General features: G+C 63.0%; 54 protein-coding genes and 1 tRNA gene (1 of these 55 running past the window's edge). 38 read left to right on the top strand and 17 right to left on the bottom strand.

The genetic code is table 11. From position 1 onward, the window contains the following. From IAE40_RS20130 to nuoN, 13 genes are all read left to right on the top strand, one after another. On the top strand, positions 1-112 hold the 3' portion of the coding sequence (locus tag IAE40_RS20130) for an NADH-quinone oxidoreductase subunit A (protein ID WP_003251427.1). It extends 302 nt beyond the left edge of the window; the window shows 112 of its 414 coding nt (coding positions 303-414); the start codon falls outside the window, past its left edge; the stop codon is at positions 110-112. A 10-nt stretch (positions 113-122) separates the two neighbouring features. Beyond that, the gene (locus IAE40_RS20125) at positions 123-800 is read left to right on the top strand and encodes a NuoB/complex I 20 kDa subunit family protein (protein ID WP_029614113.1); all 678 of its coding nucleotides are present in this window, start codon (positions 123-125) and stop codon (positions 798-800) included. Positions 801-879: 79 nt separating this feature from the next. After that, entirely contained in the window at positions 880-2,661 is a 1,782-nt protein-coding gene (gene nuoC, locus IAE40_RS20120; RefSeq protein ID WP_200603746.1) for an NADH-quinone oxidoreductase subunit C/D, read from the top strand. Positions 2,662-2,663: 2 nt separating this feature from the next. After that, positions 2,664-3,161: an NADH-quinone oxidoreductase subunit NuoE gene (gene nuoE, locus IAE40_RS20115; protein WP_012313767.1), complete on the top strand. Its 498-nt coding sequence runs from the start codon at positions 2,664-2,666 to the stop codon at positions 3,159-3,161. Further along, positions 3,158-4,522, top strand: a complete 1,365-nt coding sequence (nuoF, locus tag IAE40_RS20110; RefSeq protein WP_054892702.1) for an NADH-quinone oxidoreductase subunit NuoF — start codon at positions 3,158-3,160, stop codon at positions 4,520-4,522. Before nuoE ends, nuoF begins: the two co-directional genes overlap by 4 nt. 132 nt (positions 4,523-4,654) lie before the next feature. After that, positions 4,655-7,369, top strand: coding sequence for an NADH-quinone oxidoreductase subunit NuoG (gene nuoG / locus IAE40_RS20105; RefSeq protein ID WP_200603745.1), 2,715 nt, complete (start codon positions 4,655-4,657; stop codon positions 7,367-7,369). Continuing rightward, positions 7,366-8,373: an NADH-quinone oxidoreductase subunit NuoH gene (gene nuoH / locus IAE40_RS20100; protein WP_016488222.1), complete on the top strand. Its 1,008-nt coding sequence runs from the start codon at positions 7,366-7,368 to the stop codon at positions 8,371-8,373. Before nuoG ends, nuoH begins: the two co-directional genes overlap by 4 nt. 11 nt (positions 8,374-8,384) lie before the next feature. Further along, on the top strand, positions 8,385-8,933 hold the full coding sequence (gene nuoI, locus IAE40_RS20095; protein ID WP_011534620.1) for an NADH-quinone oxidoreductase subunit NuoI: 549 nt from the start codon (positions 8,385-8,387) through the stop codon (positions 8,931-8,933). 10 nt (positions 8,934-8,943) lie between these two features. Then, on the top strand, positions 8,944-9,444 hold the full coding sequence (nuoJ, locus tag IAE40_RS20090) for an NADH-quinone oxidoreductase subunit J (RefSeq protein WP_054892700.1): 501 nt from the start codon (positions 8,944-8,946) through the stop codon (positions 9,442-9,444). Between the two features lie 3 nt (positions 9,445-9,447). Then, positions 9,448-9,756: an NADH-quinone oxidoreductase subunit NuoK gene (gene nuoK / locus IAE40_RS20085; protein WP_023631349.1), complete on the top strand. Its 309-nt coding sequence runs from the start codon at positions 9,448-9,450 to the stop codon at positions 9,754-9,756. Continuing rightward, positions 9,753-11,606, top strand: a complete 1,854-nt coding sequence (gene nuoL / locus IAE40_RS20080; RefSeq protein ID WP_054892699.1) for an NADH-quinone oxidoreductase subunit L — start codon at positions 9,753-9,755, stop codon at positions 11,604-11,606. The genes nuoK and nuoL overlap by 4 nt, the downstream gene beginning before the upstream one ends. Before the next feature lie 58 nt (positions 11,607-11,664). Continuing rightward, a complete protein-coding gene (gene nuoM / locus IAE40_RS20075; RefSeq protein WP_054892698.1) occupies positions 11,665-13,197 on the top strand; it encodes an NADH-quinone oxidoreductase subunit M in 1,533 nt (510 codons plus the stop codon). A 7-nt stretch (positions 13,198-13,204) separates the two neighbouring features. Beyond that, entirely contained in the window at positions 13,205-14,674 is a 1,470-nt protein-coding gene (gene nuoN, locus IAE40_RS20070) for an NADH-quinone oxidoreductase subunit NuoN (protein WP_054892697.1), read from the top strand. A 78-nt stretch (positions 14,675-14,752) separates the two neighbouring features. On the opposite strand, the gene IAE40_RS20065 is transcribed toward nuoN, so the two are convergent. Next, complete coding sequence (locus IAE40_RS20065; protein ID WP_200603744.1) at positions 14,753-16,549, bottom strand: glycoside hydrolase family 15 protein; 1,797 nt, start codon at positions 16,547-16,549, stop codon at positions 14,753-14,755. A gap of 162 nt (positions 16,550-16,711) precedes the next feature. On the opposite strand from IAE40_RS20065, the gene IAE40_RS20060 reads away from it, so the two are divergent. Next, positions 16,712-18,544: an SLC13 family permease gene (locus tag IAE40_RS20060; protein ID WP_054892695.1), complete on the top strand. Its 1,833-nt coding sequence runs from the start codon at positions 16,712-16,714 to the stop codon at positions 18,542-18,544. Positions 18,545-18,690: 146 nt separating this feature from the next. After that, positions 18,691-20,109 carry a GGDEF domain-containing protein gene (locus tag IAE40_RS20055; protein ID WP_153773025.1) on the top strand — a complete coding sequence of 473 codons (1,419 nt, stop codon included), beginning with the start codon at positions 18,691-18,693 and terminating at the stop codon, positions 20,107-20,109. A 1-nt stretch (position 20,110) separates the two neighbouring features. Here the strand turns inward: IAE40_RS20055 and IAE40_RS20050 are convergent, their stop codons facing one another. After that, positions 20,111-20,869, bottom strand: a complete 759-nt coding sequence (locus IAE40_RS20050; RefSeq protein ID WP_054892693.1) for a sulfite exporter TauE/SafE family protein — start codon at positions 20,867-20,869, stop codon at positions 20,111-20,113. A gap of 100 nt (positions 20,870-20,969) precedes the next feature. Here IAE40_RS20050 and IAE40_RS20045 point away from each other — a divergent pair, with 100 nt between their 5' ends. Continuing rightward, positions 20,970-21,869, top strand: coding sequence for a LysR family transcriptional regulator (locus tag IAE40_RS20045; protein WP_054892692.1), 900 nt, complete (start codon positions 20,970-20,972; stop codon positions 21,867-21,869). Between the two features lie 126 nt (positions 21,870-21,995). Here IAE40_RS20045 and IAE40_RS20040 read toward each other — a convergent pair whose 3' ends face one another. The 3 genes from IAE40_RS20040 to IAE40_RS20030 all read right to left on the bottom strand — a co-directional run bounded on the left by IAE40_RS20040 (position 21,996) and on the right by IAE40_RS20030 (position 23,556). After that, positions 21,996-22,190: a hypothetical protein gene (locus IAE40_RS20040; RefSeq protein WP_063544312.1), complete on the bottom strand. Its 195-nt coding sequence runs from the start codon at positions 22,188-22,190 to the stop codon at positions 21,996-21,998. A gap of 466 nt (positions 22,191-22,656) precedes the next feature. Continuing rightward, the gene (locus tag IAE40_RS20035; protein ID WP_200603743.1) at positions 22,657-23,022 is read right to left on the bottom strand and encodes an SH3 domain-containing protein; all 366 of its coding nucleotides are present in this window, start codon (positions 23,020-23,022) and stop codon (positions 22,657-22,659) included. A 42-nt stretch (positions 23,023-23,064) separates the two neighbouring features. Next, positions 23,065-23,556 (bottom strand): GNAT family N-acetyltransferase, encoded by a 492-nt coding sequence (locus tag IAE40_RS20030; RefSeq protein WP_200603742.1) that lies wholly within the window; start codon positions 23,554-23,556, stop codon positions 23,065-23,067. A gap of 251 nt (positions 23,557-23,807) precedes the next feature. Here IAE40_RS20030 and IAE40_RS20025 point away from each other — a divergent pair, with 251 nt between their 5' ends. After that, positions 23,808-24,839, top strand: a complete 1,032-nt coding sequence (locus IAE40_RS20025; RefSeq protein ID WP_234465195.1) for an alpha/beta fold hydrolase — start codon at positions 23,808-23,810, stop codon at positions 24,837-24,839. A gap of 216 nt (positions 24,840-25,055) precedes the next feature. On the opposite strand, the gene IAE40_RS20020 is transcribed toward IAE40_RS20025, so the two are convergent. Both IAE40_RS20020 and IAE40_RS20015 read right to left on the bottom strand, forming a co-directional pair. Then, a complete protein-coding gene (locus tag IAE40_RS20020) occupies positions 25,056-25,517 on the bottom strand; it encodes a carboxymuconolactone decarboxylase family protein (RefSeq protein ID WP_063544303.1) in 462 nt (153 codons plus the stop codon). A 1-nt stretch (position 25,518) separates the two neighbouring features. Continuing rightward, complete coding sequence (locus tag IAE40_RS20015; RefSeq protein WP_197891406.1) at positions 25,519-25,950, bottom strand: cupin domain-containing protein; 432 nt, start codon at positions 25,948-25,950, stop codon at positions 25,519-25,521. A gap of 125 nt (positions 25,951-26,075) precedes the next feature. Between IAE40_RS20015 and pdxR the strand changes: the two genes are divergently transcribed. Then, positions 26,076-27,503, top strand: a complete 1,428-nt coding sequence (gene pdxR, locus IAE40_RS20010) for a MocR-like pyridoxine biosynthesis transcription factor PdxR (protein ID WP_197891404.1) — start codon at positions 26,076-26,078, stop codon at positions 27,501-27,503. Between the two features lie 98 nt (positions 27,504-27,601). Then, entirely contained in the window at positions 27,602-27,838 is a 237-nt protein-coding gene (locus IAE40_RS25780) for a hypothetical protein (protein WP_232233450.1), read from the top strand. 285 nt (positions 27,839-28,123) lie between these two features. On the opposite strand, the gene IAE40_RS20005 is transcribed toward IAE40_RS25780, so the two are convergent. After that, positions 28,124-28,211, bottom strand: a tRNA-Ser gene (locus IAE40_RS20005). Between the two features lie 124 nt (positions 28,212-28,335). Between IAE40_RS20005 and IAE40_RS20000 the strand changes: the two genes are divergently transcribed. From IAE40_RS20000 to IAE40_RS19965, 8 genes are all read left to right on the top strand, one after another. After that, the gene (locus IAE40_RS20000) at positions 28,336-29,007 is read left to right on the top strand and encodes a Bax inhibitor-1/YccA family protein (RefSeq protein ID WP_054892316.1); all 672 of its coding nucleotides are present in this window, start codon (positions 28,336-28,338) and stop codon (positions 29,005-29,007) included. A 184-nt stretch (positions 29,008-29,191) separates the two neighbouring features. Continuing rightward, entirely contained in the window at positions 29,192-30,571 is a 1,380-nt protein-coding gene (locus IAE40_RS19995) for a nucleobase:cation symporter-2 family protein (RefSeq protein WP_200603740.1), read from the top strand. Between the two features lie 86 nt (positions 30,572-30,657). Continuing rightward, positions 30,658-31,050, top strand: coding sequence for a sulfurtransferase complex subunit TusD (gene tusD, locus IAE40_RS19990; protein WP_200603739.1), 393 nt, complete (start codon positions 30,658-30,660; stop codon positions 31,048-31,050). 1 nt (position 31,051) lies between these two features. Then, the gene (gene tusC / locus IAE40_RS19985) at positions 31,052-31,411 is read left to right on the top strand and encodes a sulfurtransferase complex subunit TusC (protein ID WP_065864358.1); all 360 of its coding nucleotides are present in this window, start codon (positions 31,052-31,054) and stop codon (positions 31,409-31,411) included. Continuing rightward, a complete protein-coding gene (tusB, locus tag IAE40_RS19980; RefSeq protein ID WP_153773019.1) occupies positions 31,411-31,707 on the top strand; it encodes a sulfurtransferase complex subunit TusB in 297 nt (98 codons plus the stop codon). Before tusC ends, tusB begins: the two co-directional genes overlap by 1 nt. After that, positions 31,704-32,039 (top strand): TusE/DsrC/DsvC family sulfur relay protein, encoded by a 336-nt coding sequence (locus IAE40_RS19975; protein ID WP_054892321.1) that lies wholly within the window; start codon positions 31,704-31,706, stop codon positions 32,037-32,039. The genes tusB and IAE40_RS19975 overlap by 4 nt, the downstream gene beginning before the upstream one ends. Before the next feature lie 8 nt (positions 32,040-32,047). Further along, positions 32,048-33,046 carry a glycosyl transferase family protein gene (locus IAE40_RS19970; protein WP_153773018.1) on the top strand — a complete coding sequence of 333 codons (999 nt, stop codon included), beginning with the start codon at positions 32,048-32,050 and terminating at the stop codon, positions 33,044-33,046. A 97-nt stretch (positions 33,047-33,143) separates the two neighbouring features. Then, on the top strand, positions 33,144-34,103 hold the full coding sequence (locus IAE40_RS19965) for a glutathione S-transferase family protein (RefSeq protein WP_153773017.1): 960 nt from the start codon (positions 33,144-33,146) through the stop codon (positions 34,101-34,103). Between the two features lie 119 nt (positions 34,104-34,222). Here the strand turns inward: IAE40_RS19965 and cysG are convergent, their stop codons facing one another. The 6 genes from cysG to ftsK all read right to left on the bottom strand — a co-directional run bounded on the left by cysG (position 34,223) and on the right by ftsK (position 41,737). Further along, positions 34,223-35,614, bottom strand: coding sequence for a siroheme synthase CysG (gene cysG, locus IAE40_RS19960; protein WP_200603738.1), 1,392 nt, complete (start codon positions 35,612-35,614; stop codon positions 34,223-34,225). Then, complete coding sequence (gene serS / locus IAE40_RS19955) at positions 35,615-36,895, bottom strand: serine--tRNA ligase (protein ID WP_153773015.1); 1,281 nt, start codon at positions 36,893-36,895, stop codon at positions 35,615-35,617. A 30-nt stretch (positions 36,896-36,925) separates the two neighbouring features. Then, the gene (gene crcB / locus IAE40_RS19950; protein ID WP_054892326.1) at positions 36,926-37,300 is read right to left on the bottom strand and encodes a fluoride efflux transporter CrcB; all 375 of its coding nucleotides are present in this window, start codon (positions 37,298-37,300) and stop codon (positions 36,926-36,928) included. Further along, positions 37,297-38,622 carry a replication-associated recombination protein A gene (locus IAE40_RS19945; RefSeq protein ID WP_054892327.1) on the bottom strand — a complete coding sequence of 442 codons (1,326 nt, stop codon included), beginning with the start codon at positions 38,620-38,622 and terminating at the stop codon, positions 37,297-37,299. The genes crcB and IAE40_RS19945 overlap by 4 nt, the downstream gene beginning before the upstream one ends. Before the next feature lie 11 nt (positions 38,623-38,633). Next, a complete protein-coding gene (lolA, locus tag IAE40_RS19940) occupies positions 38,634-39,257 on the bottom strand; it encodes an outer membrane lipoprotein chaperone LolA (RefSeq protein WP_065864365.1) in 624 nt (207 codons plus the stop codon). Positions 39,258-39,319: 62 nt separating this feature from the next. Then, the gene (gene ftsK, locus IAE40_RS19935; protein WP_200603737.1) at positions 39,320-41,737 is read right to left on the bottom strand and encodes a DNA translocase FtsK; all 2,418 of its coding nucleotides are present in this window, start codon (positions 41,735-41,737) and stop codon (positions 39,320-39,322) included. Positions 41,738-42,144: 407 nt separating this feature from the next. On the opposite strand from ftsK, the gene aat reads away from it, so the two are divergent. From aat to infA, 3 genes are all read left to right on the top strand, one after another. Further along, positions 42,145-42,825: a leucyl/phenylalanyl-tRNA--protein transferase gene (aat, locus tag IAE40_RS19930; protein WP_153773013.1), complete on the top strand. Its 681-nt coding sequence runs from the start codon at positions 42,145-42,147 to the stop codon at positions 42,823-42,825. Positions 42,826-42,880: 55 nt separating this feature from the next. Then, entirely contained in the window at positions 42,881-43,588 is a 708-nt protein-coding gene (locus IAE40_RS19925; protein WP_054892331.1) for an arginyltransferase, read from the top strand. Positions 43,589-43,690: 102 nt separating this feature from the next. Continuing rightward, complete coding sequence (gene infA, locus IAE40_RS19920) at positions 43,691-43,909, top strand: translation initiation factor IF-1 (protein ID WP_002553999.1); 219 nt, start codon at positions 43,691-43,693, stop codon at positions 43,907-43,909. 121 nt (positions 43,910-44,030) lie between these two features. Here the strand turns inward: infA and clpA are convergent, their stop codons facing one another. After that, entirely contained in the window at positions 44,031-46,301 is a 2,271-nt protein-coding gene (gene clpA, locus IAE40_RS19915; protein ID WP_054892332.1) for an ATP-dependent Clp protease ATP-binding subunit ClpA, read from the bottom strand. Positions 46,302-46,331: 30 nt separating this feature from the next. After that, positions 46,332-46,694, bottom strand: coding sequence for an ATP-dependent Clp protease adapter ClpS (clpS, locus tag IAE40_RS19910; protein WP_054892333.1), 363 nt, complete (start codon positions 46,692-46,694; stop codon positions 46,332-46,334). A 228-nt stretch (positions 46,695-46,922) separates the two neighbouring features. On the opposite strand from clpS, the gene cspD reads away from it, so the two are divergent. After that, positions 46,923-47,171: a cold shock domain-containing protein CspD gene (gene cspD / locus IAE40_RS19905; RefSeq protein WP_063544259.1), complete on the top strand. Its 249-nt coding sequence runs from the start codon at positions 46,923-46,925 to the stop codon at positions 47,169-47,171. A gap of 73 nt (positions 47,172-47,244) precedes the next feature. Here the strand turns inward: cspD and icd are convergent, their stop codons facing one another. Beyond that, complete coding sequence (gene icd / locus IAE40_RS19900; RefSeq protein WP_054892335.1) at positions 47,245-48,501, bottom strand: NADP-dependent isocitrate dehydrogenase; 1,257 nt, start codon at positions 48,499-48,501, stop codon at positions 47,245-47,247. Between the two features lie 430 nt (positions 48,502-48,931). On the opposite strand from icd, the gene IAE40_RS19895 reads away from it, so the two are divergent. The 7 genes from IAE40_RS19895 (at position 48,932) to IAE40_RS19865 (ending at position 56,739) form a co-directional block, all read left to right on the top strand. Beyond that, entirely contained in the window at positions 48,932-51,157 is a 2,226-nt protein-coding gene (locus IAE40_RS19895; RefSeq protein ID WP_153773012.1) for an NADP-dependent isocitrate dehydrogenase, read from the top strand. 103 nt (positions 51,158-51,260) lie between these two features. Further along, the gene (locus IAE40_RS19890) at positions 51,261-51,701 is read left to right on the top strand and encodes an NUDIX hydrolase (protein WP_153773011.1); all 441 of its coding nucleotides are present in this window, start codon (positions 51,261-51,263) and stop codon (positions 51,699-51,701) included. Positions 51,702-51,759: 58 nt separating this feature from the next. Next, the gene (gene mnmA / locus IAE40_RS19885) at positions 51,760-52,884 is read left to right on the top strand and encodes a tRNA 2-thiouridine(34) synthase MnmA (RefSeq protein ID WP_153773010.1); all 1,125 of its coding nucleotides are present in this window, start codon (positions 51,760-51,762) and stop codon (positions 52,882-52,884) included. After that, entirely contained in the window at positions 52,881-53,507 is a 627-nt protein-coding gene (hflD, locus tag IAE40_RS19880; RefSeq protein WP_054892339.1) for a high frequency lysogenization protein HflD, read from the top strand. Before mnmA ends, hflD begins: the two co-directional genes overlap by 4 nt. 186 nt (positions 53,508-53,693) lie before the next feature. After that, on the top strand, positions 53,694-55,064 hold the full coding sequence (gene purB / locus IAE40_RS19875; RefSeq protein WP_200603736.1) for an adenylosuccinate lyase: 1,371 nt from the start codon (positions 53,694-53,696) through the stop codon (positions 55,062-55,064). An 81-nt stretch (positions 55,065-55,145) separates the two neighbouring features. After that, the gene (locus IAE40_RS19870; RefSeq protein WP_125930289.1) at positions 55,146-56,312 is read left to right on the top strand and encodes a ribosomal protein uL16 3-hydroxylase; all 1,167 of its coding nucleotides are present in this window, start codon (positions 55,146-55,148) and stop codon (positions 56,310-56,312) included. Then, positions 56,305-56,739 (top strand): GNAT family N-acetyltransferase, encoded by a 435-nt coding sequence (locus IAE40_RS19865; protein WP_054892342.1) that lies wholly within the window; start codon positions 56,305-56,307, stop codon positions 56,737-56,739. Before IAE40_RS19870 ends, IAE40_RS19865 begins: the two co-directional genes overlap by 8 nt. The last annotated feature ends 32 nt before the right edge of the window (positions 56,740-56,771 follow it).

The raw sequence follows: 56,771 nt of genomic DNA, 5'->3' as shown, positions 1-56,771 counted from the left end.
TCTCGTTTTCATAGCAATTCTGTTGGCAGGTCTTGTCTACCTATGGCGCGTCGGTGCTCTTGATTGGGCTCCCGAAGGTCGCCGCAAGCGGCAAGCGAAGCTGAAACAATGAGGCTTTGGCAATGCAATACAATCTCACCAGAATCGATCCGGATGCGCCCAACGAGCAGTACCCGGTAGGTGATCGGGAAACCGTCACCGACCAACTGCTCGAAGACCAGGTCCACAAGAACATCTACATGGGGAAACTCGAAGATGTGCTGCGTGGCGCGGTCAACTGGGGTCGCAAGAACTCCCTCTGGCCGTACAACTTCGGCCTCTCCTGCTGCTACGTGGAAATGACCACGGCCTTCACGGCACCCCACGACATCGCCCGCTTCGGCGCCGAAGTCATCCGGGCCTCGCCGCGCCAGGCCGACTTCATGGTCATCGCCGGTACCTGCTTCGTCAAAATGGCGCCGATCATCCAGCGCCTCTACGAGCAGATGCTCGAGCCCAAGTGGGTCATCTCCATGGGTTCGTGCGCCAACTCCGGTGGCATGTACGACATCTACTCGGTCGTTCAGGGGGTCGACAAGTTCCTCCCCGTGGACGTCTATGTGCCTGGCTGCCCGCCGCGCCCCGAGGCTTTCCTGCAAGGTTTGATGCTGTTGCAGGAATCGATCGGCCAAGAACGACGCCCGCTCTCCTGGGTGGTTGGTGATCAAGGTATTTATCGTGCCGAGATGCCTGCCCAGAAAGACCTGCGTCGTGAACAGCGCATTGCGGTAACCAATCTGCGCAGCCCCGACGAAGTCTGATCCAGCGACCTGCCGCCCGCTCCCCAAGGAGCCGGCGGCCTGGCTTCATTCTCAACGTTGACCCAAAGCGACCGAGACCATGACAGCGGACACCGCTATTTTCATTCCGCCCTACAAGGCTGACGACCAAGATGTGGTCGTCGAACTGAACAACCGCTTTGGCGCCGAAGCATTCGTCGCCCAGGAAACCCGCACCGGCATGCCCGTACTCTGGGTCAAGCGCGCCCAGCTCAAGGAAGTGCTCAGCTTCCTGCGTGGCGTGGCCAAGCCCTACAGCATGCTGTACGACCTGCATGGCGTCGACGAGCGCCTGCGCACCCAACGCCGCGGCCTGCCTGCCGCCGACTTCAGCGTGTTCTACCACCTGTTGTCGGTCGAGCGTAACAGCGACGTGATGATCAAGGTGTCGCTCAGCGAGGGCGACCTGAACCTGCCGACCGTGACCGGTATCTGGCCGAACGCCAACTGGTACGAACGCGAAGTCTGGGACATGTTCGGCATCGACTTTGCCGGCCACCCGCACCTCAGCCGGATCATGATGCCGCCGACCTGGGAAGGTCACCCGCTGCGCAAGGACTACCCTGCCCGCGCCACCGAATTCGATCCCTACAGCCTCACGCTCGCCAAGCAGCAGCTTGAAGAGGAATCGGCGCGCTTCAACCCCGAGGCCTGGGGCATGAAACGCCAGGGCGCCAACGAGGACTACATGTTCCTCAACCTCGGCCCCAACCACCCTTCTGCCCACGGTGCCTTCCGTATCGTCCTGCAGTTGGACGGCGAAGAGATCGTCGACTGCGTCCCGGACATCGGCTACCACCACCGTGGTGCCGAAAAGATGGCCGAGCGTCAGTCCTGGCACAGCTTCATCCCCTATACCGACCGTATCGACTACCTCGGTGGGGTAATGAACAACCTGCCGTACGTCCTCGCGGTCGAGAAGCTGGCCGGTATCCAGGTGCCGCAGAAAGTCGACGTGATTCGCATCATGCTCGCCGAGTTCTTCCGGATCACCAGCCACCTGCTGTTCCTGGGTACCTACATCCAGGACGTCGGCGCCATGACCCCGGTGTTCTTCACCTTCACCGACCGCCAGCGCGCCTACACCGTGATCGAGGCGATCACCGGTTTCCGTCTGCACCCGGCCTGGTACCGCATCGGCGGCGTTGCCCACGACCTGCCACGCGGCTGGGACAAGCTGGTCAAGGATTTCGTCGAATGGCTGCCCAAGCGCCTGGACGAATACACCAAGGCCGCCTTGCAGAACAGCATCCTCAAGGGCCGTACCATCGGCGTTGCCGCATACAACACCAAGGAAGCCCTGGAGTGGGGTACCACCGGTGCCGGCCTGCGCGCCACCGGTTGCGACTTCGACCTGCGCAAAGCCCGTCCCTACTCCGGCTACGAGAACTTCGAGTTCGAAGTACCGCTGGCCCACAACGGCGATGCCTATGATCGCTGCATGGTCCGTGTCGAGGAGATGCGCCAGAGTATCCGCATCATCGACCAGTGCCTGCGCAACATGCCGGAAGGCCCGTACAAGGCGGATCACCCGCTGACCACGCCGCCACCGAAAGAGCGCACCCTGCAGCACATCGAGACCCTGATCACCCACTTCCTGCAAGTCTCGTGGGGCCCGGTCATGCCGGCCAACGAGTCGCTCCAGATGATCGAGGCGACCAAGGGCATCAACAGTTACTACCTGACGAGCGATGGCGGCACCATGAGCTACCGCACCCGGATCCGTACCCCGAGCTACCCGCACCTGCAGCAGATCCCTTCGGTGATCAAGGGCAGCATGGTCGCGGACCTGATCGCGTACCTGGGCAGTATCGACTTCGTTATGGCTGACGTGGACCGCTAAGCATGAACAGCACGCTTATCCAAACCGACCGTTTCGCCCTGAGCGAAACCGAGCGCTCGGCCATCGAGCACGAGATGCACCACTACGAGGACCCGCGCGCGGCGTCCATCGAAGCCTTGAAAATCGTGCAGAAGGAACGCGGCTGGGTGCCGGACGGCGCCATCTACGCGATCGGCGAAGTGCTGGGCATCCCTGCCAGCGACGTCGAGGGCGTGGCCACCTTCTACAGCCAGATCTTCCGCCAGCCGGTCGGTCGCCACATCATTCGCGTGTGCGACAGCATGGTCTGCTACATCGGCGGCCATGAATCGGTCGTCAGCCAGATCCAGAGCGAACTGGGCATCGGCCTGGGCCAGACCACCGCCGATGGCCGCTTCACCCTGCTGCCGGTGTGCTGCCTGGGCAACTGCGACAAGGCCCCCGCGCTGATGATCGACGATGACACCTTTGGCGACGTGCAGCCTGCAGGCGTCTCCAAACTGCTGGAGGGTTACGTATGACCATCACTTCCTTCGGCCCGGCCAACCGCATCGCGCGCTCGGCTGAAACCCACCCGCTGACCTGGCGCCTGCGTGATGACGGCGAGCCGGTCTGGCTGGCCGAGTACGAGTCCAAGAACGGCTACGCTGCGGCCCGCAAGGCCCTGGCCGACATGTCCGCCGACGACATCGTGCAAAGCGTCAAGGACTCCGGCCTCAAGGGTCGCGGCGGCGCAGGCTTCCCCACTGGCGTGAAGTGGGGCCTGATGCCCAAAGACGAATCCATGAACATCCGCTACCTGCTGTGCAACGCGGATGAAATGGAGCCCAACACCTGGAAAGACCGCATGCTGATGGAGCAACAGCCCCATCTGCTGGTCGAGGGCATGCTGATCAGCGCCCGCGCGCTGAAGGCGTACCGTGGCTACATTTTCCTGCGCGGCGAGTACACCACGGCAGCGAAGAACCTCAACCGCGCCATCGATGAAGCCAAGGCCGCAGGCCTGCTGGGCAAGAACATCCTGGGCTCCGGTTTTGACTTCGAGCTGTTCGTGCACACCGGTGCCGGCCGCTACATCTGCGGTGAAGAAACCGCACTGATCAACTCGCTCGAAGGCCGCCGCGCCAACCCACGCTCCAAGCCGCCCTTCCCTGCCGCTGTCGGCGTGTGGGGCAAGCCGACCTGCGTGAACAACGTCGAAACCCTGTGCAACGTCCCGGCCATCGTCGCCAACGGCAACGACTGGTACAAGTCGCTGGCCCGTGAAGGCAGCGAAGACCATGGCACAAAACTGATGGGCTTCTCCGGCAAGGTGAAGAACCCGGGTCTGTGGGAACTGCCATTCGGCGTGACCGCCCGCGAGCTGTTCGAAGACTACGCCGGTGGCATGCGCGACGGCTTCAAGCTCAAGTGCTGGCAGCCAGGCGGTGCCGGTACCGGCTTCCTGCTGCCAGAACACCTGGATGCACAGATGTACGCCGGTGGCATCGCCAAGGTCGGCACCCGCATGGGTACGGGCCTGGCCATGGCGGTCGACGACAGCATCAACATGGTCTCGCTGCTGCGCAACATGGAAGAGTTCTTCGCCCGCGAGTCGTGCGGCTGGTGCACACCATGCCGTGACGGCCTGCCATGGAGCGTGAAGATGTTGCGCGCCCTGGAGAAAGGCCAAGGCCGCGCCGAAGACATCGAGACCCTGCTGGGTCTGGTCAACTTCCTCGGCCCAGGCCGCACCTTCTGTGCTCACGCACCGGGTGCCGTGGAGCCGCTGGGCAGTGCCATCAAATACTTCCGGTCCGAGTTCGAGGCCGGTGTCGCGCCCGCTAGCGCTGCCGACACCCTGCGCCCGAACCTGGCCAAGCCGATTGTGGTCGGCGCATAACAAGATGAATCGCGGGTGGTCCGTGCCACCCGCCAGCTTGCAGGCCGGCCCGAACGATTCGCGGCCGGCCGCAAGCTCACCGATTTCCATTAGCCACGCCTGCTCACGCGGGCCAACGAAGAACTTTGAACCATGGCCACTATCCACGTAGACGGCAAAGCGCTCGAAGTCAACGGTGCAGACAACCTGTTACAGGCCTGTCTGTCGCTCGGCCTCGACATCCCTTATTTCTGCTGGCACCCGGCGCTCGGTAGCGTCGGCGCCTGCCGGCAATGTGCGGTCAAGCAGTACACCGACGAGAACGACACCCGTGGTCGTATCGTCATGTCCTGCATGACCCCTGCCTCCGACGGCACCTGGATCTCCATCGACGATGACGAGTCGAAGGCGTTCCGTGCCAGCGTCGTCGAGTGGCTGATGACCAACCACCCGCACGACTGCCCGGTGTGCGAGGAAGGCGGTCACTGCCACCTGCAGGACATGACGGTAATGACCGGGCACAATGAGCGCCGCTACCGTTTCACCAAGCGTACCCACCAGAACCAGGACCTCGGCCCGTTCATCGCCCACGAGATGAACCGCTGCATCGCCTGCTACCGCTGCGTGCGCTACTACAAGGACTACGCAGGCGGTACCGACCTGGGTGTCTATGGCGCCCACGACAACGTGTACTTCGGTCGCGTTGAAGACGGCGTGCTGGAGAGCGAGTTCTCTGGCAACCTGACCGAGGTCTGCCCGACCGGCGTGTTCACCGACAAGACCCACTCCGAGCGCTATAACCGCAAGTGGGACATGCAGTTCGCCCCGAGCATCTGCCACGGCTGCTCCAGCGGCTGCAACATCAGCCCTGGTGAGCGCTACGGCGAACTGCGCCGTATCGAGAACCGCTTCAACGGCTCGGTGAACCAGTACTTCCTGTGCGACCGTGGCCGCTTCGGCTACGGCTACGTCAACCGCAGCGACCGTCCACGCCAGCCGCTGCTGGCCGATGGCAGCAAGCTGGGCCTCGACGCCGCGCTGGACAAGGCCGCTGACCTGCTGCGCGGTCGTACCATCGTCGGCATCGGCTCGCCGCGCGCCAGCCTCGAGAGCAACTACGGCCTGCGCGAGCTGGTCGGCGCCGACTACTTCTACTCGGGTATGGAAGCCGGTGAGCTGAGCCGCGTGCGCCTGGTGCTGGAGGTGCTGAACAACAGCCCGCTGCCGGTGCCGACCCTGCGCGACATCGAAGATCACGATGCCGTGTTCGTACTCGGCGAAGACCTCACGCAAACCGCCGCCCGCGTCGCCCTGGCTGTTCGCCAGGCCACCAAGGGCAAGGCCGAGGCCATGGCCGAAGGCATGAAGGTCCAGCCATGGCTCGACGCCGCGGTGAAGAACATCGGCCAGCACGCGCTGTACCCGCTGTTCATTGCTTCGCTGGCCGAGACCAAGCTCGATGACGTCGCCGAGGAATGCGTACACGCAGCCCCTGCCGACCTCGCCCGCCTGGGCTTCGCCGTGGCCCACGCCATCGACCCGAGCGCACCCGCCGTCGAAGGCCTGGACGCCGAAGCGAAGGCGCTGGCCCAGCGCATCGCCGACGCCCTGGTCGCCGCCAAGCGCCCACTGGTAGTTGCCGGTACTTCGCTGGCTGATGCCGCACTGATCGAAGCCGCAGCCAACATCGCCAAAGCGCTCAAGCTGCGCGAGAAGAACGGTTCGCTGAGCCTGGTCGTGCCTGAGGCAAACAGCCTCGGCATGGCCATGATGGGTGGCGATTCGGTCGATGCTGCACTGGACGCCGTCATCACCGGCAAGGCCGACGCCATCGTCGTGCTGGAGAACGACCTGTACACCCGCGTGCCGGCCGCCAAGGTCGATGCTGCGCTCGCCGCTGCAAAAGTGGTGATCGTCGCCGACCACTCCAAGACCGCCACCAGCGACCGCGCCGACCTGGTCCTGCCCGCAGCGTCCTTCGCCGAAGGCGACGGCACCCTGGTCAGCCAGGAAGGCCGCGCCCAGCGCTTCTTCCAGGTGTTCGACCCGCAGTACCTGGACAGCAGCATCCAGATCCACGAAGGCTGGCGCTGGATGCACGCCCTGCGTGCCACCCTGCTGAACAAGCCGGTCGACTGGACCCAACTGGACCACGTCACCAGCGCCTGCGCCAACGCCGCACCGCAACTGGCCGGCATCGTCAACGCAGCGCCAAGCGCCGCGTTCCGCATCAAGGGCATGAAGCTTGCCCGTGAGCCGCTGCGCTACTCGGGCCGTACCGCCATGCGCGCCAACATCAGCGTTCACGAGCCGCGCACACCGCAGGACAAGGACACCGCGTTCGCCTTCTCGATGGAAGGCTACTCGGGCTCGGCCGAACCGCGCCAGCAAGTGCCATTCGCCTGGTCGCCGGGCTGGAACTCGCCGCAAGCCTGGAACAAGTTCCAGGATGAAGTCGGTGGCCACCTGCGTGCCGGTGACCCTGGCGTGCGCTTGATCGAATCGCAAGGCGATCGTCTGAACTGGTTCAACACCATCCCGGCTGCCTTCAACCCGGCGCGCGGGACCTGGACTGCCGTGCCGTTCTTCCACCTGTTCGGCAGCGAGGAGAACTCTTCGCGTGCTGCACCGGTACAGGAACGCATCCCGGCGGCCTACGTGGGCCTTGCCAAGTCCGAAGCCGACCGCCTGGGCGTCAACGACGGCGCACTGCTGAGCCTGAACGTCGCGGGCGTTTCGCTGCGCCTTCCGCTGCGCATCAATGAAGAACTGGGCGCTGGCCTGGTGGCGTTGCCCAAAGGCCTGGCCGGCATTCCGCCCGCCATCTTCGGTGCATCCGTCGAAGGCCTGCAGGAGGCAGCACAATGAGCTGGTTCACCCCCGAAGTGATCGATGTGATCATCCAGGTCGTCAAGGCTATCGTGGTGCTGCTCGCCGTGGTGGTCTGCGGCGCCCTGCTCAGCTTCGTCGAGCGCCGCCTGCTGGGCTGGTGGCAGGACCGCTACGGTCCGAACCGTGTCGGCCCGTTCGGCATGTTCCAGATCGCCGCCGACATGCTGAAGATGTTCTTCAAGGAAGACTGGAACCCGCCCTTCGTCGACAAGATGATCTTCACCCTGGCGCCGGTCGTGGCCATGAGCGCCCTGCTGATCGGCTTCTCGATCATCCCGATCACACCGGGCTGGGGCGTTGCCGACCTGAACATCGGTCTGCTGTTCTTCTTCGCCATGGCCGGCCTGTCGGTCTACGCGGTGCTGTTCGCCGGCTGGTCGTCGAACAACAAGTACGCCCTGCTGGGCAGCTTGCGGGCCTCGGCGCAGACCGTGTCGTACGAAGTGTTCCTGGGCCTGGCGCTGATGGGCGTGGTGGTACAGGTGGGCTCGTTCAACATGCGCGACATCGTTGAATACCAGGCTCAGAACCTGTGGTTCATCATTCCGCAGTTCTTCGGCTTCTGCACCTTCTTCATCGCTGGCGTCGCCGTGACTCACCGTCACCCGTTCGACCAGCCAGAAGCGGAACAGGAACTGGCCGACGGCTACCACATCGAGTATGCCGGCATGAAATGGGGCATGTTCTTCGTCGGTGAGTACATCGGCATCATCCTCATCTCGGCGCTGCTGGTTACCCTGTTCTTCGGCGGCTGGCACGGCCCGTTCGGCATCCTGCCGCAACTGCCGTTCCTGTGGTTCGCGTTGAAGACCGCGTTCTTCATCATGCTGTTCATCCTGCTGCGCGCCTCGATCCCGCGCCCGCGCTATGACCAGGTGATGGACTTCAGCTGGAAGTTCTGCCTGCCGCTGACCCTGATCAATTTGCTGGTGACCGCTGCGATCGTGCTCTACAACACGCCAGCCGTCGCGGCCCAGTGAGGATTTGACCCATGTTCAAATATATCGGCGACATCGTTAAGGGCACCGGCACTCAGCTGCGCAGCCTGGTGATGGTGTTCTCCCACGGGTTCCGCAAGCGCGACACCCTGCAATACCCCGAAGAGCCCGTGTACCTGCCGCCACGCTATCGTGGCCGCATCGTCCTCACCCGCGATCCCGACGGCGAGGAGCGCTGCGTAGCGTGCAACCTTTGCGCGGTGGCCTGCCCGGTCGGCTGCATCTCGTTGCAGAAAGCCGAGACCGAGGATGGCCGTTGGTATCCCGAGTTCTTCCGCATCAACTTCTCGCGTTGCATCTTCTGCGGCCTGTGTGAAGAGGCGTGCCCGACCACCGCGATCCAGTTGACCCCGGATTTCGAAATGGCCGAGTTCAAGCGTCAGGACCTGGTGTACGAGAAAGAAGATCTGCTGATCTCCGGCCCCGGCAAGAACCCTGACTACAACTTCTACCGTGTTGCGGGTATGGCCATCGCTGGCAAGCCGAAAGGCTCTGCGCAGAACGAAGCCGAGCCGATCAACGTGAAGAGCTTGCTCCCATAAGGACAGAAAGATGGAATTCGCTTTCTACTTCGCATCCGGGATCGCCGTGGTCTCCACCCTTCGGGTGGTGACCGGCACAAACCCCGTGCACGCCCTGCTCTACCTGATCATTTCGCTGATCTCCGTGGCGATGATCTTCTTCTCCCTGGGTGCGCCGTTCGCCGGCGCCCTGGAAGTGATCGCCTACGCTGGCGCCATCATGGTGCTGTTCGTCTTCGTGGTGATGATGCTCAACCTGGGGCCGGCTTCGGTCGCCCAGGAGCGTGGCTGGCTCAAGCCGGGCATCTGGGCAGGGCCGGTGATCCTCGCCGCCCTGCTGCTGCTGGAGCTGCTGTACGTGCTGTTCGCCAATCCGAGCGGTGCTGCCATCAGCGGTACCACGGTTGACGCCAAGGCCGTCGGCATCAGCCTGTTCGGCCCCTACCTGCTGGTGGTCGAACTGGCCTCGATGCTGCTGCTGGCCGCGGCCGTCACCGCCTTCCACCTGGGCCGCAACGAGGCGAAGGAGTAAATCATGGGTGCTATCCCTCTCGAGCATGGTCTGGCGGTCGCCGGCATCCTGTTCTGCTTAGGTCTGGTCGGCCTGATGGTCCGCCGCAACATCCTCTTCGTGCTCATGAGCCTGGAAGTCATGATGAACGCCGCAGCCCTGGCGTTCATCGTCGCCGGTGCCCGTTGGGTCCAGCCCGACGGTCAGGTGATGTTCATTCTGGTGATCAGCTTGGCAGCCGCCGAGGCCAGCATTGGCCTGGCAATCCTGCTGCAGCTGTATCGCCGCTTCCACACTCTCGACATCGATGCTGCCAGTGAGATGCGCGGATGAACCTTCTCTTCCTGACTTTCGTCTTTCCCCTGATCGGCTTCCTGCTGCTGTCGTTCTCGCGCGGGCGGTTCTCGGAGAACCTGTCCGCCCTGATCGGCGTCGGTTCGGTCGGCCTCTCGGCCGCGACCGCCGCCTACGTGATCTGGCAGTTCAACGTCGCGCCGCCTGAAGGCGGTGCGTACAGCCAGCTGCTGTGGCAGTGGATGTCGGTGGACGGCTTCGCGCCGAATTTCACCCTGTACCTGGACGGCCTGTCGGTCACCATGCTCGGCGTGGTCACCGGCGTAGGCTTCCTGATCCACCTGTTCGCCTCCTGGTACATGCGTGGCGAAGCCGGTTACTCGCGCTTCTTCTCGTACACCAACCTGTTCATCGCCAGCATGCTGTTCCTGATCCTGGGCGATAACCTGCTGTTCATCTACTTCGGCTGGGAAGGTGTAGGCCTGTGCTCCTACCTGTTGATCGGTTTCTACTACAGCAACCGCAACAACGGTAACGCGGCACTGAAGGCCTTCATCGTCACCCGCATCGGCGACGTGTTCATGGCCATCGGCCTGTTCATCCTGTTCGCCCAACTGGGTACGCTGAACGTCCAGGAACTGCTGGTGCTGGCACCGCAGAAATTCCAGGCGGGCGACACCTGGATGGTTCTGGCCACCCTGATGCTGCTCGGTGGTGCGGTCGGTAAATCGGCCCAGCTCCCGCTGCAGACCTGGCTGGCCGACGCGATGGCTGGCCCGACCCCGGTTTCGGCACTGATCCACGCCGCGACCATGGTCACCGCAGGCGTCTACCTGATCGCCCGTACCCACGGCCTGTTCACCCTGGCGCCGGACATCCTGCACCTGGTTGGCGTAGTGGGTGGCATCACCCTGGTACTGGCCGGCTTCGCCGCGCTGGTGCAGACCGACATCAAGCGTATCCTCGCCTACTCCACCATGAGCCAGATCGGCTACATGTTCCTCGCCCTGGGCGTTGGCGCATGGGATGCGGCGATCTTCCACCTGATGACCCACGCCTTCTTCAAGGCCCTGCTGTTCCTTGCCTCCGGTGCGGTGATCGTTGCCTGCCACCACGAGCAGAACATCTTCAAGATGGGCGGCCTGTGGAAGAAGCTGCCACTGGCTTACGCCAGCTTCGTGGTCGGTGGTGCTGCGCTGGCCGCCCTGCCGATCCTGACCGTGGGCTTCTACTCCAAGGACGAGATCCTCTGGGAAGCCTTCGCCAGCGGCAACACCAACCTGCTGTACGCAGGCCTGGTCGGCGCGTTCATGACCTCGCTGTACACCTTCCGCCTGATCTTCATCGCCTTCCACGGCGAAGCGAAGACCGAAGCCCACGCTGGCCACGGCATCAGCCACTGGCTGCCGCTGGGCGTGCTGATCGTGCTGTCGACCTTCGTCGGCGCCTGGATCCACCCGCCGCTGGCAGGCGTGCTGCCTGAGAGCGCCGGTCACGCCGGTGGCGAAGCCAAGCACTCGCTGGAGATCGCCTCGGGCGCCATCGCCATCGCCGGTATCCTGCTGGCTGCGGTGCTGTTCCTGGGCAAACGTCGCCTGGTCACCGCGATCGCCAACAGCAGCATCGGTCGCGTCCTGTCCGCCTGGTGGTTCGCCGCCTGGGGCTTCGACTGGATCTACGACAAGCTGTTCGTCAAACCTTACCTGCTGATCAGCCACATCCTGCGCAAGGACCCGGTTGACCGCGGTATCGGCCTGATTCCTCGCATGGCTCGCGGCGGCCACGTCGCCATGAGCAAGACCGAGACCGGTCAGCTGCGCTGGTACACCGCCTCTATCGCCGTAGGTGCCGTGCTCGTGCTCGGCGCCGTGGTAGTGGCCGCGGTATGACCATGAATATTGCGAACCTCGCGAACCTTGCGACTCTGCGAAAGGAAACGAACCCGTCATGATTCTGCCTTGGCTGATCCTGATCCCCTTCATCGGCGGCTTCCTGTGCTGGCTGGGTGAGCGCTTCGGCGCCACCCTGCCGCGCTGGATCGCGCTGCTGACCATGTCCCTGCTGCTCGGTATCGGCCTGTGGCTGTGGGGCACCGGTGACTACACCCTCGCCCCCGCCCCGGGCGCCGAACCTGCCTGGGCTGTGGAATACAAAGTCCAGTGGATCCAGCGCTTCGGCATCAGCATCCACCTGGCCCTGGACGGCCTGTCGCTGCTGATGATCCTGCTCACCGGCCTGCTCGGTGTGCTGTCGGTGCTGTGCTCGTGGAAAGAGATCCAGCGCCACGTCGGCTTCTTCCACCTCAACCTGATGTGGATCCTCGGCGGCGTGGTCGGTGTGTTCCTGGCGCTGGACCTGTTCCTGTTCTTCTTCTTCTGGGAAATGATGCTGGTGCCGATGTACTTCCTCATCGCGCTCTGGGGTCACAGCTCGGCAGATGGCAAGAAGACGCGGATCTACGCGGCGACCAAGTTCTTCATCTTCACCCAGGCCAGCGGCCTGATCATGCTGGTGGCGATCCTTGGTCTGGTGCTGGTCAACTACAACGCCACCGGGGTGATCACCTTCAACTACAGCGACCTGCTCAAGGCACAGCTGCCCCCAGGTGTCGAATACCTGCTGATGCTGGGCTTCTTCATCGCCTTCGCGGTCAAGCTGCCAGTGGTTCCGTTCCACTCCTGGCTGCCTGACGCCCACGCCCAGGCGCCGACTGCAGGCTCCGTCGACCTCGCCGGCATCCTGCTGAAGACTGCCGCCTACGGCCTGCTGCGCTTCGCCCTGCCGCTGTTCCCGAACGCCTCGGCCGAGTTCGCGCCGATCGCCATGACCCTGGGCCTGATCGGTATTTTCTACGGCGCCTTCCTGGCCTTCGCCCAAACCGACATCAAGCGCCTGATCGCCTTCTCCAGCGTCTCGCACATGGGCTTCGTGCTGATCGGTATCTATTCCGGCAGCCAGCAGGCCCTGCAGGGTGCGGTGATCCAGATGCTGGCCCACGGCCTGTCGGCTGCGGCGCTGTTCATCCTGTCCGGCCAGCTGTACGAGCGTCTGCACACCCGTGACATGCGCCAGATGGGCGGCCTGTGGCACCGCATCGCGTATCTGCCAGCCATCAGCCTGTTCTTCGCCGCCGCGTCGCTGGGCCTTCCGGGCACCGGCAACTTCGTCGGCGAGTTCCTGATCCTGATCGGCAGCTTCGCCCACGTGCCATGGATCACCGTGATCGCCACCACCGGCCTCGTGTTCGGCTCGGTCTACTCGCTGATCATGATCCACCGCGCCTACTTCGGTCCGGCCAAAGCCGACACCGTGCTGGCCGGCATGGACGGACGCGAGCTGATCATGGTGCTGGGCCTGGCGGTGCTGCTGATCGTGCTGGGCGTCTACCCGCAGCCGTTCCTCGACACCTCTGCCGCCACCATGAGCGGTGTGCAGCAGTGGCTCGGTTCCGCTTTCACTCAACTCGCTTCGGCCCGGTAAGAGCGCTATGGAATTCACCACTCAACACTTCATCGCATTGGCGCCGATGCTGATCACCACCATCACCACGGTGGTGGTGATGCTGGCGATCGCCTGGAAGCGCAACCACTCGCAGACCTTCCTGCTGTCCACCGTGGGCCTGAACCTGGCCCTGCTGTCGATCCTGCCGGCACTGAAAGTCGCACCGCTGGCGGTCACCTCGCTGGTGACCATCGACAAGTTCGCCTGCCTGTACATGGCGATCATCCTGGTGGCCACTCTGGCCTGCGTTACCCTCGCCCACGCCTACCTGGGCGAGGGCTCCAAGGGCTTCCCGGGCAACCGTGAAGAACTCTACCTGCTGCTGCTGATGTCGGCGCTGGGGGGCCTGGTGCTGGTCAGCGCCAACCACCTGGCAGGCCTGTTCATCGGCCTGGAGCTGCTGTCGGTGCCGGTCTATGGCCTGGTAGCTTATGCGTTCTTCAACAAGCGCTCGCTGGAAGCCGGCATCAAGTACATGGTGCTCTCGGCTGCAGGTTCGGCCTTCCTGCTGTTCGGCATGGCCTTGCTCTACGCCGATGCCGGCGCCCTGACCTTCGACCAGCTGGGCAAGGCCCTGGCCGCCACCAGCATGCCAAGCCTGCTGGCCCAGCTGGGCCTGGGCATGATGCTGGTAGGCCTGGCCTTCAAGCTGTCGCTCGTGCCTTTCCACCTGTGGACGCCGGACGTGTACGAAGGTGCTCCGGCACCGGTCGCCGCCTTCCTGGCCACCGCCAGCAAGGTTGCGGTATTCGCCGTGGTCGTGCGCCTGTTCATGCTCTCCCCTGCCGCCAGCAGTGGCGTGCTGAGCACCGTACTGGCAGTGATCGCCGTCGCCTCGATCCTGGTCGGTAACCTGCTGGCGCTGACCCAGAGCAACCTCAAGCGTCTGCTGGGTTACTCGTCCATCGCCCACTTCGGTTACCTGGTCATCGCCCTGGTGGCGAGCAAGGGTCTGGCACTGGAGGCCATGGGCGTGTACCTGGTCACCTACGTGATCACCAGCCTGGGCGCCTTCGGCGTGATCACCCTGATGTCCTCGCCGTACGCCGGCCGTGACGCCGACGCGCTGTACGAGTACCGCGGCCTGTTCTGGCGCCGTCCGTACCTGACCGCGGTACTGACCGTGATGATGCTGTCGCTGGCCGGTATCCCGCTGACTGCAGGCTTCATCGGCAAGTTCTACATCATCGCCACCGGCGTCGAATCGCACCTGTGGTGGCTGGTCGGTGCTCTGGTGATCGGCAGCGCCATCGGCGTGTACTACTACCTGCGGGTCATGGTGACCCTGTACCTGGTAGAGCCGAACCTGCGTCGTCACGATGCGCCGCTGAAGTGGGAACAGCGTACCGGCGGCGTCATGCTGCTGGCCGTTGCGATCCTGGCCTTCGTGCTGGGTGTATACCCGCAGCCGTTGCTGGAACTGGTTCAGCAGGCTGGCCTGCACCTGGTGGGCTGATCCGTTCTGCGCTGTATCAAGACACCCCGCCTCGGCGGGGTGTCTTGTTTCTGGCACCGGTAAAACCGGCCACCGCCTTCAACCACAGCGAGCACGGTCCCGCGCCGGGCATTCAGCTCGGTGCAGATTCAACGCGGTATTGATAATGCCGATGTGGCTGAACGCCTGGGGAAAATTCCCCAGCATTCGCTGCCCGAGCGGATCGTACTGCTCGGCCAGCAGGCCCACGTCGTTGCACAACCCGGTCAGGCGGTCATACAAGGCCTGCGCCTGGGCCTGACGCCCCAGCAGCACATACACGTCAGCCAACCAGAACGAACACACCAGGAAGGTCCCCTCCCCAGGCGCAAGGCCATCGCTGCAACTGTCGCTGTCGTAGCGCAGCAACAAACCATTCTTCAGCAGACGATGCTCGATCTGTTCCAGCGTCCGCAAGAAGCGCGGATCTTCCGCTGGCAGAAAACCGGTCAGGGCAATCTGCAACAAGCTGGCATCGAGCTCGCTCGAACCATAGGCCTGCACGAAGTACTGCCCACCAGCGTCCAGCCCCTGCTCGCACACCTCTCGGTGAATCTGCTCGGCTACCTGACGATAATGCGTGCCCCGTTCGCGATCCTCCTCGGTGGTTTCAGCCAGACTCGCCGCACGGTCGAACGCAACCCAGGCCATCACCTTCGAATGCACGAACTGTTGGCGTCCGCCACGCACCTCCCAGATTCCTTCGTCGGGCTCGCGCCAGATGCGCTCCACATACGGCATGATCAACCGGGCGATTGCGGCACTGCGAGGGTGGCGGGGCAGCCCGCCCTTGATCGCCTGGGCCATGGCATCGGCCACCTCACCATAGATATCCAGCTGGCGCTGCCCGGAGGCTGCGTTGCCGATGCGCACCGGGCTTGAGCGTTCATAGCCGGCCAGCCAGGGCAAGGTGAATTCGGCCAGGTCGCGCTCGCCTGCCAGGCCATACATGATCTGCATCTGCTCCGGGTTACCGGCCACCGAACGCAGCAGCCATTCGCGCCAGGCCTGCGCTTCATCGAAGTACCCCAGGTTCATGAACGCCAGCAGGGTCATGGTGGCGTCCCGTAACCAGCAATAGCGATAGTCCCAGTTACGCTCGCCACCAATGCGCTCGGGCAGCGAGGTGGTGGCCGCAGCGACGATCCCGCCGGTGGGCGCATAGGTCAGCGCCTTGAGGGTCAACAGCGAGCGACGCACCAGAGCGCTGTGCGGCCCCATGTCAGGGCAGCGGGCAGCGAAGTCCTGCCAGAGCTCCAGGGTGCGTGCGAGCGCCTGATCGGCGTCGAAATCCGGCGTGTCGGGCAGGTGCGAGGGTTGATGACGCAAGGCGAACACCTGCCGCTCGCCCGCGCCCACATGAAAGCGGCAGACGCTGTGATGGTCCATTGCATGCAACCCGACCGTGCTACGCAGGATCAGCCGGTCGGGGCCGGCAACGGCACTGAGGGTCAGTGGATCGAGCCGCTCCACCCAGGGAACACTGCGGCCATAGTCGAAGCGCAGCACCAGATCGAGCTCGAATCGGGTCTGCCCCGAAAGACCTTCGACGATGCGTAGCACGGCGTTGTCTTCACCCAGGGGCATGCAGTCGAGTACCCGGGCACGGCCGCTGGCAGTGGTCCAGGTGGTTTCCAGTACCAGGGTATCGCCCAGGTACTGCCGGCTGCACTGCTCCACCGGGTCACTGGGCGCCAGGCGCCAGCGACCATTTTCTTCATTGCCGAGCAAGGCGGCGAACACCGCCGGGGCGTCGAAACGGGGCAGGCACAGCCAGTCGATCGAACCATCGCGGCTGACCAGGGCTGCGCTACGGCAGTTGCCAAGCAGGGCATAGTCTTCGATGTGCGCGGGCATTGGAGCTCCTTGGATTGAGGCTTGGGTTCGCTCTGTTGTTTGTGACCACAACCGAGCACGCTTTGCGCCCCTCGCCCGAATCCTGCAGTACATCAACGACGTCGCCCCCCTGGCCTGCTACTGTTCTCCCCAGCCCCAACCCGTGAAGGATCACCCTGCCCCATGTCTTCCGACCTGCTCCTGGTCCTCGGCCTGCTGGCCATCGTCGTCACCCTGTTCATCCTCAACCGCCCGCGCATGGATGTGGTTGCCCTGTTGGTGATCCTGTTTCTGCCGCTGTCCGGTATCCTCACCGTCGAGCAGGCCCTGGCCGGCTTCAGCGATCCCAACGTGGTGCTGATCGCCGCGCTGTTCGTGATCGGCGAAGGCTTGGTGCGCACCGGCATCGCCTACCGCATCGGCGACTGGATGAGCGAGCGCGCCGGCAACAGCGAGGCACGCTTGCTGGTGCTGTTGATGGTCGCAGTCGCCGGGCTTGGCTCAGTAATGAGTTCGACCGGGGTGGTGGCGATTTTCATCCCGGTGGTGCTGAGCATCGCTGCGCGTCAAAAGCGCTCGCCAAGCCGCCTTATGATGCCGCTGAGCTTCGCCGGCCTGATCAGCGGCATGCTCAGCCTGGTGGCGACGCCACCGAACGTGGTGGTGCACAGCGAGCTGGTACGCCATGGGCTGGAGGGCTTCAACTTCTTCAGTTTCACCCCGTTCGGCCTGGTCATCCTGGTGCTGGGTGTGGGCTACATGTTGCTGACCCGCCGCTGGCTCAACGGCGAGGTGCGCAAGGACGGCCGCAGCGAAAGCCGTCGCACCCTGCTCGACCTGGTGCTGGACTACAAACTCAGCGGCCGCGAGCGGCGGCTGCGCATTCGTCCACATTCGCCGCTGATCGGCCATACCCTTGGCGAACTCGAATTACGTACCCGCCATGGCGCCAATGTGGTCGGCATCGAGCGCCAGCACAAATTCACCACCCGGGTGATCGCCGCCGACTCCGGCACCTTGCTGCAACAGGGCGATGTGCTGCTGCTCGACCTCTTCGCCAATCGCGACGATCTGCGCAGCCTGTGCCAGACCATGCAACTGGAACCCCTGCACTTCAAGGCCGCCTACTTCATCGATCAATCGCAGGAAGTGGGCATGGCCGAGGTCTCGCTGCCGCCCGGTTCGCAACTGATCGGCAAGACGATCCTGGAGCTGGCCTTTCGCAGTCGCTACGGCCTCAATGTGGTCGGCCTGCGCCGCGAGCAGAACGCGGTCGATGAGCAACTGGTGGAAGAGAAACTGCGCCTGGGCGATACCCTGCTGGTCATCGGCCCCTGGAAGGCCGTGCGCCAGCTGCAAAGTCAGCCGCGCGATTTCCTGGTACTCAGCCTGCCAGCCGAAGTCGATCAGGTGGCGCCTGCGCGCGCCCGTGCTCCGCACGCCTTGCTGAGCCTGGCGGTGATGGTCGGACTGATGGTCAGCGGCCTGGTACCCAATGTCCTCGCTGCGCTGATCGGCTGCCTGTTGATGGGCGCCGGGCGCTGTATCGACATGAACAGCGCCTACCGCGCGATCCATTGGCAAAGCCTGGTACTGATCGTCGGCATGCTGCCCTTCGCCCTGGCCCTGCAGAAGACCGGCGGCATCGACCTGGCCGTCACCGGGCTGGTCGGCCTGCTCGGCGGCGCCGGCCCGCTGGCCATCCTGGCCTGCCTGTTCGCCCTCACCGCAGTGATCGGGCTGTTCATCTCCAATACGGCTACGGCAGTGCTCATGGCTCCGGTTGCAATCAGCACGGCGCAACAGCTGGGGATGTCACCGTACCCCTTCGCCATGACCGTGGCCCTGGCCGCCTCGGCAGCCTTCATGACGCCGGTGTCCTCGCCGGTCAATACCCTGGTGCTCGGCCCGGGCCAGTACCGCTTCGCCGACTTCGTCAAGATCGGTGTGCCCTTCACCCTTCTGGTGATGGGAGTGACCGTGGTGATGGTGCCCTGGTTCTTCGGGTTGCAGTGAGCCGGCTGAAAACCTGTACCAAACCTGAAATATCAGGGAGGATCGGCACAAACTAATATCCAATTGACATCAATTCGTTTCATGAACCACACTGCAAGGCATGTGTCCCAGGTGTTCGCTGTAGTCGTCCTGGATTACGTTTCCGCTTGTCGGTCGAGCCCATGGTGTTTTCAGCCCAGTCGCGCCTGCTGCCTCCGTTGATCCTGTTTGGCCTGACCTTCGCCCTGACGCTGGGCGGCATCCTGGCCAGGCCGATCGAATCCCTGTCGCTGTTCTGGCCGGTCAATGCGGTGTTGGCCGGGGTTCTGCTGCGCCATCCCCGCCAGGGCAGTATCCTGGGCGTGGCCCTGATGTACCTGGCGATGGTCAGTGCTGATCTGATCTGTGGCAGCGAGTGGCGCCCGGCCCTGTGGTTCAACCTGTGCAACGTCGGTGCGATCGTCACTCTCTGGCGTCTGCTGGCGCACTTGCCCCGCTCCCACCGGCGCCTGCGTACACCTCACGGCGTACTGCGCGTGTTCGCTGCCTGTGCCGCAGGGGCCGTGGTGGCTGCGAGCCTCGCCTGCGTGATGGCCGCGCCCTGGTTCGATCAGTCATTGCGCGCCACCTGGCTGGCCTGGTTCAGCGAACAGTTCTCCACCAGCGTACTCGTGCTGCCGATCATGCTCACTGCGCCGTCGCTACCGGCCCTGGTGCGCAGCGGAGGGCTGCCTGTGCGACTGGCACCCTTGCTGGTGCTGCTGGCGTCGCTGGTGCTCAGTATCGTTTTCGGCGGCCCTGGCGCAATCGCCTTCCCCATTTCTGCGCTGCTGTGGTGCGCCCTGAGCTATTCCCCCTTCATGCTTTCGTTGCTGTCCCTGACAGCGGGCAGCACCCTCATCGTTGCCGTGGCCCAGAACCTGATGCATTTCAGCGTGCCGCAGAGCGAGCCTGGCGTCACTGCGCTGATGTCGGCTCGCCTGGGCATCGCCATGCTGGTGCTCGGGCCGCTGGTGGTGGCCTGTGTGAGTAATGCCAACCGTGCCCTGCTGTCGCGCCTGGCGCACCAGGCGACCATCGATCACCTGACCGGCGCCCTGACCCGCAGCGCCTTCGCTCGCCAGGCCAACGCCCTGCTCGAAGGCCGGCAGCAGCATGCCCAGGCGCTGCCGCTGACCTTGATGATGCTCGATATCGACTACTTCAAGGCCATCAATGATCGCCATGGCCACGCTGTCGGCGACCACGTCCTGCGCCAATGCGCCAGGGTACTGCAGGACCAGCTGCACGACGGCGAGCTGTTCGCTCGCCTGGGTGGCGAGGAGTTCGTCATCGTCGTTCCGGGGCTGGCTCCCGAGCAGGCCGCGTTCACTGCCGAGCGTCTGCGCCGGGCCGTGCAGGACCTGCAGATGGTGCAAGGCGAGGTGCCACTGCGTATCACCGTGAGCATCGGTGTCAGTGGCTGCAACGATAGCCAACCGATAGCCGACCTTGATGCCTTGCTGGCCGACGCCGACCAGGCGCTGTATCGCGCCAAGGCCCATGGCCGCAATCGTGTCGAGCAGGCCCAGCGCCAGGTCGTCTGAGTCAGCCGATCAGGTCCCACGAAAGCTTGCCGATCAGCACGCACAGCAGCACCAGGAACAGCCCGCGCACGAACCCTGCCCCCTTGCGTACCGCCAGCCAGGTACCCGTCAAAGCCCCCAGGATGTTGAACACCGCCATCGGCAATGCAATGGCCCACAGCACGTTACCCGAGGGAACGAAGAACACCAGCGCTGCGAGATTGGTGGCGATGTTCACAAGCTTGGCCGACGCCGAGGCGTGGAGAAAATCCAGGGCGAAAAAGCGGATGAACAGGAAGATCAGGAAGCTGCCCGTGCCAGGGCCGAACAGACCGTCATAGAAACCGATGGCACCGCCGATCAGTACCGCCAGGCACTGTTCCCTGCGGCCGATGCGCGTCGGTGTGTGCACGGCACCGAAGTCCTTCTTGCAGAACGTGTAGATCGCCATCAATACGATCAGCACCAGCACCGCTGGGCGCATCACGCTGGGAGGGACCAACGATACGGTCGCAGCCCCGACGAACGACATCACAAAGGCACTGGCCATCGCCGGCACGATCAGCCCCCAGTCGAGACTGACCTTGCGAATGAACGAGCGCGCAGCGAAAGCCGTGCCGCACACCGACGCGAACTTGTTGGTGCCCAGCAGCGCTGCCGGTTGAGCACCGGGCAATACATTGAACAATGCAGGAATCTGGATCAGCCCGCCGCCGCCGACCGCAGCATCGATCAATCCGGCAGCGAAAGCGAACAGGGACAACAGGACGATATCCGTCATTTGAAAGGTTCCAGGCAGGGAGAGCGTGCGCAAAGCCTAATCAAATGGCCGCACCTGTGTTGAAATGCCATATTGCACAAACCGCAATGAGGAACTCGCCATGGCATTGGACATGCTGCGCGAAATACAAGCCTTCGTCAGCGTCGCCCACAAGCGCAGCTTCGTTGCCGCCGCCCGCGCGCTGGGGCGCTCCCCCAGCGCCGTAACCCGCGCGGTGCAAGCACTGGAGGACAACGCTGGCACCCGCCTGCTCAATCGCAGTGCCAATGCCGTTACCCTGACCGAAGCCGGTGAACACCTGCTGCCACATGCACAACGCTTGCTGGAGGTGCAACGTGATGCCGCCGATGAGCTGGCGGCGCTGAGCGGTTCGGCACAAGGCTGGATCCGCTTCGCAGTGCCCGAGCTGTTAGGCCAGAAAGTACTGCCAGCGGTACTCGCCGACTTTTCCCAGCGTCACCCCCAGGTAACCCTGGACGTACAGTTCGTCGACCAGGCTCTGGACCCGGTGCAAGGCAAGTTCGATTTCGTCGTGCGCGGCGCCTTTCCCCAGTCAAGCGAACTGATCGGCTACCCACTGTGGAACTACCGCCGCCACCTGTACGCCAGCCCGGCGTACCTGCAGCAACACGGCTTGCCACTGGAACCCGAGGAGTTGAGCGGCCATGCGCTGATCCTGCACACCGCTCCGCGCATCCTCAAGGCTTGGCATTTCTGCCGCGACGGCCAGATCACCAGCCTGCGACCACGTCCGCGCCTGCGTCTGTCCGCTGGCACTGCGGTGTATCAAAGCGCGCTGGCAGGCGCCGGCATCGCCCGCCTCGCCGACTGGCTGGGCGAACCACAAGTGCAGGCCGGGCGCTTGCTGCGGGTATGTCCGGCGTATCACCTGACCTCCAGCAGCGGCCAGGATCCACAGATGCATGCGCTCTATCCGCCAGGCGAACAACCGGCTCGGGTCCGTGAACTGCTGCAGGCGCTGCGGCGTGCGCGTCCCTGACCCTCAGATGGTGCTGTACAAATTCTGCTCAATTTAACAAAGGCCGCTTCACTCCTGGCTTGTAGCGTTTTATCCACAGACCTACCCACGCTTTTTGTGGACAGAATTCCGAGGCCAGATAACGACTTATCGCACACGCACCAGTGCAGCATTTGCCAGCTTGACCAATTCGATCCACTCGCCAACGTTGATCGCCCCGGCCTGCTCGAGTTGTTCGGCACAGACCAGTGCCTGCTCGTAATCCCGTTCGCTGGCGATACCTGTGCCAACGAACCGCTCCCGCCACTCCAGCATCGCTGCAGTGCCCTTCTTGCTTTCCATGTACGACTCCGAGACAGGTGGGCTGCCGTCAAGCCAAAACTCCAGACGCCCCCACGCTCAGGGGCCGAAAACGGCCGCGGGAGATTACACGAGCGGTCATCAAACAAGAATAAATATCAACAAGAAGCCGACGGAAAGTCGATGAGAGGCGTAGCAGGAGGTAAAACGCATCGAGCCCGTCTCACGGGTAGACGGGCTCGGGAAAGTTGGACGGGCATTTCAGCCCGGCGGGATGGTACCCAGCAAGCCGATCAGGATCGTCAGCATCAGGAAACCACCCAGGAACAACGCAAGCTTGCCCATTGGAACCTCGACAAAGTGGGGACTGAACGGCAGAGCTGCCCGTCAGGGATACGGTGCAGCCGCGCTCGCCCAGCGCATACCGCTTCGTACGGCTGGGCTTGAGGGGCATTGTCAGGCCTTGGCTGATACGGTTACAGATTCAGGTTGCTGGAAAAAAAGCATATCAGATTGATCGTTCAGTCCACTGTCGCAACTTTTCCAACGGCAACCACCCCAGCTCACCGTTGCGCTGGCGCCGACACCAGAGCCAGCCGTTCAAGCGCCGCAGCCCCACCATCACCTGCCCGGGATCAGCGTCCAGCTCATAGGCCGAGTACGACTCCAGTGCCCGCCCCTGGCCAACACCCAGCCGCTCGATCAGTTGCCCCGGTACCCAGCCTGGCTCTTGCCCCTCACAACTGCACAGGTACCAGTCCTGCCAGTCTTCCTCGCCCTCGTAACGCTGCCCGATCTGCAACAACGTCCCTCGGGCGAAGCTGATGGGTCGAGGGTATTCACTGCGATGGCTTTCGATCACCACGTATTTCATATGCCGCTCCCTGGCTATAGAAGAATCAGTCCTGGCAGTCGTTCAGAGGCTCATGACCATTTCATGCCAAGCCATGCCACCGTGATCGGAACTGGAGGGTTTTACGTACTCGTATCCCATCTTTTCGTACAACCCTACATGCTGGTCTTTGCACATCAGGTGAATGGTCGCCTTGCCACGTTCACGCATCTGCGTGATGAAGCGCGTCATCAGTTGCCCGGCGAAACCACGCCCCTGAAACGACGGATCGACCACCACCGACATGATCACCACATTGGGCGCCTGAGCATCGTGCCCGACCAGTTCCTTGAACGCCTCATCGGACATCACCACCTCGTGGGCACAACCACCGTTGATGAAACCCACCACTTGGCCGTCCAGTTCCAGCACCAGGAAACCCTCCGGGTACTGGTCGATGCGCGTGGCAATCTTCTCCCGCGTGGCCGCTTCGTCGCCCTCGTAGGCGGTGGTTTCGATGTGATAGCAGCGGTCCACATCCGAAGGCGTGGCGGGGCGGAAAACAGGCGTATTCATGGGGTAGGTCCGCGTCTCGATAAGCAGAGGACGACATCCTAACCGCAGCGGCTCAGCTTCGCACCGCGATCACACGTCACACCCCGCTTAACCGAGCATTACCTGTGCACCACGCCTTTGTATGTTTACGTATCAAAACCCAGCGCAGATACGTAGGAAAACCACACCCAACATCATCAGACACATCCTTGATACACCCCGACATTTTACTGGTGCCACCCCCGCACCACGGCCAAGCCAAGGAAATGTCCATGTCCAGCCCTCACCGTTTCAGATACCCCGCCCTGCTCGCCGCCGTACTGATGCCGCTGAGCCTCGTTGCCACAGGCGCAGCCTTCGCCGCCGACCCAACGCCTGCTACCCCTAGCAAGCAAACCGCACACGACACCTTTGGCCCGCTCAAGCACATCAAGGCCGGCGTGCTGGATGTCGCCTACGTCGAACAGGGCCCCGCCGACGGTCCCGTAGTCATCCTCCTGCACGGCTGGCCCTATGACATCCACAGCTTCGAAAGCGTGACGCCCCTGCTCGCTGCCAAGGGCTATCGCGTCCTGGTGCCCTATGTTCGCGGATACGGCGACACCCGCTTCCTCTCCGACAAGACACCTCGCAACGCTCAACCCTTGGCCCTGGCCAGCGATGTGATCGCCTTCATGGACGCCCTGCACGTGCAAAAGGCCGTGCTCGCGGGCTTCGACTGGGGTGCGCGCAGCGCCGACATCGTTTCGGCCCTGTGGCCCGAGCGGGTCAAGGCGCTGGTCTCGGTCAGCGGCTACCTCATCAGCAGCCAGGAGGCCGCCAAGACCCCGCTGCCGCCCAGTGCCGAGCTGCGATGGTGGTACCAGTTCTACTTCGCCACAGAGCGCGGCCGTGCCGGGTATGAAAAGAATCGTCATGACTTCGCCAAGCTGATCTGGCAGCTCGCCTCGCCGAAGTGGGCATTCGACGATGCCACCTTCGATCGCAGTGCCAAGGCGCTGGACAACCCTGATCAGGTGGCGATCACAGTCAACAACTACCGTTGGCGCCTGGGCCTGGCGCAGGGCGAGACTCAATACGACCCGCTGGAAGCGAAACTGGCCAAGTTCCCCGCAATCACGGTACCGACCATCACCCTCGAAGGCGACGCCAACGGCGCACCACATCCGCCGGCAGACGGCTATCGGCAACGTTTTACCGGGAAGTACGAGCATCGCCTGCTGACCGGCGGGATCGGCCATAACCCACCGCAGGAGGCACCTGCCGCCTTCGCACAGGCGGTGGTGGATGCCGACCACCTTTGACCGGCCCTGGCACATCCGCACAAAGCCCTGGCATGCCAGGGCTTTGTGCGCAGGACAACAGGTCATCAGGACAATAAAGGTCAACGGCCTGTTGCAGGTCGGAATCCCAGCATTGGACGCACTCCGGATCGCTGCATGATAGAACAGCGCCTCCTGCCAAAACTGACCAACGCCTGTTCTGAGGTCACCGAGTCTGGCGCCCGGCAATCAGCACCTTCATCGCGCCAACTCCCCGACGGCCTTGGGCGTGTTGCGGAAACTGATGGCCATACGGTTGTAGGCGTTCATCAAGCTGATGGCGATCGTCAGGTCGATCAGCTCGCGCTCGGCAAACACCAGGCGGGCTGCCGCATAGGCGTCATCCGGCACACCGGTCTGCGCCACTCGCGTGACCTGCTCGGCCCAGGCAAGTGCCGCCCGCTCGCGCGCATCGAACAGATCGCCCGCTTCTGCCCAGGCCTGGACCAGAGCGATCTTCTCGATCTTCTGGCCTTTCTTGATCAGGTCGCGGGTATGCATGTCCAGGCAATAGGCGCAGTTGTTGATCTGCGAGACCCGCAGGTAGACCAGTTCTACCAGCGTTGCATCGAGGCCGCTCTGCATGACATAGGCGTAGACCCCTCCCAGGGCCTTTGCCCCACCGGGTGCCAGTTGGTTGTAATCGAGTCGGTTGGTCATCTTACTTCTCCCCGGCGTGTGCGACAGGTGTGGTGAGGGCTTTGTCATCGCTATCGACAATGAAGACCGCGAGCAACTTCGCAGGCGCTGTCTTGCTGGCATTGCGGCTCACGGTATGACGCGCGCCGGGGTTCTCGTACCAGCTTTCGCCGGCCTTGAAGACCTGCTTGGGGCCATCATCGACCTGGGACTCGATGGCCCCCGATACGACATAGGCGTAGATGAATGCCGATTGGGCATGCACATGCGAAGGCGACTGAGCACCCGGCGCATAGTCCACCTCGACCGCAACCAGCGATTTGCCCGGAACGTTGGGAATGGCATGTTCGAAGTTGGGCGTTACTACCTCGCCAACACCATGCGCCTGGGCCGTCAGCGAAGCGCCCAACAGGACGCCGGCAAAAAGGGTAGCCGTGAGCGAAAAACGCTTCATCGAGAGTTCCTCGTGGAATGAATGGCAACGTCAGTCTCGGTGCTATCTGGTACATTAAAAAGCACCAAAAATACCTTTTTTACATGTACCAGGCGGCTACCTCGTCGCGTCCAGGCCTAATACTCATGCCGCTCAACGTCAGCATCGACCGCGCTGCAAAAACACCCTTGACCGAGCAGATCCGCGCCAGCATCGGTGCCGCGATCGAATCCGGCGTACTCAAGCCTGGCGCACGCCTCCCCTCCTGGCTGGACCTCGCCGCCCAGTTGGGCGTATCGCGCGGCACCGTGCGCGCCGCCTACGAGATGCTCGTGGACGCCCAGCTCGTGGTCGCCTCACGGGCGGATGGCACACGCGTCTGCGACCGGCCAGCACTCCCCGCGCGCGAAGAAACACCCCCGCGCGAAACCCCGTTCATGGAGTTGTACCGCGAGTTCACCGCAGGCCCCGCAATCTTCCAGCTCGGTGTTCCGGCCCATGAAAGCTTGCCTGCGAGGCTGTTCAGCCAAATCCGCTCACATGCCATGCGCTCGGAGATGCGCGGCTCGATCCAGTACCCCGACCCACGGGGCGAACTGGAACTGCGTCGGGTGGTGGCCGCCTATGTGGCCATCGCCCGAGGTATCGAGTGCCTGCCCTCACAGGTGATCATCACCAGTGGTTTTGCCGGCGGGCTCGGCCTGCTTCTGCAGACACTGGGCATCGGCGGCCGCAAGGCCTGGATCGAAGACCCCGGTTTTCCGTTCTCCCGAAAAGGCCTGGAGCTCGCCGGGCTGGTGCCGGTTCCCGTCCCGGTGGACGCATCGGGCATGGACGTCGAACAAGGCCGACGCCTGGCGCCGGATGCCGCCGTCGCCCTGGTCACCCCCGGACAGCACGCTCCACTGGGCGTCACGATGTCCCTGCCCAGACGCCTGAACCTGCTCGACTGGGCCGCGCAGAACAACGCCTGGATCATCGAAGACGACTACCTCAGCGAGCTGCAACTGGAGTCCAGGGCCGCACCCGCCCTAGCCTCCCTCGACCGCAATGGCCGCGTGGTGCACATCGGCTCATTCAGCAAGACCATCAGCCCCGCGCTGCGCCTGGGCTTCCTCATCGCCCCACCGGCACTGGCCCCCAGGCTCGGCGAAGTCGCCGCCTGCCTGAGCCCCGCGCCGGGCCCGGCCGTGCAACTGGCCACAGCGGAATTCATGCAGCAGGGGCATTACCTGCGCCATCTTCGACGGGCGAAACGCCTATACCGCAGCCAGCGTGACGAACTGCTCAGCGCCTTGAAAGAAAGGCCACTGGGCGCCGACATTTGCACCGCCGGGCTGGCGGTACTGCTGCGACTGCCGGCTGGGACGCCGGATGTGAGTATTGTCAGAGAGGCGTCGATGTTCGGCATGTCGCCTGGGGCATTGTCGCCGTGGTATCTGGACCAGGCGCGGGCCAGCAGCGGGATTCTGCTTGGTATTGCGACCAGCTCGGGGCGAGAGCTGGAGCGGTGCTGTGATCGGCTGGATGAGATTGTTGGGCGGTTTGTGGAGGGTGATGGGGGTGGGCTATAGACCCTGGCCCTGGCCATCAGCCGTCTACACTGGCAAGATCAACTGCAGCGTTCACGAAGGGCCTTGGCGTTGTCACACGGCTACTTCAAGGAGAGGTCATGACCCTACGCAGCTTGGCAAAAAATCTTCCACCCGATCCTCACAACGAGGGCTGGGTGCTTGGCTGGGGAGTGCTGAGGGATCGACATCCCTGGCACTTTGTCGACGTCTTCGCCGACAGAAATACCGCCAGGATGGAGGCGCAACGCCGGGGAGATGACTACGTCGTGGAGTATGGCGCACACCGACTAGGATCGGATGATTTCATATGCGGTGTGAGCTTGCCTGAAGGGTAGACAAGCGTCGACTGACCGCGAAGACTCCGGCGAAGCGGCTCTCGCGTAGCCGCTCCAAGCTTCGCCACATGTATAAATTTACTGACCAGCCGCAGCTTCGGACATCCATCGATCTGGACCATGCAACTGCTGCTGGGGCAAACCAAAGAACAGATAACGTGCGGGGAGCGCCACCTAGCGGGCTCTTGGCGAAACCTGCCGACCAAGTAACGTGTCGGAAGCGCTTCGGAAAGTTTTTTCTACCCCAGAAACGCAAAAAGCCCTGAATAATCAGGGCTTTGAATATGGCGGAAGCGTAGAGATTCGAACTCTAGGATAGTTGCCCATCGACGGTTTTCAAGACCGTTGCCTTAAACCACTCGGCCACGCTTCCAGCTTGTTTTGCGGCGGCAATCATACCGTAATGAAACACGCTGTCAAACTCTCTCTGTCGCCCGTTGCAGAGGCTCTGTTATGATCTTTGCATCTGAACGTTTCAAACCCACAGGAGTGTCGCCATGCGCGAACAGGATTACGCCGTACAACACGGCCAGCAGGTCGAGCAGCAGGAGGTCAGCAAGGTCCTGCGCAACACGTACAGCCTGCTGGCGCTCACGCTTGCCTTCAGCGGCGTGATGGCTTTCGTCGCTCAACAGATGCGCGTCGGTTACCCGAACATCTTCGTGGTGCTGATCGGCTTCTACGGGCTGTTCTTCCTCACCGCCAAGCTGCGTGACTCGGTCTGGGGCCTGGTTTCGACCTTCGCCCTCACCGGCTTCATGGGCTTCATCCTCGGCCCGATCCTCAACCGCTACCTCGGCATGGCCGGTGGCGCTGAAGTGGTCAGCTCGGCCTTCGCCATGACCGCTCTGGTGTTCGGCGGCCTGTCGGCCTACGTGCTGATCACCCGTCGCGACATGAGCTTCCTCAGCGGCTTCATCACCGCGGGCTTCTTCGTGTTGCTGGGTGCCGTGGTCGCGAGCTTCTTCTTCCAGATCAGCGGCCTGCAACTGGCGATCAGCGCTGGCTTCGTGCTGTTCTCGTCGGTCTGCATCCTGTTCCAGACCAGCGCCATCATCCATGGCGGCGAGCGCAACTACATCATGGCGACCATCAGCCTGTATGTATCGATCTACAACCTGTTCGTCAGCCTGCTGCAACTGTTCGGCATCATGGGTCGTGACGACTGATCGCTAGCGATTGGACGATTCAGGAAAGCCCGCTTCGGCGGGCTTTTTTGTGGGCGGATGCTTTTAGGGTTGCACGCCCCTCCCCGCCACAAAGAAACAATGAGCGCCCAGCCAAGACGTACCTCTACCCCTTCGCCGTCGGGCCCCGTAGAATGCGCTCCTTTTTTCTTCGGGGCGGTTTCCCATGAGTTCACTCGAACACGAGCCGGGCGCGACGGCGCCTGCCAACGAACTGGTCCTTGGCCTCGAGGACAAGCCGCGGCCACTGATCGGCCTGCTGGCGGCACTGCAGCACTTGTTGGCGATCATCGTGCCAATCGTAACTCCCGGCCTGTTGATCTGCCAGGCGCTGGGCGTTTCGCCGCGAGACACCAACCTGATCGTGTCGATGTCGTTGGTGATCTCGGGCATCGCCACCTTCGTTCAGTGCAAGCGCTTCGGGCCATTCGGCGCGGGATTGCTGATCGTCCAGGGCACCAGCTTCAACTTCGTCGGGCCGCTGATTGCCGGTGGTGCGCTGATGATCAAGCAAGGCACGCCAGTCGAAGGCGTGATGGCGGCGATCTTCGGGGTCGTGATCGCCGGCTCGTTCGTGGAGATGGGCGTTTCGCGCATCCTGCCGTTCATCAAGCGCCTGATCACCCCACTGGTGACCGGCATCGTGGTGCTGATGATCGGCCTCACCCTGATCAAGGTTGGCCTGATCAGCATGGGTGGTGGCTTTACGGCCATGGGCAATGGCACCTTCGCCAATGGCGAGAACCTGCTGCTGTCGGGCGTGGTGCTGGCGATCATCGTGATCCTCAACCGGATTCCGGTGGTGTGGATGCGCAGCTGCGCCATCGTCATCGCGCTGGCGGTGGGCTATGCGCTGGCAGGCTACCTGGGGCGCCTGGACTTCACTGGCATGCACGAGGCCGCGCTGTTCCAGGTGCCGGTCCCGCTGCACTTCGGCCTGGGCTTCTCCTGGGCGCTGTTCATTCCGATGCTGGTGATCTACCTGGTGACCTCGCTGGAAGCCATCGGCGATGTGACAGCCACCAGCAAAGTGTCGCGCCAGCCGGTCGAGGGGCCGGTGTGGATGCAACGGATCAAGGGCGGGGTGCTGGTCAATGGTGCCAACTCGCTGCTGGCGGGCCTGTTCAACACCTTCCCTAGCTCGATCTTTGCGCAGAACAATGGGGTGATCCAGCTGACGGGCATCGCCAGCCGTCATATCGGTGTCTGGATCGCGCTCATGCTGGTACTGCTGGGGCTGTTTCCGAGCGTAGCCGGGGTGATCCAGGCCGTGCCGGAGCCTGTGCTGGGTGGCGCTGCGATGGTGATGTTCGGTGCGGTGGCGGCATCAGGGATCAACATCCTGGCCAGCACCCGCCTGGACCGGCGGGCGCTGCTGATCATCGCCGTGTCGCTGGCCCTGGGGCTGGGCGTGGCGCAGGTGCCGGAGTTCCTGGCGCACATGCCGGCGGCGCTGCGTAACGTACTGGAGTCGGGCGTTGCCACCGGCGGCATCTGCGCCCTGGTGCTGAACTGGTTCCTGCCAGAGAGCCAGGAACGCGCCTGACCATCGTTGCAGGCAGACAAAAGCCCGCGCCTACAGGTGCGGGCTTTTTGCTTTATCATGACGGCATTTCTTTGCACGAGCCTTCCATGAAATTCGCCATCGCGGTGTTTTCTCCGGCCCATGCGCCCTCCTCGCGCCGCGCGCTGCGCTTCGCCGAGGCGGCCGTGGCCGGCGGACACGAGATTACCCGACTGTTCTTCTATCAGGATGGGGTGCACAGCGCCTCGGCCAACGTCGTCGCGCCGCAGGATGAACAGGATGTGGCGGCGCAATGGCGCAGCTTCGTCAGCGACCATCAGCTCGATGCCGTGGTCTGCATCGCCGCAGCATTGCGCCGTGGCGTGCTCGACGAGGCCGAAGCCAACCGCTACCAGCGCCCTGCCGTGAACCTGCCCAAACCCTGGGAGCTGTCCGGCCTTGGGCAACTGCACGAAGCTGCGCAAATGGCAGACCGCCTGGTCTGCTTCGGAGGCGATTGAAATGGCCAGATCCTTGTTGATCATCAGCCGTCAGGCGCCTTGGAATGGGCCATCCGCCCGCGAAGCGCTGGATATCGCGCTTGCCGGTGGCGCCTTCGACCTGCCGCTGGGCATGCTGTTTCTCGACGACGGTGTCTTCCAGCTCGCCAGCAGCCAACAACCGGCGCTGCTGCAGCAGAAGAACCTTGCCGCCAACCTGCAGGCGCTTCCGATGTTCGGGGTCGAGGAACTGTTCGCCTGCGCGCACAGCCTCCAGCAGCGCGGGCTGGACGGCAGCACGCTGGAACTGCCAGTACAGGTTCTCGACGATGCAGCGCTGCGCGCACTGATCGCCCGTTTCGACCAGGTGGTGACCCTCTGATGATGACCTTGCATGTAATCAGCCATTCGCCCTTCGGCGACGACCGCCTGGCCAGTTGCCTGCGTTTGCTGGACACCCAGGACGCGCTGCTGCTGTGCGGCGATGCAACCTACGCCCTCAAGCCTGGCAGCGAACCTTACCGGGTGTTGCACGCTGCAGGCCTGGAGCAACGCCTGTTCGCCCTCGAAGAAGACCTACAGGCCCGCGCAATCCCCAGCGAGTTGGCAAAGGCCGTGGACTATCCCGCCTTCGTCGAGCTCTCGCTGCACTACGACAAGGTCAACACCTGGCTATGAGCAACCTGACTGTCGGCGATCGCTCGATCGCCCTGGACAAGGACGGCTTCCTGGTCGACTTGCAGGACTGGTCCCACGAGGTCGCCCAAGCCCTGGCCGCTCGTGAAGCGATCGCATTGACCCCGGACCATTGGGAAGTCCTCGAACTGCTGCGTCAGTTCTACGACGAATATCAGCTTTCGCCAGCGACTCGTCCGCTGATCAAGTACACCGCCCTGAAGCTGGGCCCGGACAAGGGCAACAGCCCGCACCTGAACCGTCTGTTCAACGGCACCCCCGCCAAACTGGCCGCCAAGCTGGCGGGCCTGCCCAAGCCGACCAACTGCATATGACCGAGCCGATGACCGACAGCCCAAGCCCCCTGACCCTGGAAACCCCGGCCGAACACCCCTTCGCCGAATTCGTGCGCATTCTTGGCAAGGGCAAGCGAGGGGCACGGGGCTTGACCCGCGAGGAAGCGCGCGCGGCGATGACACTGCTGCTCGAAGGGAAAGTCGAAGACACCCAACTGGGCGCCTTCCTGATGCTGCTGCGGCACAAGGAGGAAAGTGCCGAGGAACTGGCTGGTTTCACCGAAGCCCTGCGCAGCCACCTGCAAGCACCATCGATCGCCGTGGATATCGACTGGCCAAGCTATGCCGGCAAGAAGCGCCACCTGCCCTGGTACCTGCTGGCCGCCAAGTGCCTGGCTGGCAACGGCGTGCGTATTCTCATGCATGGCGGCGGCGCCCACACGGCCGGGCGCCTGTACACCGAACAGTTGCTCACCCTGTTGGACATCCCCCTGTGCCGCGACTGGCAAGCGGTGGCCAGCAGCCTGGACCAGCAGCAACTGGCCTTCTTCCCGTTGCAGGACTGGGCGCCGCAGTTGCAGCGGATGATCGACCTGCGCAACACCTTGGGCCTGCGCTCGCCGATCCACTCCCTGGCCCGTGTACTCAACCCACTCGGCGCCCGCTGCGGCCTGCAAAGCATCTTCCACCCCGGCTACCAGGCCGTGCACCGCGAAGCCAGCCGCCTGCTCGGCGATCACGCCCTGGTGATCAAAGGTGATGGCGGCGAGATCGAGGTGAACCCCGATGTCCTCAGTCACTTGTACGGCACTACTGGCAGCGAGGCCTGGGACGAAGAATGGCCCGCGCTGAGCGCACAACGCCACGTCAAGCCGGCAAAGCTTGAGCCTGAGCATCTGTTGGCGGTATGGCGCGGCGCGGCGCAGGACAGCTATGGCGAGCTGGCAGTAGTCGCGACCATGGCCCTGGCGCTGCGCGGTCTGGGCCAGGATCGCGAACTGGCGTTCAGCACCGCGCGCACGTTCTGGTCAAACCGAAACATCTAATCACTCGATCAATGACCGGCGATATTTGCGCTATTTATTCGAACGGTATGCCCTAGACTGAGCTCCAACGACAAACGACTTGTAATTGGAGCTCCACATGGGCCTTTTGATCGACGGCCGCTGGCATGACCAGTGGTACCAGAACAGCAAGGATGGCGCCTTCCGCCGCGAAAACGCCCAGCGCCGAAATGCGCTACCTGCGGCCGAAGCAGGCCGTTACCACCTGTATGTTTCGCTGGCATGCCCATGGGCGCACCGCACCCTGATCCTCCGCGCACTCAAGGGCCTGGAGCCACTGATCGACGTCTCTGTAGTGAGCTGGCTGATGGGCGAGCATGGCTGGACCTTCGACACCGCACAAGGCTCGACCGGCGATCATCTCGACGCTCTCCGGTACCTGCATCAACGCTATACCTTGGATGATCCGCACTACACCGGACGGGTGACGGTACCGGTGCTGTGGGACAAGCAAGAGAAGCGCATCGTCAACAACGAATCAGCGGAAATCATCCGCATCTTCAACAGCGCGTTCGACGAGTTGACCGGCAACCGTCTGGACCTCTACCCCGAACCACTGCGCGCCGCCATCGATGCGCTCAACGAACGCATTTACCCGGCGGTGAACAACGGCGTTTATCGCGCAGGCTTCGCCACCACCCAGGAGGCGTACGAGGCAGCGTTCGATGAGGTGTTCAATGAGCTGGATCACCTGGAGGCGCTGCTCGACACCCAGCGCTACCTGGCCGGCGAATACCTGACCGAGGCGGATGTAAGGCTGTTCACCACGCTGGTGCGCTTCGATGCGGTGTATCACGGGCATTTCAAGTGCAACCTGCGACGACTGGCGGACTACCCGAACCTCTCCAACTGGCTACGCGAGCTTTATCAGTGGCCGGGGGTGGCGCAGACGGTGAATATGGAGCATATCCAGAAGCACTACTACATGAGCCACAAGACCATCAACCCGAACGGCATCGTGCCCAAGGGGCCGTTGCAGGACTTCACGCTGCCCCATGACCGTGAGCGGTTGGCGGGCAAGGGAATATGGCAGGGTTGAAATCGCTGGGGCTGCTTCGCAGCCCATTCGCGGGCAAGCCCGCTCCCACAGGTTTAAAGCGGCGCCTTACCTGTGGGAGCGGGCTTGCCCGCGAATGGATCACAAAGTGGTGCCAGTGATCAGCTGTTCTGCGCCCCTTCGAACCAGGCCAGCTTGTCACGCAACTGCACCACTTCCCCAACGATCACCAGGGTCGGCGCATGCACCTCATGCCGGGCGACCAGGTCCGGCAGGTCTGCCAGGGTCCCGGTGAACACGCGCTGATTGCGGGTAGTGCCCTGCTGCACCAGTGCTGCCGGCGTACTTGCCGCACGACCATGACGGATCAACTCGGCGCAGATGGTCGGCAAGCCAACCAGGCCCATGTAGAACACCAGGGTCTGGGCTGGCGCCACCAGGTCATTCCAGGGCAGGTTACTGGTGCCGTCCTTGAGGTGGCCCGTGACGAAGCGCACCGACTGGGCATAGTCGCGGTGAGTCAGCGGAATACCGCCGTAGGCCGAACAACCGCTGGCCGCCGTGATACCCGGCACCACCTGGAAGGGGATGCCCTCGTCGGCCAGTTCCTCGATTTCCTCGCCGCCACGGCCGAAGATGAACGGATCGCCGCCCTTCAGGCGCAACACACGCTTCCCTTGGCGGGCCAGATCGACCAACAGGCGGTTGATCTGGTCCTGGGGCACGGCATGGTCAGCGCGACGCTTGCCGACATAGATGCGCTCGGCATCACGCCGGCACATCTCGATGATGGCCGGAGCCACCAGACGGTCGTAAAGCACCACGTCAGCCTGCTGCATCAGGCGCAAGGCACGGAAGGTCAACAAGTCGGGATCACCAGGACCGGCACCGACCAGATAGACCTCACCGCCCTGTTGCACAGGGGCGCCATCGACCATGGCCTGCAACAGGCGCTCGGCTTCGGCGCCCTGCCCGGCCAACTGGCGCTCGCCGATCGGCCCCTGGAACACTGTCTCCCAGAAGCCGCGCCGCTGGTTGACGTCCGGGTACAGCGACTTGACCTTGTCCCGAAAACGCGCGGCCAGGCCTGCCAGCTCGCCATAGGTGGACGGAATCCAGGCCTCGAGCTTGGCCCGGATCAAGCGTGCCAGCACCGGCGCATCGCCGCCACTGGACACCGCCACAACCAACGGCGAGCGATCGACGATGGCAGGGAAGATCACTGTGCACAGGGCCGGTGCATCCACCACGTTGACCGGCAGGCTGCGCGCTTGTGCGTCTGCCGACACCTGCGCGTTGAGCGCCGGGTCATCGGTGGCAGCGATCACCAGACGGCACCCCTCCAGGTCAGCGACCTGATAGCCACGCACCAGCACCTCTCCGCTGCCTTCCCTGGCCAGCGCGGCCAACTGGCCGTCGACTTCCGGCGCGACCACCCGCAGCACACCCCCGGCATCAGCCAACAGGCGCGCCTTGCGCAGAGCGATCTCACCGCCGCCGACGACCAGTACCCGGCCGCCCTGCAGCTTATGGAACAGCGGCAGGTACTTCATTTAGCGGATAACCTCGACGCCGCCCATGTAGGGCTTGAGCACTTCAGGGACGCGAATCGAACCATCGGCCTGCTGGTAGTTCTCCAGCACCGCAACCAGCGTACGGCCCACCGCCAGGCCCGAGCCGTTGAGCGTGTGCACCAGCTCCGGCTTGCCGGTTTCCGGATTGCGCCAGCGGGCCTGCATGCGGCGGGCCTGGAAGTCGCCACAGTTGGAGCAGGAGCTGATTTCACGGAACTTGCCTTGGCTCGGCACCCACACTTCCAGGTCGTAGGTCTTCACGGCGCCGAAGCCCATGTCGCCGGTGCACAGGGCCAGCACGCGGTACGGCAGCTCGAGCAACTGCAGCACGCGCTCGGCGTTGGCGGTCAGGCCTTCAAGGGCTTCCATCGACTTGGACGGCTCCACCACCTGGACCATCTCGACCTTGTCGAACTGGTGCTGGCGGATCATGCCGCGGGTGTCACGGCCCGATGCGCCGGCTTCGCTGCGGAAGCACGGGGTGTGGGCGACCAGTTTCAGCGGCAGCTGCTTGGCGTCGAGGATCTCGCCCGCCACCAGGTTGGTCAGCGACACTTCGGCGGTCGGGATCAGGTAGAAGTCGGCCTCGCCTTCGCGGGTGATCTTGAACAGGTCTTCCTCGAACTTCGGCAACTGGCCGGTGCCCTGCAGGGCCGGGGCCTGTACCAGGTACGGGGTGTAGTGCTCCTCGTAGCCGTGCTCGCCGGTGTGCAGGTTGATCATGAACTGCGCCAGGGCGCGGTGCAGACGGGCGATCGGCCCACGCAGCACGGCAAAGCGCGCGCCGGACAGCTTGGCCGCGGCCTCGAAGTCCAGGCCACCGCTGACCTCACCCAGGGCAACGTGGTCCTTGATCTCGAAGTCGAAGGCCTGCGGCGTGCCCCAGCGGCGCACTTCGACATTGTCTTCTTCGCTGGCGCCGACCGGCACGCTGGCGTCCGGCAGGTTGGGGATGGTCAGCAGGATGCCGTCGAGCTCGACCTGGATCTCGTCCAGCTCTGTCTTGCCGGCCGCCAGCTCGTTGGCCATGCGCTCGACGTCCGCCATCAGCGGGGCGATGTCTTCGCCCTTGGCCTTGGCCTGGCCGATGGATTTGGAACGGGCATTACGCTCGGCCTGCAGCTGCTCGGTGCGGGTCTGCACCGACTTGCGGCGCTCTTCCAGTGATTCGATGCGCGCGACATCCAGGCTGAAGCCACGGGAGGCCAGGCGTTCCGCCACTTCCTGAAGTTGGCCGCGTAACAGTTTGGAATCGAGCATATCGTTCTCTCGTTGTGTTTAGGTGTTGGTTCAGATTCGGGTCAGGGCAAGGCCAGCCCAGGTGGCGAGCAGCCCGCCCAGCACGCTGGCGGCGGCATAGCCGAAGGCCAGGGGCGCCTGTCCGCTTTCGAGCAGGCGCACCGTATCCAGTGAAAAGGATGAAAAGGTGGTCAACCCGCCGACGAAGCCGACAATCAGCCCCGCACGTACCTCGATCGGCACGCCGGGCTTGTTGAGAAACAGGCCGTACAGCACACCAATGATCAGGCAGCCCACCAGATTGACCGCAAGCGTAGCGAGATAGAAGTGCCGTGGCCAGTGGGCATTGACCCAGTTGCCCGCCGCAAAGCGAAGCAAGGTGCCAGCAATACCTGCGGCGCTCACCGAAGCGATCAGGGCAATCACGTTTTTCTCCGTTGACGGGGGCTGTTGCGGTCCAGTTCGGCAAGGTGGCGCAGTTTCTCGCCAATCTTCAATTCCAGGCCACGTGGCACTGGCTGGTAATAGGGGCGTGGCTCGAGCTCGTCGGGGAAGTAATCTTCGCCTGCTGCGTAGGCATCCGGCTCGTCGTGGGCGTAGCGGTACTCATCGCCATAGCCCAGTTGCTTCATCAGCTTGGTCGGTGCGTTGCGCAGGTGCAGTGGCACTTCGAGCGAGCCATGCTCGGCGGCCTCGCGCAAGGCGGTCTTGAAGCCCATGTAGACGGCGTTGCTCTTGGGTGCGCAGGCAAGGTAAGTGATGGCCTGAGCCACCGCCAGCTCGCCCTCGGGGCTGCCCAGGCGTTCCTGGACATCCCAGGCTGCCAGACACAGGCTCAGTGCGCGGGGGTCGGCGTTACCGATGTCCTCGCTGGCCATGCGCACCACGCGACGGGCGATGTACAAGGGATCGCAACCGCCATCGAGCATGCGCGCGAACCAGTACAGCGCACCGTCAGGATTGGAGCCGCGCACCGACTTGTGCAGCGCTGATATCTGGTCATAGAACGCCTCGCCACCCTTGTCGAAGCGGCGGCGGCTGTCGCCAAGCAGGCTTTGCAGCATCTGCACGTCGATTTCGCTGCCATCCTCGGCAAGGTCGGAAGCGTTCTCGAGGAAGTTGAGCATGCGTCGACCATCACCATCGGCGGCAGCCATGAGCATTTTGAACGCCTCATCGCCGACCCGCAGGTTGCGCTTGCCCAGCCCACGTTCTTCGGTCAGCGCACGGTTGACCAACTTGCGCAGGGCCGCTTCGTCCAGGCTCTTGAGCACATAGACCCGAGCCCGCGACAGCAAGGCGTTGTTCAGTTCGAACGAAGGGTTTTCGGTGGTGGCGCCGATGAACAGCAAGGTGCCGTCTTCGACGTAGGGTAGGAAGGCATCCTGCTGGGACTTGTTGAAGCGGTGCACTTCATCTACGAACAGGATGGTACGCCGACCATACTGGCCGGCCTGCTGCTTGGCCACCTCGACGGCCTGGCGGATTTCCTTGACCCCCGCCAGCACCGCCGAGACCGTCTCGAAATGTGCATCGCAAAACTGCGCAAGCAGCCGGGCCAGCGTCGTTTTGCCAACCCCCGGCGGCCCCCAGAAGATCATCGAGTGCAGCGCACCCTGCTCCAGCGCTTCACGCAGCGGCTTGCCGCGCGCCAGCAGATGCTCCTGGCCCACGTACTCGTCCAGGTTGGACGGACGCAGGCGAGCAGCCAGGGGCTGGGCAACGGGTTCGCTTCGAAACAGGTCCATGATGCCTCGCGTTACTCCTGGATGACGTCGGCGCCTTCCGGGATCTTGAACTGGAACGTGCTCGCCGGGACAGCCTGGTTGGCCTTGACCCCGTTGAACAGGATGTTGGTGCGCTGACCGACGCTGTCGATCAGTTGCATGTCATTGATCAGCCCTTTGCGGAACGAGATGCGCAGGGAGTCGAACAGCGTGTCCTTGGTCTTGGGCTTGAGGGTGAAGTCCATGACCTCCCCCTGCTCCTTCGACGCGATGTCGAAGCTCTGGCTGATCTTGGACACATCGCCGGACAGCAGCAGCGCCGGGGTCTGGCTCAAACGCACGTCAAGCTTCTTGACCGTGGCTTGTTCCAGGTCCGGGTCCCACAGGGTGACTTTTTGCCCATCGGACACCACCACCTGCTCCTGCGGAGCATCGGTGTGCCAGTAGAACAGCCCCGGACGCTTGACCGTCATCTTGCCGGTCGTTTCCTGCAAGCTGGTGCCGCTGGCATCCAGGGTCAGCTGGGAGAAGTTGGCCTCGATGGTCTGGGACTTTTCCAGCAATTGGGTCAGGCGCTGTACATCTTGCTCACCGGCATAAGCCGTAACCGAGCCCAGGGTCAGGGCAGAAACCAACAGCATGCGAATCGCGCGCATGGGAATCCTCATTGAGCAGTGAATAGGCCGAACGCCGTAGTTGGCGCCCGGCAAAGTGATCATCAATCGCGCGGGCCACCCGGGGCAATCACTTCCCGCGAGCCGTTGCTGTTCATCGGGGTGACTACGCCGGCCATCTCCATCGCCTCGATCATCCGCGCGGCACGGTTGTAGCCGATCTTGAGCTTGCGCTGTACCGCGGAGATCGACGCCCGGCGGCTCTCGAGCACGAACTGCACCGCTTCGTCGTACAGGGCGTCGGTTTCCGCATCGTCACCATCGCCACCACCGCCGCCACCTTCGAAGCCGCTGCCGGCCTCTTCGACACCGTTGAGGATGTCGTCGTTGTAGTCCGGTGCGCCACGCAGCTTCCACGCCTCGACCACGCGATGCACTTCATCGTCGGACACGAAGGCACCATGAACACGGATCGGTAGGCTGGTACCCGGCGGCATGTAGAGCATGTCACCATGACCGAGCAGCTGCTCGGCACCGCCCTGGTCGATGATGGTCCGCGAGTCGATCTTGCTCGACACCTGGAACGCCATGCGGGTCGGGATGTTGGCCTTGATCAGGCCGGTGATCACATCGACCGACGGACGCTGGGTGGCGAGGATCAGGTGGATACCGGCCGCCCGCGCCTTCTGGGCGATACGCGCGATCAGCTCTTCGACCTTCTTGCCGACGATCATCATCATGTCGGCGAATTCATCGACAACCACCACGATGGTCGGCAGGGTCTTGAGCGTCGGCGGCTCGTCTTCCATGCTCTCGCGACGGTACAGCGGATCGTGGATGACCTCACCCGCTTCCTGGGCGTCCTTGATCTTGCGGTTGAAGCCCGCCAGGTTACGCACGCCCATGGCAGCCATCAGCTTGTAGCGGCGCTCCATCTCGGCGACGCTCCAGCGCAGGGCGTTGGCGGCGTCCTTCATGTCGGTGACCACCGGGCACAGCAGGTGCGGAATGCCTTCGTAGATCGACAGTTCGAGCATCTTCGGGTCGATCATGATCAGCCGCGCATCTTCAGGGCCGGACTTGAACAGGATCGAAAGGATCATCGCGTTCACACCCACCGATTTACCGGAACCAGTGGTACCGGCCACCAGCAAGTGCGGCATCTTGGCAAGGTCGGTGATCACTGGCTTGCCGCCGATGTCATGACCCAGCGCGAGGGTGACCGGCGACTTCTGCTCGTCGTACTGCGGGGTCGACAGCACTTCGGAGAAGCGCACCATCTGGCGGTTCTCGTTGGGGATTTCGATACCCACGGTTGTCTTGCCGGGGATCACCTCGACCACCCGCACGCTGGTCACTGCCAGCGAACGCGCCAGGTCCTTCGCCAGGTTGGCGATGCGGCTGACCTTGACACCTGCAGCCGGCTGGATTTCGTAACGGGTAATCACCGGGCCCGGATGGATGGAGTCCACCGACACCTCGACACCGAACTCCTTCAGCTTGATTTCCAGCAGGTGACCGACGCCAGCCAGCGACTCGGGCGAATACTCGATCTTCTTCTGCTCGGCCGGGTCGAGAATGGAGATCGACGGCAGCGTGCCTTCGACGGCGCTATCGACGAACAGCGGCGCCTGCTTCTCCTTCATCACCCGCTTGCTCGGTTCGGGGGCCTTGGGCGGCGGCGTGGGTATGTTGATCACCGGGGCCGGCTGTTGCTCGCGCTGGGCCACGTGCTTGGTCAGTGCATCGTCGCGCTCGATGATGCGCTCGCGGGCCTTGATCTGCTCGCGTTTGTCCGCGACCACAGGAGCAACCACCTCATCGACCTGGTCATCTACCTCGCGCAGTTGCGCCACCAGGCGCTTGCGCTCGTTGCGCGCCTCCCACCAGCGAGTGGCTGCGCCCTGCACCAGTTCGAACAGATCGAGGGTGATCTTGCCGGTGACATCCATCACCTTGAACCAGGACAGATCGGTGAACACGGTCAGGCCGAACAGGAACAGGGCGATGAACATCAGCGTGCTGCCCTGCACATTCAGCAGGTTGCGCGCCAGGTCACCCAGGCTTTCACCCAGGGCACCGCCTGCGGAGAACGGCATGCTCGCAGTAGGGTGGAAATGGATATGCGCCAGCGCCGCGCCCGACAGCACCAGGAACACCAGGCCGATCAAGCGCCAGGAGAACAGCCAGCCGCTCCATTGCCAGGGCTGATGGCGCTCGCGGAAGATCTGCCAGGTCTTGATTGCCAGCAGCAACGGGAAAATGTAGGCGAAGTAGCCGAGCACCATGAACAGGATGTCGGCGAAGAAGGCTCCGGCGCGCCCGGCAGCATTCTGCACCTGATCGACGTTGCTGGTGTGGCTGAAGCTCGGATCGGACGTGTCGTAGGTCAGCAGCGCCATCCACAGGTACAGGCACAGGGCACCGACGGCGATCAGCGCGCCTTCCTTGAGGCGATAATGCAACTGCTGGCGCCACAATGGCACGGGCAAAGGGGTCGGGGTTGCGGTGGATTTCTTCAAAACGCGTCTATTCCTGCGCTCGCTGCGCGTTAAATAGTGATCGAGCCGATGACTGGCCGACGAACCACTACTTTTATCATTACTGCCCGCCTGCCGCCATGGCGGCACGCCGCATGGCGCATGAACGGAGGGCCGATTTCCATGGGTGCAATTTGAGCATGCATTTTGTTCTGTGACAAAGGCTTATGCTGTATTTTTGCACAGGTATGACAGCAAATGTCCGGGTTGGTGCCGGATGGCTCATTAATGCGTAGGAAACCGCCGTATACGCTGTGCCAAAACCACCCATGGCGGGCAGGAACCAATCCCATTCGCTGGCAGCCCCTCAGGCAGCACAAGGCCAGACGTTGACCACGTTTCTTTCAGCCGCCATGCTGCCCTCTCCCCTCCCCTACCGCCGAAAGACCATGCTCACCTGGCTGACCCGCGACTCGCTGACCTTCCCGCCCCTGGAAAAAGCCCTGAACGAGCCCAACGGCCTGCTCGCCGCCGGTGGCGACCTGACGCCAGAGCGCCTGATCCAGGCCTATCGTCATGGCTGCTTTCCCTGGTACCAGGACGGCCAACCCATCCTCTGGTGGTCACCGGACCCGCGCACCGTACTCTTCCCGGACGAGTTGCACGTTTCGCGCTCACTGGCCAAGCTCCTGCGCCAGGGTCGCTATCAGGTCAGCTTCGACAGCGACTTCGAACGGGTCATCGCCGCTTGCGCCGCTCCGCGCGACTACGCCGACGGCACCTGGATCACCGACAGCATGCAGGCCGCGTACTGTGAACTGCATCGACGCGGCATCGCCCATTCGGTGGAGGTGCGCCAGGATGGCGAGCTGGTCGGCGGCCTGTATGGCTTGGCCATGGGCCAGCTGTTCTTCGGAGAGTCCATGTTCAGCCGTGCCGACAACGCTTCGAAGGTCGGCTTCGCGACCCTGGTCGAGCACCTGCGCCAGGCCGGCTTTGCCCTGATCGACTGCCAGATGCCGACCAATCATTTGCACAGCCTCGGTGCTCGCGCCATCAGCCGCGCCGAGTTCGCCCGTTATCTCGCGCGCCACCTCGACCAGCCCAGCAAGGCAACCTGGGTTCGCTAGGCGAGTTCCCATTGCTGGCATACACTTAAGACAACGTCTTGCCGAGGGGTCGATCATGACAGAGTTGGCGCGGTTGAAGTTCTATGCCACTCAACCTCACTCCTGCAGCTATCTGCCGGAGGAGCAGGCGACCACGCTGTTCCTGGACCCCAGCCAGCCGATGGACGTCCATGTGTACGCCGACCTTTCTGAAATGGGTTTTCGTCGCAGCGGCGATCATCTCTATCGCCCGCACTGCCAGAATTGCAATGCCTGCGTGCCGGCGCGCATCCCCGCGGCACGCTTCATCCCCAACCGCCAGCAGCGGCGCATCCTCAAACGCAACGCCGACGTCACCGTCACCGCTGCGCGCCCAGCGTTCAAGGAAGAGTACTTCGACCTGTATCGACGCTACATCGAACAGCGCCATTCGGACGGCGACATGTACCCGCCCAGCCGCGACCAGTTCTCCACCTTCCTGGTACGCGACCTGCCATTCTGCTGGTTCTACGAGTTCCGCCTCGAAGGCCGCCTGCTGGCGATCGCCGTGTGCGACCTGCTGCCCAACGGTCTTTCGGCGGTCTACACCTTCTACGAGCCCGATGAAGAACGTCGCAGCCTGGGGCGCTTTGCCATTCTCTGGCAGATCACCGAAGCGCTGCGGCAGAATCTCGAGGCTGTCTACCTGGGTTACTGGATCAAGAACTGCAAGAAGATGAACTACAAGACCCAGTATCGCCCCATCGAATTGCTGATCAACCAGCGCTGGGTCAGTCTCAACTGAAAGCATTGGCTTGAAACACAGTTTTCGGGCATAATCCACGCCACTTTTTTGCCCGGTGCAGTCGTGCGTCGGGCCATCACTGGATACCGAGGGCTTTACTGCATGTCGAAAGAAGACAGCTTCGAAATGGAAGGCACTGTCGTCGACACCCTGCCCAACACCATGTTCCGCGTGGAGTTGGAAAACGGGCACGTCGTTACCGCGCACATCTCCGGCAAGATGCGCAAGAACTACATCCGTATTCTCACTGGCGACAAGGTTCGCGTCGAACTGACGCCATACGACCTGAGCAAGGGCCGCATCACCTACCGCGCCCGCTAAGCTCCAGCCATGAAAAAGCCCGGCCTATGTGCCGGGCTTTTTTGTATCTGCTTGAATGTAGACCGGCTGTGCCTGTGATCGCGACCAAAGCCGCTCCCACAGGCACAGCGCGACACCGCTGTTACGCAACCTCGGCCGTGGTCTCGAAATCGAAGACCAGCTCACCGTCACGCAACTCGACATGCACCACGCCACCGTGCTCGGACAGCTCGCCGAACAGGATCTCCTCGGCCAGCGGCCGCTTGATCTTGTCCTGGATGAGGCGTGCCATCGGCCGTGCGCCCATCTGCACGTCGTAGCCCTTGACTGCCAGCCAGCCGCGCGCCTCGTCGCTGACCTCCAGCAACACGCGCTTGTCTTCCAGCTGGGCCTGCAGCTCGATGAGGAACTTGTCGACGATACTCTTGATCGTCTCGTGGCTCAGGCGGCCGAACTGGATGATGGTGTCCAGGCGGTTGCGGAACTCCGGCGTGAAGCTCTTGCGGATGACCTCCATGGCATCGGACGTATGATCCTGCTGGGTGAAGCCGATCGAGGCACGCGCCGCGGTTTCGGCACCCGCGTTGGTGGTCATGATCAGGATCACGTTGCGGAAGTCGGCCTTGCGCCCGTTGTTATCGGTCAGCGTCCCGTGGTCCATCACCTGCAGCAGCAGATTGAAGACTTCAGGATGGGCCTTCTCGATCTCATCGAGCAGCAGCACACAGTGCGGTTGCTTGGTGATCGCCTCGGTCAGCAGACCGCCCTGGTCGAAACCGACATAGCCGGGCGGCGCACCGATCAGGCGCGACACGGTATGCCGCTCCATGTACTCGGACATGTCGAAGCGCACAAGCTCCACCCCAAGCGCCTTGGCCAACTGACGGGCAGCCTCGGTCTTGCCGACACCGGTAGGCCCTGCGAACAGGAACGAGCCGACCGGCTTGTCCGGCGCCTTCAGGCCTGCACGCGACAGCTTGATGGCGGTGGACAGCGAGTCGATCGCCGCATCCTGACCGAACACGGTCAGCTTGAGATCACGCTCCAGGTTACGCAGCAGCTCCTTGTCGGAACTGGTGACGTGCTTCGGCGGAATCCGCGCGATCTTGGCGACGATGTCCTCGACCTGCGGCACCTCGATGCGCTTGACCCGGCTGGCTTCCGGCTGCAGGCGCTGGTATGCACCCGCTTCATCGATCACGTCGATGGCCTTGTCCGGCATGTGGCGGTCATTGATGTAGCGAGCAGCCAGTTCTGCAGCCGCGCGCAGCGCCTCATCGCTGTACTCAATGTTGTGGTGGCTTTCGAAACGCCCCTTCAGGCCACGCAGGATACCGACGGTATCTTCCACCGACGGCTCGCTGACATCGACCTTCTGGAAACGCCGCGCCAGGGCACGGTCCTTCTCGAAGATGCCACGGAATTCCTGGAAGGTGGTCGAGCCGATGCAGCGGATATCCCCGGAGGACAGCAACGGCTTGAGCAGGTTGGACGCATCCATCACCCCACCGGATGCCGCACCGGCACCAATGATGGTGTGAATCTCGTCGATGAACAGGATTGCCTGCGGACGCTTGCGCAGCTCACCGAGCAGCGCCTTGAAGCGCTTCTCGAAATCGCCGCGGTATTTGGTGCCGGCCAGCAGCGCACCCAGGTCGAGCGAGTAGACCACGCTCTGCGCCAACAGGTCCGGCACCTGGCCATCGACGATACGCTTGGCCAGGCCTTCGGCGATGGCAGTCTTGCCGACGCCCGCCTCCCCGACCAGCAGCGGGTTGTTCTTGCGGCGACGGGCCAGGATCTGCGCGACGCGCTCGACCTCCTGCTCACGCCCCACCAGCGGATCGATACGACCGGCACGGGCCAGTTCGTTGAGGTTGCTGGCATAGGCGTCCAGCGGGTTGCTTGACGAAGACGCCTCGCCCCCCTCCTCATCCTGCATTTCCTGGTCGCTGTCGGCATGCGGACCGTGCCCCGGCACCTTGGAGATGCCATGGGCGATGTAGTTGACCACATCGATGCGCGCCACGCTCTGCTGCTTGAGCAGGAACACGGCCTGGCTTTCCTGTTCGCTGAAGATCGCTACCAGCACGTTGGCACCGGTCACTTCACGCTTGCCGGAGCTTTGCACGTGGAAAACGGCGCGCTGCAGCACACGCTGGAAACCGAGCGTAGGCTGGGTTTCGCGGTCCTCGTCGTGGACGGGAATCAGTGGCGTGGTCGAATCGATGAACTCCTGCAGGTCATGCTTGAGCTTGTCGAGATTGGCGCCACAGGCGCGCAGAACGGTCGCGGCGGCCTCATTGTCAAGGAGTGCCAGCAACAGGTGTTCGACGGTCATGAATTCATGACGCTTCGAACGGGCCTCCTTGAAGGCCAGATTGAGGGTGACTTCGAGCTCGCGGTTTAACATAGCTTCACCTCATACCCAAGTGGTCGGCGATTAACCGTCCTTCTCGATTTCACAGAGTAGCGGATGCTGGCTTTCTCTTGCGTATTGATTGACCTGCATGGCCTTGGTCTCGGCGATGTCGCGGGTAAACAATCCGCACACTGCCCGGCCCTCGGTATGGACGGTCAGCATGATCTTGGTCGCCAGCTCGCGGTTCAGACTGAAGAACGTCTCGAGCACTTCGACGACGAAATCCATCGGCGTGTAGTCATCATTGAACAAAACCACCTTGTACATCGGTGGCGCCTGCAGGATCGGCTTGGCTTCCTGCACTGCCAGACCTGCACCGTCGTCCTCATCGGACTTCGGATGATCCTGATTGAATGTTAGTCGAATCTGCCTGAGTGCATGCATGGAAAGAATTTCATCATATCGACAGGTTAGGGTAATGGATTGACCGCGCAGTCACCGCAGGAGCGGCCGCCGCATGACCTTGACTATCGGCAAAACGGTGTTACAACCAATAAGAACCCACCGTGGTCTATAAAGATCCGCGCAGTCAACCAGATTTTTCGCACGGTTCGTATGCGGATGAAGTGGATGATACTCCAGTGATGGAGTCCTTTGCAGAGGGACATAGGGATGGCAAGCGGTAAAGTCAAGTGGTTCAACAATGCCAAGGGCTATGGGTTCATCAACGAAGAGGGCAAGACAGACGACCTGTTCGCCCACTATTCGGCGATCCAGATGGACGGCTACAAGACATTGAAGGCCGGCCAGACAGTCTCCTTCGACATCGTCCAAGGCCCCAAGGGACTGCACGCGGTCAATATCTCCAGCCCCAGCACCACGGTAGGCACCTCGCAGGCGAACACGGCTGCCGAGGCCTGACTCCAACTCCTGTCCTATACGAAAAAACCGGCCGCCTCTTTAATATGAAGAGACGGCCGGTTTTTTTGTTACCTCACATGTGCTTGATCATCTCATCGCCGAAGCCCGAGCTGCTCACCAGCCTGGCGCCGTCCATCAGGCGCTCGAAGTCGTAGGTCACGGTCTTGGCGGCGATCGCGCCGTTGGTACCCTTGATGATCAGGTCGGCCGCTTCGGTCCAGCCCATGTGCCGCAACATCATTTCGGCAGACAGGATCACCGACCCCGGATTGACCTTGTCCTGCCCGGCATACTTGGGCGCAGTGCCATGGGTCGCCTCGAACATGGCCACGGTATCGGAAAGGTTGGCGCCCGGCGCAATACCGATACCGCCCACCTCCGCCGCCAGCGCGTCGGACAGGTAGTCGCCATTGAGGTTGAGCGTGGCAATCACGTCATACTCGGCCGGACGCAGCAGGATCTGCTGGAGCATGGCGTCGGCAATGGCGTCCTTGACGATGACTTCGCGGCCCGATTTCGGATTGCGGAACTTCATCCACGGGCCGCCATCGAGCAGCTCGGCGCCGAATTCGTCTTTCGCCACTTCGTAACCCCAGTCCTTGAAAGCACCCTCGGTGAATTTCATGATGTTGCCCTTGTGCACCAAGGTCAGCGACTCGCGATCGTTATCCACCACATACTGCAGGGCCTTGCGCACCAGGCGCTTGGTGCCCTCGCGCGAGACCGGCTTGACCCCGATGCCGCAGTCCTGGTCGAACCGGATCTTGGTGACGCCCATTTCCTCCTTCAGGAACTTGATCACCTTGTTGGCCTCGGGCGAGCCAGCCTTCCACTCGATACCGGCGTAGATATCCTCGGAGTTCTCGCGGAAGATCACCATGTCGACATCGCCAGGCTTCTTCACCGGGCTGGGCACGCCCTGGAACCACAATACCGGGCGCAGGCAGACGTACAGGTCGAGCTGCTGGCGCAGGGCGACGTTCAGCGAGCGGATACCGCCACCCACCGGCGTGGTGAGCGGGCCCTTGATCGACACCACGTAGTCGCGCACCGCATCGAGGGTCTCCTGGGGCAGCCAGGTATCCTGGTCATAGACCTGCGTGGCCTTCTCGCCGGCGTACACCTCCATCCAGGCAATCTTGCGCTTGCCGCCGTAGGCCTTCTGCACGGCGGCATCCACCACCTTGATCATGACCGGAGAGACATCGACACCGATGCCATCGCCCTCGATGTAGGGGATGATCGGGTTGTCGGGAACGTTGAGCGAATGGTCTGCATTGACGGTGATCTTGGCGCCATCCGTCGGAACCTTGATTTTCTGGTATCCCATGCTTGCACTACTCCGCTGTCGGGGGTGGTTGGACATCATGCGATCCAATGAGCCTAAACCACATCCGCCGACCTGCAAGCCGGACAGCCCCGGCACCCTGCGGCATCACGCCACATTGCCCGTACATCTTTGGTCTTATAAAGGCGTCGATATCACTTCGCCTTGCTGATTAGCCCAAAGGGTTTGATATACTCCGGCCCTGACCGCAGGGTCATCGGGGCGAACCCTTGGAAAATGCGGCTCGCCCTCGGCCAGGAAAGGCCAGAAAGCCTGGGCTGTTACCGCATCCCAGCATTTGACGCTCGACTGATGCATCCACCATCACCGCTCGCAGCCTCTCGACCATCCGCTCATGGCGTCGCCAGGGCGAAGCGCCTACCCTGCGCACCTCGAGACTCGAGTACGCTCAGCACATAGAGAGTTAACCCGCATGCCCACCCGTTCCAAGATCATCTACACCTTCACCGACGAAGCCCCCGCCCTCGCCACCTACTCGCTGCTGCCGATCATCGAAGCCTTCACCGCTTCGGCTGACATCGCCGTCGAAACCCGCGACATTTCCCTGGCTGGCCGTATCCTCGCGGCGTTCCCGGAACAACTGGGCGCAGAGAAGCAGGTAGGCGATCACCTGGCGGAACTGGGCCAGCTGGCCACCACCCCTGAAGCCAACATCATCAAGCTGCCGAACATCTCCGCTTCGGTTCCACAGCTGAAGGCGGCGATCAAGGAACTTCAGGCCAAGGGCTTCAACATCCCCGACTACGCCGACGAGCCGGCCAGCGCCGAAGAGAAAGAGTCCCGCGCGCGCTACGACCGCATCAAGGGCAGCGCCGTGAACCCGGTACTGCGCGAAGGCAACTCCGACCGTCGTGCACCGCTGTCGGTCAAGAACTACGCTCGCAAGCACCCGCACAAGATGGGTGCCTGGGCCGCCGACTCCAAGTCGCACGTTGCCCACATGACCCAAGGCGACTTCTACGGCAGCGAGAAAGCCGCGCTGATCGAGGCTGACGACAGCCTGCGCATCGAACTGGTCGGCAAGGACGGTTCCACCAGCGTCCTGAAAGAGAAAACCGCCGTCAAGGCCGCCGAAGTCATCGACTGCGCCACCCTGAGCCGCAAGGCCCTGAAAGCCTTCATCGCCGAGCAGATCGCCGATGCCAAGGCTTCTGGCGTACTGCTGTCGGTACACCTGAAAGCCACCATGATGAAGGTTTCCGACCCGATCATGTTCGGCGTCATCGTCGAAGAGTTCTACAACGACGTGCTGACCAAGCACGCGGCTGCGCTGGCCGAAGTGGGCTTCAACGCCAACAACGGCATCGGCGACCTGTACGCCCGCATCAAGGACCTGCCAGCCGACAAGCAGGCCGAGATCGAAGCCGACATCCAGGCCCTGTACGCCGTTCGCCCGGCCCTGGCCATGGTCAACTCCGACAAGGGCATCACCAACCTGCACGTACCGAGCGACGTCATCGTCGACGCTTCGATGCCAGCGATGATCCGCGACTCGGGCAAGATGTGGAACGCCGCAGGCGAGCTGCAAGACGCCAAGGCGATCATTCCGGACCGCTGCTACGCCGGCATCTACCAGGCCACCATCGAAGACTGCAAGAAAAACGGCGCCTTCGATCCGACCACCATGGGCAGCGTACCGAACGTTGGCCTGATGGCGCAGAAAGCCGAAGAGTACGGTTCCCACGACAAGACCTTCCAGATCAAGACCGACGGCGTCGTACGCGTGGTCGATGGCAAGGGCAACGTCGTTCTGGAGCAGAACGTCGAAGCCGGTGACATCTTCCGCATGTGCCAGACCAAGGACGCACCGATCCAGGATTGGGTGAAACTGGCTGTCAACCGCGCCCGCCTGAGCAACACCCCTGCGGTGTTCTGGCTGGACCCGGCTCGCGCCCATGACGGCGTGATGATCGAGAAGGTACAGAAGTACCTGAAGGATCACGACACCACTGGCCTGGACATCCGCGTCCTGGCACCGGTCGACGCCATCAAGTTCTCCCTGGCTCGCATCCGCGAAGGCAAGGACACCATCTCGGTGACCGGCAACGTGCTGCGCGACTACCTGACCGACCTGTTCCCGATCATGGAACTGGGCACCAGCGCCAAAATGCTGTCGATCGTGCCACTGATGAACGGTGGCGGCCTGTTCGAGACCGGCGCCGGCGGTTCGGCACCCAAGCACGTGCAGCAGCTGGTCGAAGAGAACTTCCTGCGTTGGGATTCGCTGGGTGAATTCCTGGCCCTGGCTGCCTCCCTCGAGCACCTGGGCAACACCTACGACAACCCACGTGCCAAAGTACTGGCCAACACCCTGGACCAGGCCACTGGCAAGTTCCTCGACACCAACAAGTCGCCTTCGCGCAAGGTCGGCGGTATCGACAACCGCGGCAGCCACTTCTACCTGACCCTGTACTGGGCCCAGGCCCTGGCTGCCCAGAGCGACGACGCTGCCCTGCAGGCACGCTTCGCCCCACTGGCCAAGACCCTGACCGAGAACGAAGCGACCATCGTCGCCGAGCTCAACGCCGTCCAGGGCAAGCCGGCCGACATCGGTGGCTACTACGCGCCTGATGCCGAGCTGACCGCCAAGGTGATGCGCCCAAGCCAGACCCTGAACAGCGCCATCGCCGCCCTGTAAGGTTCGCTTGAAGTAACAGCACAAACCCCGGCCACGCACCGGGGTTTGTGCTTTCTGGATAAATGATATCTAGCGGCCAATGCGAACCCTTAGGGAGCTGTTCATGACCTGGCAACCCCACATCACCGTCGCCACCATCGTCGAACACGAGGGCAAATTCCTCTTCGTCGAGGAGTTCAAGGCTGGCAAGCACGTCTTCAACCAACCCGCCGGCCACCTCGAAGCCAACGAAACCCTGCCCCAGGCCGCCCTGCGCGAAACCCTCGAGGAAACCGCCTGGGAGGTCGAATTGACCGGCGTGGTCGGTATCTACCTCTACACCGCGCCGAGCAACGGCGTGACATACCAGCGTATCTGCTTCGCCGCCCGCCCCCTGCGCCACCACCCCGAGCGAGTCCTGGACAGCGACATCACCCGCGCCCTGTGGCTGACCCGCGACGAACTCCTGGCCGACCCCACGCGCTGGCGCAGCGAGTTGGTGCCACGCTGCCTCGACGACTATCTCGCAGGCCCGCTGCACAGCCTCTCGCTGCTGCGCGACTGACGCGGATGCGCCGTCCTGATAGAATCGGAATTTTTCCCCCAGATACACATCGGTAGCCATGACCAGCCCAACACCCAAAGACCCTTCCAGGACCCGCGTCATCGTCGGCATGTCCGGCGGCGTGGACTCTTCCGTCTCCGCCCTTCTGCTCATGGAGCAGGGCTACCAGGTGGAAGGTCTGTTCATGAAAAACTGGGAGGAGGATGACGGCACCGAGTACTGCACCGCCCGCGAAGACCTCGCCGACGCCCAGGCCGTGTGCGATCGCATCGGCATCAAGCTGCACACCGCCAACTTCGCCGCCGAATACTGGGACAACGTGTTCGAGCACTTTCTCGAAGAGTACAAGGCCGGCCGTACACCCAACCCGGACATCCTCTGCAACCGCGAAATCAAGTTCAAGGCCTTCCTTGACTACGCCCTGTCGCTGGGTGCCGACCTGATTGCCACCGGTCACTACGTGCGCCGCCGCGATACCGGCGAGCTGACAGAACTGCTCAAGGGCCTGGACCCGAACAAGGACCAGAGCTACTTCCTGCATGCCGTGGGCGGCGCGGAAATCGCCCGCACCCTGTTCCCCGTTGGCGAGCTGGAAAAGCCCGAAGTACGTGCCATCGCCGAAAAACACGGCCTGGCCACGGCGAAGAAAAAAGACTCCACCGGCATCTGCTTCATCGGCGAGCGTCGCTTCAGCGACTTCCTCAAGCAGTACCTGCCCGCCCAGCCTGGCGAGATCCAGACCACCGACGGCGAAGTGATCGGCCAGCACCACGGCCTGATGTACCACACCATCGGCCAGCGCCAGGGCCTGGGCATTGGCGGCCTGAAAGACGCCGGCGACGAGCCCTGGTACGTGCTGGAAAAAGACCTGGCGCGCAATGTGCTGGTGGTGGGCCAGGGCAACGAACACCCATGGCTGTTCTCCCGCGCCCTGCTCGCCTCGGACATCTTCTGGGTCAACCCGTTCGACCTGAGCAGCCCACGTCGACTCACTGCCAAGGTGCGCTACCGCCAGAGCGACCAGCACTGCACCCTGGAACGCACCGCGAACGGCTACCGCGCGGTGTTCGACGAACCGCAACGCGCCGTGACGCCGGGTCAATCGGTGGTGTTCTATGACGGCGAGGTATGCCTGGGCGGCGGCGTGATCGAGAGCGCCGAGCCTTGGAGCCCACGCGCATGAGCAATCTGCAGGAGCAACTGATCGCCCTTGGCGGCGTGTTCCAGGCTGCTGTGCTGGTCGATCGCATCGCCCGCACCGGGCAGGCCAGCGAAGCCAATATCGGCTGCATGCTCGGCAGCCTGCTGGTACGCGACCCGAACAGCACCCTGGAAGTGTTCGGCGGCGACGACCTGAACCTGCGTGACGGCTACCGCGCACTGGTCGGCGCCCTGGAGCGCGACCCCAGCAGCTTGCAACGCGAGCCGCTGCGCTACGCCCTTTCGATGCTGGGCCTTGAGCGTCAACTGGCCAAGCGTGGCGACCTGCTCGACACCATCGGCAACCGTCTGCCGCAGATCCAGTCGCAAGCCGATCATTTCGGCCTGGTTCACGAAAACGTCATCGCTTCCAGCGGAGCCTTGTACCAGGACACCCTGAGCACCCTGCGTCAGCGCATCCAGGTGCACGGCGACATGCGCTTCCTGCAGCAGGCCAGCAACGCCTCGAAGATCCGCGCCCTGCTGCTGGCGGGCATCCGCGCCGCACGCCTGTGGCGCCAGCTGGGCGGGCATCGCTGGCAGTTGGTGTTCAGCCGACGCAAGTTGCTCAATGAGCTGTACGACATGATGCGCGCGCCTTCCTGACCTGTAGGAGCGGGCTTGCGCGCGAATGCGATGCCGGACTCACCGCCGCATTCGCGGGCAAGCCCGCTCCTACAGGAACCGCGACACGCGTTTCGACGGCCGACCTTTGGTCAGCCAACCGACCCAGGCGCAATTTTCATGTATGATATGCGCCCTTCCAAAAGCCTGACTGTCCGAGAACACCCCATGCAGCTCTCTTCGCTCACTGCGGTTTCCCCTGTAGACGGCCGTTACGCCGGCAAAACCCAGGCCTTGCGCCCCATCTTCAGCGAATTCGGCCTGATCCGTTTCCGCGCCCTGGTCGAAGTACGCTGGCTGCAGCGTCTGGCCGCCCACCCGCAGATCGGCGAAGTGCCGGCGTTCTCCGCCGAAGCCAACGCTCTGCTGGACAGCCTGGCGACCGACTTCAAGCTCGAGCACGCCGAGCGTGTGAAAGAAATCGAGCGCACCACCAACCACGACGTCAAGGCGATCGAATACCTCCTCAAGGAGCAGGCCGCCAAGCTGCCTGAGCTGGCCAAGGTCAGCGAGTTCATCCACTTCGCCTGCACCAGCGAAGACATCAACAACCTGTCCCACGCCCTGATGCTGCGCGCCGGTCGTGACGAGGTGCTGCTGCCGCTGATGCGCCAGATCGCCGAGGCCATCCGCGCCCTGGCCCGCCAGCACGCCGACGTGCCGATGCTGTCGCGCACCCACGGCCAGCCGGCCTCGCCGACCACCCTGGGCAAAGAGCTGGCCAACGTCGTCTACCGCCTGGAGCGCCAGATCGCCCAGGTCGCCGCCGTGCCGCTGCTGGGCAAGATCAACGGCGCCGTGGGCAACTACAACGCCCACTTGTCGGCCTACTCGCAGATCGACTGGGAGCAGAACGCCCGCGCCTTCATCGAAGACGAACTGGGTCTGCAGTTCAACCCGTACACCACCCAGATCGAGCCGCACGACTACATCGCCGAGCTGTTCGATGCCATCGCTCGCTTCAACACCATCCTCATCGACTTCGACCGCGACGTCTGGGGCTACATCTCGCTGGGCTACTTCAAGCAGAAGACCGTCGCCGGCGAAATCGGCTCCTCGACCATGCCGCACAAGGTCAACCCGATCGACTTCGAAAACTCCGAAGGCAACCTCGGTATCGCCAACGCGCTGTTCCAGCACCTGGCCAGCAAGCTGCCGATCTCGCGCTGGCAGCGCGACCTGACCGACTCCACCGTGCTGCGCAACCTGGGCGTGGGCTTTGCCCATAGCGTCATCGCCTATGAAGCCAGCCTGAAGGGCATCGGCAAGCTGGAGGTCAACGAAGCGCGCATCGCCGCCGACCTCGACGCTTGCTGGGAAGTACTGGCCGAGCCGATCCAGACCGTCATGCGCCGCTTCAACATCGAGAACCCCTACGAGAAGCTCAAGGAGCTGACCCGTGGCAAGGGCATCACCCCTGAAGCGCTGCTGACCTTCATCGACGGCCTGGACATGCCGGCCGACGCCAAGGCCGAGCTCAAGCTGCTCACCCCGGCCACCTACATCGGCAACGCAGCCGCCCAGGCCAAACGCATCTGACCTGCGCCCTGCGTACAACGCCCGGCTCAGCCGGGCGTTTTTATTCCCGGACGAAAATTACGTTTTTTCAATAGGTTGAACATGAATCCTGATACTCCACTGCAGCTGCTTGGCGGCCTCACCGCTCGTGAATTCCTGCGCGACTACTGGCAGAAGAAGCCCCTGCTGGTGCGCCAGGCCTTCACCGACTTCGAAAGCCCGATCGATCCGGACGAGCTGGCCGGGCTGGCCCTTGAGGAAGAGGTCGAATCGCGCCTGGTGCTGGAGCACGGCGAACGCCCATGGGAGCTGCGCCGCGGCCCGTTCGAGGAAGACACCTTCGCCACCCTGCCCGAGCGTGACTGGACCCTGCTGGTCCAAGCCGTGGACCAGTTCGTTCCGGAGGTGGCCGAGCTGCTGGAGAACTTCCGCTTCCTGCCCAGCTGGCGTATCGACGATGTGATGATCAGCTTTGCCGCCCCCGGTGGCAGCGTCGGTCCGCACTTCGACAACTACGACGTATTCCTGCTGCAGGGCCATGGCAAGCGCAACTGGAAAGTCGGCCAGATGTGCAACAGCGACAGCCCGCTGATCGAACACGCCGACCTGCGCATCCTCGCCGATTTCGAGCAGAGCGACGAATGGACCCTTGAGCCGGGCGACATGCTCTACCTGCCGCCGCGCCTGGCCCACTACGGTGTGGCCGTGGACGACTGCCTGACCTACTCGGTCGGCTTCCGCGCCCCAAGCGCTGCCGAAGTGCTGACCCACTTCACCGACTTCCTCAGCCAGTTCCTGCCTGACGAAGAGCGCTACAGCGACGCCGACGCCCAACCTGTCAGCGACCCACACCAGATCCAGCACGACGCCCTCGACCGCCTCAAGGCCCTGTTGGCCGAGCACATGGGTGACGAGCGCCTGCTGCTGACCTGGTTCGGCCAGTTCATGACCGAGCCGCGCTACCCCGAGCAGGTGGCAGGCGAGGCGCTGAGCGAAGAAGAGCTGATCAATTATCTCGAACAGGGCGCGATCCTGGTGCGCAACCCGAGCGCACGCCTGGCCTGGTCGGAAGTCGACGACAACCTGCTGCTGTTCGCCAGCGGCCAGAGCCGCCTGCTGTCCGGTCATCTGCGTGCTCTTTTGCAACTGATTTGTTCAGCCGACGCCCTGCACAGCGAAAACCTTGTAGAGTGGCTGGAAGACGAAGAAGGCCTCACGCTTGTCTGCCAGTTGGTTCAACAAGGAAGCCTGGGATTTGCCAATGAATAAGATCCGCGTTCGCCTCGCCGACTGGCATAAAGACAACGCCGATATCCATCGTATCCGCAGCGCGGTATTCGTCGCCGAGCAGCACGTGCCGCCAGAGCTGGAGTTCGATGCCGAAGATCCGACCGCGGTCCATTTCCTGGCCATGGAAGGTGACTACCCGATCGGCACCGCGCGCCTGTTGCCAGACGGCACCATCGGTCGAGTGTCGGTGCTCAAGGACTGGCGTGGTCTGAAAGTCGGTGACGCGTTGATGAATGCGGTCATCATCGAAGCGCAGAACCGTGACCTCAAGCAGCAGATGCTCAGCGCCCAGGTACATGCCACACCCTTCTATGAGCGCCTGGGTTTCAAGGTGGTCAGCGAAGAGTTCCTCGAGGCCGGCATCCCGCACGTGGACATGGTCCGCGATTCGCGCGAGATCGCCTGATCGGAAGGGGCCGGCACTGCCGGCCCCTCCGT

Origin of the sequence: Pseudomonas sp. S44, from assembly GCF_016624805.1 — a bacterium.
GTDB lineage: Bacteria > Pseudomonadota > Gammaproteobacteria > Pseudomonadales > Pseudomonadaceae > Aquipseudomonas > Aquipseudomonas machongensis.
The sequence above is the reverse complement of the archived record's forward strand: the minus strand, read 5'-3'. Positions and strand labels throughout refer to the sequence as shown.

Bases quoted from the DNA above. Each gene is read 5' to 3' on its own strand.
- IAE40_RS20125 (WP_029614113.1), top strand. From the start codon at position 123: ATGCAATACAATCTCACCAGAATCGATCCGGATGCGCCCAACGAGCAG.
- nuoC (WP_200603746.1), top strand. From the start codon at position 880: ATGACAGCGGACACCGCTATTTTCATTCCGCCCTACAAGGCTGACGAC.
- nuoE (WP_012313767.1), top strand. From the start codon at position 2,664: ATGAACAGCACGCTTATCCAAACCGACCGTTTCGCCCTGAGCGAAACC.
- nuoF (WP_054892702.1), top strand. From the start codon at position 3,158: ATGACCATCACTTCCTTCGGCCCGGCCAACCGCATCGCGCGCTCGGCT.
- nuoG (WP_200603745.1), top strand. From the start codon at position 4,655: ATGGCCACTATCCACGTAGACGGCAAAGCGCTCGAAGTCAACGGTGCA.
- nuoH (WP_016488222.1), top strand. From the start codon at position 7,366: ATGAGCTGGTTCACCCCCGAAGTGATCGATGTGATCATCCAGGTCGTC.
- nuoI (WP_011534620.1), top strand. From the start codon at position 8,385: ATGTTCAAATATATCGGCGACATCGTTAAGGGCACCGGCACTCAGCTG.
- nuoJ (WP_054892700.1), top strand. From the start codon at position 8,944: ATGGAATTCGCTTTCTACTTCGCATCCGGGATCGCCGTGGTCTCCACC.
- nuoK (WP_023631349.1), top strand. From the start codon at position 9,448: ATGGGTGCTATCCCTCTCGAGCATGGTCTGGCGGTCGCCGGCATCCTG.
- nuoL (WP_054892699.1), top strand. From the start codon at position 9,753: ATGAACCTTCTCTTCCTGACTTTCGTCTTTCCCCTGATCGGCTTCCTG.
- nuoM (WP_054892698.1), top strand. From the start codon at position 11,665: ATGATTCTGCCTTGGCTGATCCTGATCCCCTTCATCGGCGGCTTCCTG.
- nuoN (WP_054892697.1), top strand. From the start codon at position 13,205: ATGGAATTCACCACTCAACACTTCATCGCATTGGCGCCGATGCTGATC.
- IAE40_RS20065 (WP_200603744.1), bottom strand. From the start codon at position 16,549: ATGCCCGCGCACATCGAAGACTATGCCCTGCTTGGCAACTGCCGTAGC.
- IAE40_RS20060 (WP_054892695.1), top strand. From the start codon at position 16,712: ATGTCTTCCGACCTGCTCCTGGTCCTCGGCCTGCTGGCCATCGTCGTC.
- IAE40_RS20050 (WP_054892693.1), bottom strand. From the start codon at position 20,869: ATGACGGATATCGTCCTGTTGTCCCTGTTCGCTTTCGCTGCCGGATTG.
- IAE40_RS20045 (WP_054892692.1), top strand. From the start codon at position 20,970: ATGGCATTGGACATGCTGCGCGAAATACAAGCCTTCGTCAGCGTCGCC.
- IAE40_RS20040 (WP_063544312.1), bottom strand. From the start codon at position 22,190: ATGGAAAGCAAGAAGGGCACTGCAGCGATGCTGGAGTGGCGGGAGCGG.
- IAE40_RS20035 (WP_200603743.1), bottom strand. From the start codon at position 23,022: ATGAAATACGTGGTGATCGAAAGCCATCGCAGTGAATACCCTCGACCC.
- IAE40_RS20030 (WP_200603742.1), bottom strand. From the start codon at position 23,556: ATGAATACGCCTGTTTTCCGCCCCGCCACGCCTTCGGATGTGGACCGC.
- IAE40_RS20025 (WP_234465195.1), top strand. From the start codon at position 23,808: ATGTCCAGCCCTCACCGTTTCAGATACCCCGCCCTGCTCGCCGCCGTA.
- IAE40_RS20020 (WP_063544303.1), bottom strand. From the start codon at position 25,517: ATGACCAACCGACTCGATTACAACCAACTGGCACCCGGTGGGGCAAAG.
- IAE40_RS20015 (WP_197891406.1), bottom strand. From the start codon at position 25,950: ATGAAGCGTTTTTCGCTCACGGCTACCCTTTTTGCCGGCGTCCTGTTG.
- pdxR (WP_197891404.1), top strand. From the start codon at position 26,076: ATGCCGCTCAACGTCAGCATCGACCGCGCTGCAAAAACACCCTTGACC.
- IAE40_RS25780 (WP_232233450.1), top strand. From the start codon at position 27,602: ATGACCCTACGCAGCTTGGCAAAAAATCTTCCACCCGATCCTCACAAC.
- IAE40_RS20000 (WP_054892316.1), top strand. From the start codon at position 28,336: ATGCGCGAACAGGATTACGCCGTACAACACGGCCAGCAGGTCGAGCAG.
- IAE40_RS19995 (WP_200603740.1), top strand. From the start codon at position 29,192: ATGAGTTCACTCGAACACGAGCCGGGCGCGACGGCGCCTGCCAACGAA.
- tusD (WP_200603739.1), top strand. From the start codon at position 30,658: ATGAAATTCGCCATCGCGGTGTTTTCTCCGGCCCATGCGCCCTCCTCG.
- tusC (WP_065864358.1), top strand. From the start codon at position 31,052: ATGGCCAGATCCTTGTTGATCATCAGCCGTCAGGCGCCTTGGAATGGG.
- tusB (WP_153773019.1), top strand. From the start codon at position 31,411: ATGATGACCTTGCATGTAATCAGCCATTCGCCCTTCGGCGACGACCGC.
- IAE40_RS19975 (WP_054892321.1), top strand. From the start codon at position 31,704: ATGAGCAACCTGACTGTCGGCGATCGCTCGATCGCCCTGGACAAGGAC.
- IAE40_RS19970 (WP_153773018.1), top strand. From the start codon at position 32,048: ATGACCGACAGCCCAAGCCCCCTGACCCTGGAAACCCCGGCCGAACAC.
- IAE40_RS19965 (WP_153773017.1), top strand. From the start codon at position 33,144: ATGGGCCTTTTGATCGACGGCCGCTGGCATGACCAGTGGTACCAGAAC.
- cysG (WP_200603738.1), bottom strand. From the start codon at position 35,614: ATGAAGTACCTGCCGCTGTTCCATAAGCTGCAGGGCGGCCGGGTACTG.
- serS (WP_153773015.1), bottom strand. From the start codon at position 36,895: ATGCTCGATTCCAAACTGTTACGCGGCCAACTTCAGGAAGTGGCGGAA.
- IAE40_RS19945 (WP_054892327.1), bottom strand. From the start codon at position 38,622: ATGGACCTGTTTCGAAGCGAACCCGTTGCCCAGCCCCTGGCTGCTCGC.
- lolA (WP_065864365.1), bottom strand. From the start codon at position 39,257: ATGCGCGCGATTCGCATGCTGTTGGTTTCTGCCCTGACCCTGGGCTCG.
- aat (WP_153773013.1), top strand. From the start codon at position 42,145: ATGCTCACCTGGCTGACCCGCGACTCGCTGACCTTCCCGCCCCTGGAA.
- IAE40_RS19925 (WP_054892331.1), top strand. From the start codon at position 42,881: ATGACAGAGTTGGCGCGGTTGAAGTTCTATGCCACTCAACCTCACTCC.
- infA (WP_002553999.1), top strand. From the start codon at position 43,691: ATGTCGAAAGAAGACAGCTTCGAAATGGAAGGCACTGTCGTCGACACC.
- clpA (WP_054892332.1), bottom strand. From the start codon at position 46,301: ATGTTAAACCGCGAGCTCGAAGTCACCCTCAATCTGGCCTTCAAGGAG.
- clpS (WP_054892333.1), bottom strand. From the start codon at position 46,694: ATGCATGCACTCAGGCAGATTCGACTAACATTCAATCAGGATCATCCG.
- cspD (WP_063544259.1), top strand. From the start codon at position 46,923: ATGGCAAGCGGTAAAGTCAAGTGGTTCAACAATGCCAAGGGCTATGGG.
- icd (WP_054892335.1), bottom strand. From the start codon at position 48,501: ATGGGATACCAGAAAATCAAGGTTCCGACGGATGGCGCCAAGATCACC.
- IAE40_RS19895 (WP_153773012.1), top strand. From the start codon at position 48,932: ATGCCCACCCGTTCCAAGATCATCTACACCTTCACCGACGAAGCCCCC.
- IAE40_RS19890 (WP_153773011.1), top strand. From the start codon at position 51,261: ATGACCTGGCAACCCCACATCACCGTCGCCACCATCGTCGAACACGAG.
- mnmA (WP_153773010.1), top strand. From the start codon at position 51,760: ATGACCAGCCCAACACCCAAAGACCCTTCCAGGACCCGCGTCATCGTC.
- hflD (WP_054892339.1), top strand. From the start codon at position 52,881: ATGAGCAATCTGCAGGAGCAACTGATCGCCCTTGGCGGCGTGTTCCAG.
- purB (WP_200603736.1), top strand. From the start codon at position 53,694: ATGCAGCTCTCTTCGCTCACTGCGGTTTCCCCTGTAGACGGCCGTTAC.
- IAE40_RS19870 (WP_125930289.1), top strand. From the start codon at position 55,146: ATGAATCCTGATACTCCACTGCAGCTGCTTGGCGGCCTCACCGCTCGT.
- IAE40_RS19865 (WP_054892342.1), top strand. From the start codon at position 56,305: ATGAATAAGATCCGCGTTCGCCTCGCCGACTGGCATAAAGACAACGCC.